Here is a 57671-nt window from a genome sequence, read left to right as displayed (position 1 = left end):
CATTATAATTTTCATCAATAAATTCTAAGGATCTTGCCGTACTTTTAATTTCATTTATAATAATTTTACCTTCATCAGATATAATTTCATCAGCACGACCATCAACTAAAAAATCTATTTCTTTATATGAAACTTCATATTTCATAAATACTTCTGAATTATAACTGCAATTTTCCTTTTTACTATATAATTTCTTATTTTCTCTTTGAAGCTTACCATGAATTTTAGTACCATCAACTGCTCTACTAATACCCTGAAATCTATTATCTAGATCTCCTTTTCTCATTACAAATTCAACAAGATTTCTAACCGATATTTTAATCTTACTATATTCACTCATAATTTTTATTCCTTAATAATATCCCAGTATTTTTTACAAGTCTGCTCTATTTTATTTTCTCCATATATGTAATATTTTTTATCTTTCACTCCATCTGGAAGATATTGCTGCTTAACATAATTATTTTTATATGCATGTGGATATTTATAATCCTGCATCCTTCCAAGGGCTTTTGCTCCTTCATAATGTCCATCGCGAAGGTAAATTGGTATTTCACCTAAATTCATACTGTCCAAATCCTTAAGTGCCTCATCAACTGCTATAATTACACTATTTGACTTTGGAGCCGTAGCAAGCAAAATAGCCGCCTCAGAAAGTGGTATTCTAGCCTCAGGAAAGCCTAATTCTAAGGCCGCATCTGTGCAAGCTTTTACAATAGAAATTGCCTGTGGATATGCAAGACCTATATCCTCAGCTGCAATGACTAGTAATCTTCTACAAATAGACTTTAAGTCCCCACCTTTAATTAACATTGCCAAATAGAGAATGGCTGCATCAGGATCACTTCCCCTTATTGATTTTTGAAAGGCACTCAAAATATCATAATGATTATCACCATCTTTATCAAATTTAAAAATGTTTTTTTGAGTACATTCCTTAATTACATCCATATCTATATTTATTTTTCCACTCTCATCCTTATTTGTTGAATATATTGCAAGTTCTATAGAATTTAATGCTTTTCTTAAATCTCCTCCACTCACATTTGCCGCATAAACTTTAGCATCCTCCGCAATTTCAATGACAGTGTCCGAATATTCACTTTGAACTAAACTTATTGCCCTATCTATTGCCAAAATTATATCTTCATTTTTAAGAGGCTTAAATTCAAATATTGTTGCCCTACTCAAAATTGCATTATATACATAAAAATATGGATTTTCTGTTGTGCTTGCAATTAAAGTAATATCCCCGTTTTCCATAAACTGTAATAAAGATTGCTGCTGTTTTTTATTAAAATTCTGTATCTCATCTAAATATAGTAAAACACCATTTCGGCCCATAAGTGTATTTAAATCGCTTATAACATCTTTAATGTCACTAAGGGATGCCGTTGTAGCATTTAATTTATAAAATTTTTTATTTGCCTTTTTAGCAATAATATTTGCCACTGTAGTCTTTCCAATACCAGGTGGGCCATAAAAAATCATATTGGGTATTAAGCCACTCTCTAAAATTCTATTTAGTATTTTTTCTTTTCCAAGTATATGCTTCTGACCAAATACTTCTTCAAGTTTTTCAGGTCTAATTCTATCTGCCAATGGTTTCAAATTACTCTAACTCCTTTTTTATAAACTTACAATAAAGATCTTCTCTTCTATCCTGTTTAAATCTAAATTTATTTCTACATTCTAGCACTCTATCAATTTCTAAATCACATAATATAAGTTTTTCTGAATTTCTACAGCTACATATTATATCTCCATATGGATTTACTACCATAGAATCACCAGAATATTTAATGTCATTTCCAATTCCAACCCTATTTACCGCAACAACATAGCACTGATTTTCAATAGCCCTTGCTTTTAGTAAACTAATCCACTGCTCACTTCTACTTTCTGGCCAATTTGCAATTATAATAATCAACTCTGATTTTTTGCTAGCAGCTTGAAAAATTTCAGGGAATCTTAAATCATAGCATATAAATGTAGAAAATTTCATTTTATCTATTTTGAAATACTTTAATTCATTTCCTTTTAAATAATATTTATCTTCATCACCATAAGAAAAGGGATGTATTTTTGTATATCTTACAATTTCCTTTTTTTCCTTCGAACAAATAGAAAAATTATTTTTTCCAAAGCCATTCTCTAATTCTACAAACCCAAAACCAATATATATATTATATACTAAAGCTTTATCCAAAAACCATTTAACAGTTTCATTATTTTGTTCTCCTATTTTATGTATATCCATAGAAAAACCTGTAAGCGTCATTTCAGGGAAAATAATTAATTCAGCACCATTTTTTGAAGCCTCTTCAATAAACTTTAAACACTTATCCTTATTTTTTAATTTATCTTCCCAAAACATATCAATTTGAGCCAATGCTATTTTCAAATTAACACCCCTTTGACAATGCACAATGATTGTGAATTGATTACCTCTATTTTGTTAATACTATTATAGAATAAAAAAATAAATTCAACAAATACGGAGGAAAAAAATGAAATTAGGTACAGTTAAATGGTTTAATCCAGAAAAAGGTTATGGTTTTATATCTTCTGAAGGTGAAGATGATGTATTTGTACATTACTCTTCTGTAAAAGAAAATGGTGCTAAAAAAATGCTTGATGCAGGTGAAGAAGTAAAATATGACGTAGTCAAAGGTCCAAGAGGCCCTGAAGCATCAAATGTTCAAAAACTCTAATTAAATTTTATGTTCTACTATTTAAAAAAATACGAACCATTATTCAGAGTACAACTGACAGAGTACAGTGAATGATGATTTACCTTTCCTCACGTCAGGTAAATCTTAAACTTAACTGTTGCTAGCTTCGCTGACAACAGTAATGACGCTATTGCGTAAGCAATCAAAAATAAGTTATAAGATTTTCCGTAGCAAAACGGAAGAAAATCATCCTTCACTGTACTTTGTACTCTGTACTCTGTACTCTGATTTAGCATCCTTTTCTTGTATTTTCTTCATTTATCTATACAATTAATTATAATTGACTAAATAGCTCAAAAGTTGTAGTATTACTACATAAACTTATTGAAAAGTAGCACAATTTCAATTATTAAAAATAGTGTGCCTTTTCTTGTATTTCCAATGATAACACAGTTGAAATTTTTCAATTATCTGCAATTCATTTTTGTAATCATTCAAAGCATTTATAAATATTACTTATCAATCTATGGTATTTTCAATTTTTATTTTTCATATTGTTTATCTATGGAGAAACTAAAGTGTAAACTCAAATTATATATTGAAAATTGCTAGGAGGGAAAATATGAGAATAAATAAAGAAAGCTTTAAAAGTGATTTTAAAAGGAAGCTTACAACCTTATATGCAGAAAGTATAAGATCAGCTTCAAATTTTCATAAGTACTATGCGCTTGCATCTCTTGTAAAAGATTATAGTTCTGAAAAATGGATGAATAGCAATGACTATTATTCTAGCCAAAAAAAGAAACAAGTTTACTATTTTTCAATGGAATTTTTGATAGGACGTTTACTTGGAAGTAATCTTTTAAATTTAGGTATAAGGGATCTTTGCAGGGAAGCTCTAGCGGAACTTGACATTAATTTGGACGAGTTAGAGGAGCTAGAACATGATGCTGGTCTTGGAAATGGTGGTTTAGGTAGACTTGCTGCGTGTTTCCTAGATTCAATGGCCTCCGTAGGAATTGCAGGTCATGGTTGCGGAATAAGATACGACTATGGTCTTTTTGAGCAGAAAATAGTTAATGGATACCAAGTTGAAATACCTGATAACTGGTTAAAAAACGGAAATGTATGGGAAGTTAGAAGAGAAGATAAGGCTGTTGTAGTTAAATTTGGTGGCAAGGTTACACCTGTTTTAGAAAATGATACTTTAACATTTGAACATACAGATTATGAAGCAGTGCTTGCTATCCCCTACGATACTCCAATAGTAGGTTATAAAAACAACACTGTAAATACTCTAAGGCTGTGGAGTGCAGAAACAATTGATAAAGATTTTGATCTTGATTCTTTCAGCAAAGGAGAATATACAAAAGCAGTTGAACACAAATATTCTGTACAATCTATTTCACAGGTACTTTATCCTGATGACACTAGGATAGATGGTAAAATTCTTAGATTAAAGCAGCAGTATTTCTTTGTTAGTGCCGGACTTCAAAGTATACTCAGAACTTTTAGAAAAACAAGAAAACCTATAACAAAATTAGATGAATATATACAAATTCAAATAAATGATACACATCCTGCTGTTGCAGTTGCTGAACTTATGAGAATTTTAGTTGATGAAGAACAAGTTTCATGGGATGATGCATGGAGAATAACTACAAATGTAATGTCATACACAAACCACACTATTCTTACAGAAGCTCTTGAAAAATGGCCAATAGAGTTATTTAAGAAATTACTTCCAAGAATTTTTATGATAATTACAGAAATAAACGAAAGATTTTGCAAAAAAATTTATGAAAAGTATAACGACTTAAATTTAGTACACGATATGGCAATTGTCTGCGATGGTTATGTTAAAATGGCATTTCTTGCAATAGTAGGCAGTCATTCTGTAAACGGAGTTGCTAAGCTTCATACTCAAATACTAAAAGAAAGAGAACTTAATAACTTTTATAAATTCTTCCCACAAAAATTTAATAATAAAACAAATGGAATAACTCATAGACGATGGCTTTTAAAATCCAATCCAGAACTTTCAAAATTAATAAATAAAACTATTGGAGATAACTGGATTACAGAACCAATTAAACTTATAAACCTACTTGCTTATTCTAAGGATAAAGATTTTCAAGATAAAATGTATGAAATTAAACAAGCGAATAAAGCTGAATTTGCTAAATATTTTTATGAAACACACGGAATTAATATTGACCCTAATTCAATATTTGACGTTCAAGTCAAAAGACTTCATGCATATAAAAGACAACTTTTAAACGTGTTTAATATATTAGACCTTTATTATAGATTAAAGGAAAATCCTAATTTAGATATTGTACCTAGAACGTTCTTTTTTGGTGCCAAAGCTGCTCCAGGATATTACTTGGCTAAGCAAACAATAAAATTAATAAATACTGTAGCCGATATAATAGATAAGGATCAAGCAGTAAATAACAAAATTAAAGTCATATTCTTAGAAAATTATTCTGTTTCTCTTGCTGAAAAAATAATACCTTGCGCTGATATAAGTGAACAAATCTCAACAACTACTAAAGAGGCTTCAGGAACTGGCAATATGAAACTCATGATGAATGGAGCAATTACTATAGCCACTTTGGATGGTGCAAATGTTGAAATATGTGACCAAGTTGGAGAAGAAAATATAATCATTTTTGGTATGAAAAAAGATGAAGTTATGGAATTAGAAAAGACTAAACGTTACAACTCTATGGATTATTATAATAGCGATCCTAGGATTAAAAGAATCCTTGATAATCTAGTAAATGGTTCTCTCGGGGTTTCACCTTCTGAATTTGCAGATATACACAAATATTTACTTGCAAACAACGATGAATTTTTCGTTTTAAAAGATTTTGCAGCCTATTTAGATGCACAAAATAAAATAGACGAATTATATAGAAATCAAGACAAATGGAGAGAGATGTCAATTGTCAATATAGCTCACTCTGGTGCATTTTCTAGTGATAACACTATTAAAAAATATGCTAGAGACATTTGGAGGATTAATCAATAAAAAAATAGTGGCTTCACAGCCACTATTTTTATTTTTTTATTTAAAGTACTCTACTCCACTCTTAAATATCATTTGATCTTGATTTCCAAATATATTTTTGTAAGTATTGCTTGAAAATCTTTCTGAGTGTCCCATCTTACCAAGTATTCTTCCATCTGGACTTGTTATACCTTCAATTGAGCAAACTGATCCATTAGGATTTATCTTAGTATCATAGCTTAAATTTCCGTTCATATCAACATATTGAGTTGCTACCTGACCATTTTCCATAAGTTTTCTTACAAGTTCATCACTGCAAGCAAATCTTCCTTCTCCGTGAGATACTGGTATACAGTGAATATCCCCCTTATTTACATTGCCAAGCCAAGGTGATTTAGTTGAAACAATCTTAGTATACACCATTTGTGATACGTGTCTTCCTATACTGTTGTAAGTTAAAGTAGGACAATTTTCATCTATTTCTCTTATTTCGCCATATGGAACAAGTCCTAGCTTTATAAGTGCTTGGAAGCCATTACAAATTCCTAGCATTAATCCATCTCTTTCATTTAACAACTTCATAACTTCATTTTTAATCTTTTCATTTCTAAATACAGTAGCTATGAATTTACCTGAACCATCTGGCTCATCTCCAGCACTAAAGCCTCCAGGTATCATTATCATTTGAGCTTTTCTTATTTCCTCTACAATTGCCTCTATTGAAGCTTCTATATCAGTTTCCTTTAAGTTTCTAAACACTAAGGTACTTGTCTCTGCGCCTGCTTTAGCAAAAGCTTTTGCTGAATCATACTCACAGTTTGTACCTGGGAAAGTTGGTATAAACACTCTTGGCTTTGGAATCTTATTTAATATGCTAACACGTGGTTTTTCCTCTTTAGCATTAACATTTATTTCTGGTTTATTTAAAACTTCAGCTTGTGTTGGGAATATTCTTTCAAGCGTATTTGTCCAAGCACTGTAAGCAGCTTTTAAATCAATTTTAGTTTCTCCTAAATCTATATGTTCTTCTCTCTCAGTATTTCCAATTTCAATATAATTAGTTTCTCCAAACAATTCTTTTAAATCTAAATTTGAAGGAAGTTCTAAAATTATTGAACCATAATCCTCTGCAAATAAATCTACACTGGCAGAAGTATTTAACTTGAAACCAATTCTATTTCCAAAGCACATTTTGCTTATTGCTGAGCATAAACCACCATTTCTAACACTTTGAGCACTTAATACATATCCTTTTTCTATAAGTTCATGCACTTTATCAAAGTTTGCCTTTAATTCATCCATTTTAACTATTTCATTTTCATCTCTGCTGCTCTTAACTAATACAACTTTACTTCCACTTTTCTTAAACTCTGGTGAAAGAATCTTGTTTACATCTAAAACATTAACAGCGAAAGATACTAAAGTTGGTGGAACTGTTAAATCCATGAAGGTTCCAGACATACTGTCTTTACCGCCAATTGCTGCTGTTTTAAATTCTTTTTGAGCATATAAAGCTCCAAGAAGTGCTGCAAAAGGTTTTCCCCATCTATCTGCATCCTTATTAAGTCTTTCAAAATACTCTTGGAAAGTAAGTCTTGATTTCTTGTAATCTCCGCCCATACATACAACTTTTGTTAAAGATTCAATTACAGAATATAAAGCTCCGTGGAAAGGACTCCATTTTCCTATTTTAGGATTGTAACCATAAGTCATAACAGTACCTGTAGTTGTATCACCATCTAATACTGGAAGTTTTGCTGCCATACCTTCTGCAGGTGTTTCTTGATATTTTCCACCAAACGGCATTAAAACTGTTCCAGCTCCTATTGTACTATCAAATCTTTCTGACAATCCTTTTTGACTGCATACATTTAAATCTGATAATGTATCAAGCCACTTTCCTTTTAAGTCTTCTGTAGCTGAACTTATTTTAAAATAATCTTCTTTTTCTGAAGGTGCTTTTACAAAAACATCTGTATTTTGTCTAACACCATTTGTGTCAAGGAATTCTCTAGTAACATCTACTATAGCCTTGCCTTTCCAGAATAACTTAAGCCTCTTATCATCAGTTACTTTGGCAACTATAACAGCTTCTAAATTTTCTTTTTCTGCATACTCTATAAACTTTTCAGCATTCTCTTTAGTAACTACTACAGCCATTCTTTCTTGAGATTCTGAAATAGCAAGTTCTGTTCCATCAAGACCTTCATATTTCTTAGGAACTAAATCAAGATTTATGTTAAGTCCATCTGTAAGCTCTCCAATCGCAACAGAAACTCCGCCTGCACCAAAATCGTTACATCTCTTTATCATAGTGCTTACAGCTTTATTTCTAAATAATCTTTGAAGTTTTCTTTCGGTTGGTGCATTTCCTTTTTGAACTTCTGCTCCACAGGATTCAAGTGAACTTACAGTGTGCTCCTTAGAAGAACCTGTTGCTCCACCGCAGCCATCTCTACCAGTTCTTCCACCAAGTAAAATAACTACATCTGAAGGTTTAGGAACTTCTCTAACTACATTTTCCTTAGGTGCAGCTGCAATTACAGCTCCAACTTCCATTCTCTTTGCTATAAAACCTTCATCATAACATTCAGAAACCTGACCTGTTGCAAGACCAATTTGATTTCCATAAGAACTATAACCATGAGCAGCTCCAAGTGTTATTTTCTTTTGTGGAAGTCTTCCCTTTGTAGTATCTTCTATTTTTGTTCTAGGATCACCACTTCCTGTAACTCTCATTGCTTGATATACATAAGATCTTCCTGAAAGTGGATCTCTTATTGCACCACCAAGACATGTAGCTGCACCACCAAATGGCTCTATTTCAGTTGGATGGTTGTGTGTTTCATTTTTAAACATAACTAACCATTTTTCAGTTTTTCCATTAATATCTGCATCAACAACTATACTGCAGGCATTTATTTCTTCTGATTCATCAATATCTTTTAAATAGCCATTTTTCTTAAGAGCTTTCATACCTAAAATAGCTATATCCATTAAACATACTTCTTTTTTCTTATCTCCATAAACTTCTTTTCTAGTTCCAAGATAATCTTCGTAAGCATTTTTAATTATTCCGGTAAATTTTCCTTCTTCAAACTGAATGTTATTTAATCTTGTTTGAAAAGTTGTATGTCTACAATGATCTGACCAATAAGTATCTATAACCTTTATTTCAGTAATTGTTGGATTTCTATTTTCCTTATTTTTAAAATACTCTTGAGTAAATTTTAAATCATCTAAACTCATTGCAAGTCCTCTATCTTTAAGGAATGCCTCAAGCTTATTTTCATCAAAATCAACAAAATCTTCTATTGTTTCTACGCTATCTGGAAGACTATATTCTACTTTTAAAGTGGAAGGTTTTTCTAAAGCTGCTTCTCTTGAATCTACAGGATTAATAACATACTTTTTTATTCTCTCAAAATCATCTTCTGAAATATTTCCTTTTAATATGTTAATTCTTGCAGAAAGTATTGCTACATTTTCTTTTCCCGTTAATATTTGCATACATTGTGCTGCCGAATCTGCTCTTTGATCATACTGTCCTGGCAAATATTCTACTGCAAACATTTTTTCATCATTTTCTATATTTAATTCTTCGTCATAAACATAATCTACTGTACTTTCAGAAAAAATTGTTTTTTTTGCAGCTTCATACTCACTATCTGTTATGCCAGACATATCATATCTATTAACTATAGATACTTTTTTAAGCCCATCTATTCCTAGATTTTCTTTAAGATCTTTAAAAAGACCTCCAGCTTCAACATCAAAACCGTCTTTCTTCTTAACAAATATTCTTCTAACCATATCTTTATCAAGCATAATATACATTCTCCTTAACTTTTTACGAACGTTTTTTTGTAATTGTATAAGATAATTCGTATTGATATAAATATTATAATACAATTTCATAAAAATTTAAAGTATTTATAGAGATAAACCGCTTGAAACTTCAAAATTAATTTGCATCAAAATGCCATCTTCTAGGCATTTTGATGCAAATTAATTTTGGTAGTTGAAACGGTTTATATATGGTGAAACCATTTCGAAACTTAATCTATATATGTTTCAAAGTTGCAATCTTCAAGGGATTATTGAACATATATAGATTTATAGCTGAACTAGTTTCACATATTATTTCACATATTATTTTACATACGTTTTTCCAATAAAATTGTGGTACGTCTTAGTTTTGATTTCATTATTATCTTCTCCAGAAATCTTATTTTTAATTTCTGTAAATATTGATTTTATCTCTGTTATATCCTCTTTTGAATATCCTTTAAAATTTATATTTGCTTTTAAACCATTTTTTAAACTAATTTCAATTGAATCGTCATATTTAGGAACACCTATTTTTTCAATATCGTCAATTTTTAATATTGACTTTTTTATAGGGAATCCACTTCTAATAACTATCATTTCATTATTTATGGATATGTCTGGTACCCTTTTTACTTCTGACACATAGTATTTATAAATATCCTCTGCAATTACGTATATTATAAAAATAATCGCTATAACTAAAAATATCCAAAATGCCGTTGGATGCTTTTTTCTATTTTCAGCAAATGGTGCAAAAATTGCAATTGCACATAAAACATCAATTAAAGGCAATATGTATTTTTTCTTTGAAGTAAATTCTTTAAAATCGCTGTCCATATTTTAACCTCCATTCATCATATATTTGTTTATTACTAAAATTATATTATAATATTAAATTTTAATCTACTACACAATAATTTTATGTAAAAGGAATTTTTATTATTGAAAATGAAACACAAATTACAATTTTTGGAGCAGAGTACAAAGTACAGAGTACAAAGAAGGATGATTTACCTTTCGTTTTACTCAGGCAAATCTTAAACTTAAATGGTATCAGCTTCGCTGAGTACCATGTATGGCACGATTGCGCAGCAATAAAAAAATAAGTTTTCAGATTTTTTCGTAGTGCTAACGGAGAAAAATCGTCCTTCATTGTACTTTGTACTCTGTTTTAAGTGGATTCCTTTGAATAATTTCTAATAATTTTGAAATTATAATACAGAGGTGATAAAAGTGGGAACAAAATCGGAAAATAAAAAGAAGAACGATAATAAAACTAAAAATTCAAAGACAGCTAATCCAATTACTATGGATACAGATACTAATATGCACAAGCCAGTAAAAGGATTACCTAGAAGCTAAGAAATCAGAGTACAGTTAAGGTTGATTTACCTTTCCTTATGTTAGGTAAATCTTAAACTTATATGTTGTCAGCTTCGCTGAACAACATTAATGCCGCGATTGCGTAAGCAATTAAAAAATAAGTTTTAAGATTTTCTGTAGCTTTGCTACAGAAAATCATCCTTCACTGTACTTTGTACTCTGTACTCCGTACTCTGTCTTTTGGTTCACATTATTTAATTAAACTTCGGTATTTCATAAATCACATTACTTTTACTCAATAATTGATCAAATAAATTATACATATTCAAAGAACTATTATATGCCCACATAACATCTGTTGCATACTCATATGATGCTGGATATGAAGGATTCCACTTCATATTATACAGAGTTTTCCTATCAGAGGATGTGGAATCAGTACTGTATATGTATTGTTCAGCTATAAACTTGGCTCCGCCCATTATAGCATCTTTTGGTGTAAACCAACCATTGTCATAAGCATATTGAGAACCTAACTTATCTGGATCTGAATCATAGGCATGTATACCCCAAAAATTGTATGTTGGTTTTCCATTAATTATTATGTTACCTGATGCTAAATTTGTTTTACCATTGCCAGTTTCTTCAAGTGCATGAGACACAAGATACGCAACATTAAGCTTGTACTGATTTGCAGCATCAAGAAAAGCTTGTCCCATCCCTTCTAATGTGCCTTTTCCTTTAAGTATTGTATTTAAATCATCTGCAGTTATATTACTTAAGGTTTGATCAATCCTCATAAACATGTACTTTCCTTCGTTATCCATAAAGTTATTTGGATTCATATAATATGAAATGATATTTTTGCTTGCTAAGCTCCAATATGTCTTTATTTCATACTGTGATGAATTTGAATTATATTGCTCATTTACTATATTGTCAAAATTAATATTGTAATTCTTAGAGGTTATTTGTTCATTATTAGAACTTGATATTACATTTTGAACACATCTAAAATAATTTGTATAGTAGTTATCAAAATCTGTATTTCCATCTTCATGTTGTCCAATCACACTATCAGAATTTTTCGTATACACCACAACTTTATAATCTCCGGCATCAATTAGAGAATTATATTGAAAATTGTAAGGAACAGATGCATCAACTTCATTTGTGTATCCCGTTGTAAGTTCCTTATAGAAATTAAAACTATAGCTTGTGTAATTAAATTTGTATAAATATATCCTATATTTTACTTTAGATGCATTTGAAGCTTTTATACTTAGTGAAAGCTTATCATTGGTAGTTAAATTTTTATTTAAAACATCACACGCACTAATTACAGGTAAACCGCTATAACTTGTTCCATCTACCATGGTAGAACTTACAGTAAATTTCATTTGAATAGGTTTACTTAAGCTTTTTCCATCTTGTGATTTTACGGCTTGACTTACATTAAGCGTATAAGTTTTTCCTGGAACATATCCAAGTGTCGGAAGTTCCAAAATTACTGCTTTAGCATCGGTTTTGTCGGCTTTGACCTTTACCCCGATATCTCTTGTATTATCCATAACCTTAAAGTTAGTAGAATTGATACTTGACGGATCAATTGTTTTACTAAATTCAACCTTCCACTCCTTGTTCATATCCACGCCTGTTTTTTGTGGGAAGGTATCAACGCTATCTGTAGCTGCATTAACTTGTACACCTTTAGAAATACAAATTAGCAAAGTAAACAATACGACAATAAAAAACTTTTTTGCCTTCATTTTTTCTCCCCCCTCAATTTAAGATGTCTTAAACACTACTTTATTATATTTTATAATACTTTTCATAATTGCGATAGCTTTGTTAGTTATATTAGTTAAAAAAATTTTATTTTACTATAATTAAATTCTACATTTTGAAATTTCAAACTAACATTTGAAAATTATTATAAATGTAATGACAAACTGAAATATATCTCCAGTTATATTAGGAAATAAACAAGTACATTTCAATGATAAAAAAACAGCAGTAGAGTTTTTATAATTAATTATGCTATACTTACAAATATGTAAGGAGATGAATACTATATGAGATTTCAAAAAAAACACTTTATTATACCTGCATTATTACTTGGAACATCATTTATTATATATTTATTGCAATTTATAATTTTTAACGACAGCAAAGATACTTTTTTTTATTTATTTCAAGACTTAGCTTTTTTGCCTATTAGCATGCTATTAGTTTCTTTAATATTAGATAAAATGATTTCTGATAGAGAAAAAAGAGAAAAACTAGAAAAAATGAATATGGTCATAGGTGTATTCTTCAGCGAAATTGGCTCTGAACTTGTACGCCAATGTTCAAATTTCGATACTGAATATGAAATAAATAAACATAAGCTTTGTGTAACAAGCAAATGGACAGCCTCAGATTTTGATAATGCAGCTGCTCTAGTAAAAAAGCACAACTTTAATATAAACAGCAAAAAAGCCTCTTTTGATACCCTAAAATCCTTATTAATGGTCAAAAGAAGTTTCTTACTCAACCTTCTAGGAAACCCCGTACTTTTAGAACACGACACGTTTTCAGACTTACTTTGGAGTATTTTTCACATTATTGACGAACTTTCAATAAGAGATAAACTAGAAAATTTAAGTGATGAAGATTATTCTCATTTATCAGTGGATATAGATAGAATGTATGGACTTTTAATTTACCAATGGATATTGTATATTAAACATGTAAAAAATGATTATCCTTATTTGTTTAATCTAGCATTAAAACAGCATCCATACATGTAAAAACATGCTATATTTTTTAAGAAGCTGAATAAATACTGTCATGAAAATAACCTCCCATTTGATACATTAACCACAGGGGAGGTTTTATTTTCAAATCTAGAAATTGCAAAATAATTTATTAAAACAGCATAATATTCTAATTAAATAGCAATTTTATTTAATTGGATTCTTTTTTATTGGTTTATATTTTGATTTATTCTTTTCTGAAGAATCTATATATTCATAGTCGCCCCTATCATTCTTTTTTAAGCCAAGTGAAGCCATTTTCTTTTTAGTTACAGTTAATTTATTGCTCATAATAACATACTCCTTTTTAGCATTATGTTTATCGTTTTAGAGTATTTTATACATTAAATTTAAATCATAAAATAAATAATAAAGCAAAATAAAAGTAGACTAAAAAAATTATAAGAATTAAATTTGCTTGAATATTTTTTGCTTGTCTCAGGAAATTCATTAACATATATTTTATATGAAATAAGACTTGCAAGTGATGCAATCATTGTCCCAATTCCTCCTATATTTACTCCCAAAAGTACTTCGCGCCAATTAGTTGTAAAGTTCGAAATTAATATAGCACATGGTACATTGCTCACAACTTGACTTAACATTATAGACGAAAAATAAACCATATGTGGCAACTTAAGAAAACTTTTAAGCTGCTGCTGTACAAATTCTATATTAGATACATTTCCAATAAATACAAAGAAACATATAAAAGTAAGAAGCAAAAAATAGTCTACTTCTTTTATAATCTCTCTATCCATAAGTAATGTACATAGTATTGCTGCTAAAAAAGTATATTTATAATTAACACCTCCAAATACAGAAGCTATTATAAATAAAAATAGAATTGCATACACAACTGTTCTTTTTTTATCCTCAATATGTACATTTCTAATTGACACTTTTATTCCTTTTTTTAAAACTCTTTTATTTAAAATTAAAAGCCACACTAATCCCATCCCTACAAAAGGTATAGTCACAAAAAAAAATTGCAAGCCATTTAAATTATAATGGGTAAATAAAAATAAATTTTGTGGATTACCCATAGGTGTGAGGCTGCTTCCAATGTTTGCTGCAAGAGTCTGTATTATAATGGTTTTCATGCAATCTTCTTTAGCCTTTTTAAATGTAAATATAGCCAGTGGAACAAAAGTCAGCAGTGCCACATCATTGGTTACAAGCATAGACGAAAAAAAAGTAACCATTATAAATACCATAGAAACCATTCTTGTATTGCTACATTTAGATAAAATTTTCATAGCCACCTTATCCATAACCTTTAATTTTTTTAATGCTGCAATTACTATCATTAAATTAAATAAGAGTGCTAATACTTTAAAATTTATGTATGACAATTTGGGTGCTTTTATAAATGAAGATATTATAGAAAGAAAAAACGCCACAATAAATACTTTCTCCTTCTTTAATTTTTCTTTAATTAGTTTTATAGATATATCCATATTCAATAACCTCTACTATTTTTAATTTTTTTATTTACGAGTATATTTATTCCACATTTTTTATAGACTTAGTGCTCACTTTAATTGAAAATTCCTTAGGAGATTTATGGAACATCTTTTTAAAAGAACGAAAAAAGCATGAATAATCATTAAACCCAGACTGGATAAAAGCTTTTGAAATTGATTCCCCTGATTTAATAAGATCCTTTGCCATTAAAAGCCTTTTTTGCATTACATAACTATAAAGGCTGTATCCAGTTTCCTTTTTAAATTTATGCATAAGATAATATTTACTAATATAAAATTCTTTAGATAGCACTTCAACTGAAAGTTCTTCCTTTAAGTTACTATTTATATATTTTAATATTTTTTCAATTTGCTTATCATATTTAACTTCCTCTTCATTACTTAAATACATATTATCAATATATACTCTATTTAGGTATACTATAAGCTGTATAAAAAGAGAATTGCTTAAAAGTTTACTTCCAAAATCTACAGAATTAATTGATACTTCAAGAGATTCTATTATAAATTTAATATTATCTTGAAGCTTATTTTGGAGTCTTACAAGATTAAAGCTCTTTTCACAAGCTAATTTAAAACATGTAGAAAGATCACAATTTTCATAATTATGCTTTTCTATAAAATCTGAATTTGCCCATATAATTATTCTTTCATAGACTTTAGAAGAATCAATTATAGGCTTATGCACATCGTGATTATTTACAAGTAAAATGTCCCAAGGTTTAAGTTCATATGCCTTTCCTTCAATTAAATACGTAACCTTTCCAGATAAAAATATTATTATTTTATTGAAATCATGATAATGAAATTCGAAATTTTGACTTTTTCTATCTTTCAAATGAAACAACTGAAAATCTCTATTTAAATATCCTAATTTATTCTCCATAGAACCACCCCACAAAAATATTAAAGCATTTTTTACAATATATCAAGCAATATATGCAATATTTATTGTTAAAATGTTGTATATAATATAAATAGGGACAAATTAGGAGGAAGTAAAATGAAATTATATGAAATCTTAAGAAATTTAGACTACACTATTATAAAAGGAAACACTAGCATAGATATTACTGGTATAAGTTATGATTCAAGAAAATTAAAAGGCAACTTTGTCTTTATATGCATAAAAGGTACAAAAGTAGATGGTCATAATTATATACAAAAAGCTATCCATAATGGAGCTTGCGCTGTAATATCTGAAAATGATATTGATTTAAATACAGAAAATATAACTTTAATAAAGGTTAAAGATACAAAAACTGCTCTCGCAAACGCCGCAAATTTATTTTATAATGAGCCTTCTAAGAAATTGAATTTAATCGGAATAACTGGTACTAATGGAAAAACTACAGTTTCATATTATATAAGAGATATATTGGCAGCCTATGGTGAAAACACTGGCATCATAGGAACATTAGGTTATAAATTAAAAAATAAAGACATAGCTGTAGAAAAAATTAATCCAACCACTCCAGAAGCTCTTGAACTTCAAAATATCTTTAATCAATTTGTACATAAAGGTGCAAAAAATGCAGTAATGGAGGTTACTTCCTCAGCTCTCTTAAATAAAAGAGTTGAATTTTGCAATTTTAATATAGGCGTATTTACAAATCTTTCTGCAGATCACTTAGATATACACGGTAATATGGAAAACTATAAAAATGAAAAACTAAAATTATTTCAAAAATGTAAAATTGGAGTTATAAATTTAGATGATAAAATATCAAAAGAAATCATTGAAAAATCACCTTGTAAAATTATAACTTATGGCATTAATACCAATGCAGATATAAAAGCTTATGCTATCAGTTATACTGAGTCTTCTGTAAGCTTTAACATTAAATACAAAGAAAAATGTCATAAAATAACTATAGATATTCCAGGTGAATTTACAATTTATAATATACTTGCAGCAATAGGTGTATGTATTGCTTTAGGCATGGATATAAATAAAATTTTAAATCTTGTGCCAAATATAAAATCTATTCCTGGCAGACTTGAACTTGTTAAAAACGATTCTAATAAAAACATACTTATAGACTATGCACATACCCCAGCTGCTCTTGAAAAACTGCTTATTATGGCAAGAAATATGACTAATGGAAGACTTATAACCATATTTGGCTGCGGAGGTGATAGGGATAAATCCAAGCGAAAAATAATGGGAATGGCCGCAGGAATTTTATCAGATTACTGCATAATAACCTCTGATAATCCAAGAACAGAAAATCCTAAAGATATAATTTCTGAAATTGAAGATGGTATAAAGACTGTAAATTCAAGCTATGAAAAGTTAATTGATAGAAAAAGTGCTATTGAAAAAGGCATAAAAATTTTAAAAAATGATGATTTACTTATAATAGCCGGAAAAGGTAATGAAAATTACCAAATTATAAATAATTCAAAAATACATTTTAATGATAAAGAAGTAGCAGTAGAGTTTTTACGATAAATTATACTATACTTATAGAAAAAAGAAGTGCCTCTAAAACTGCTAGCACTTCTTTATCACCCTTTTATATTATATGTATTTTTTTTATTTACTTTTAACCATATTTTTTATTTATTTTCTCAAGTTTTCTTCAATAGCCTTTATAAGAACATCATTTCCAAATGGCTTTAATAAATACTGACAAACCCCCTCAGATAATAAATCAGCTTTATTTAAATACTCTGGATAACCAGTACATACTATAACTTTTATGTCACTACGAATTTTTAAGAATTCCGCTGCCAACTCTTCACCCGTAATAAGTGGCATGGACTGATCAGTAATAACTATATCAAAATCATGAGGATTATTTTTAAAATTTTCACTTGCAAGTTTGCTATCTGTAAACCCACTTACCTTATACCCCTGCTTTTCTAATATACTCTTCCATAGTCTTACAAGAAAAGCCTCATCATCAATTAATAATACATGCTTATTATTTAATATTTCGCTATTTTTCCGCTCACTTACCATATTAACCATTCCCTTTTATACCATTGTTCCCTTAACTTAAATTTTAAATGCATTTTCAAATTTATAGCCATGCTTATTTGCTGTAATTCTCGAGATTTACATTTTCTAATAACTTTGTTTTAACTTCTAGACAATGTTTCCCCCATATACATAATATACTATTAAATTAACCTTTTCTATATAAAAAACACAATCGGTAAATTATATATCCTAAACGGTAAAAAAGTAGTACTTATTGTCGCTTTATAATTTAACTTTTAAACTATTTTGTAATAATCATTAGAATTTCCTGCTCCAATTTACATTCATTGCTAAAAAAATTATAATAAATGTCCTTGCATTTCCTGTTTGGCTTTTTTATTTGAATTGGCTTTAAAACAGGATTAAGTAGTTCAGTTTCAAATACAAACCTAAGACCTTGTTTGCTTGAATTTACTTTTAATTGAACTGAAGTTCCATTTTTAACAGCTGTTTCATAAGCAAAGCTTATATAGCTATTTAATATTTTATATTTTTTAAGTGAACAAATTGCCTCATCAATATTATTATAAATCATTAAATTTATAGTTACATTAGATTGTTTTGCATTAATGAGTATTTTATAAATTAAATTAAGTATATTTTTATTTTTTATCTTTACCAATTGCGTTATACTATTTTGGTTTAATAAATGAGTTTTGCTTATTACACTCTCCTTATATTTTTTCAATTCTGTAAAGTTTTCTTGCTCCATAAGGCAAATAATATTTTGCAAAATATTATTATATTCATGTCTTATTTGCTTAAATTCATTTAATATATCATCTTTACAATTTAAGCTTTCTTCAAGTTCTAAATTAAGCTTCTTCTTTCTTTGCACTACAAAAATTAATACAGTCAATAAAATTATACAGCCAATAAAGCATGCTATAAAAATCAATAATTGGTTTTCGAAAAATTTCAAATTATTCCGCATATCGATTTCAACTCCTTTTTACATCGTTTTGAAACTGTACAACTTTCTCCATTTTTTAAATATACTATGTTATTTGAAAAATCAATTTTTGATATGTGCAATATATTTACAATATAAGATTTATGGCATCTAAAAAACTTATTTTTATCAATTTTATTTTGAATATTTTCTAGTGATTCGGAACTTTCTATTTGACCTGAAATTGTATGAACAACAAGTACATGTCCATACTTTTCAAAATAAGTTATCTCATCTTCACTTAAATTGTAAACATTAAATCCTGATTTAATAGCAATGAAATTAGTTACCTTATTATTTATCTTTAAAAAATCTCTGTGTATTGAAGTTATACACTTAGCAAGAGTTTCAATAGCCACAGGTTTTATTAAGTAATCAAAAACTTTTGTCTTAAGGCTCGGCATTATATATTCTGGATGTGCAGATATAAATACGATATACGCATTAGCATCAATTTCTCTAATAATACCTGCAACATCAATACCATTAATTGAATTTTTGATATCAACATCTAGCAAATAAATGTTATTCCTTGAACTATTTCTTGAACAATATTCTATTACTTCTCTCGGCTCAGTAGCATTTAATGCAACCACAGCATCCATTTCATATTTATTGAAAATTTTCTCTAAACTCTTATTCATATTTATATTACACAACGTATCATCATCTAAAATAACAAAATAAAACATAGGTTTTCCTCTCCTTAAAAACATCAAAATGTCACTTTATCCCTTATTTTATAGTTGTACTTCTATTTTTCATTATTCTCTCTATAGAATTTACATACTGATTTTTGGAAATTGGCTTTAATAAAAATTCATCTATATTCATTGAATTAATGAATTCTCCATCTGCTTCATTTTTAAATCCAGAACTTAGTATTATGGAAATATCAAATTTCTCCTCTCTCAGTTCTTTTATAAGAGAATAACCAGATATATCTGGCATAGATTTATCTGTAATCAATATATCAAAATAACTTTTTTTTACTTTAAGTATTTCTAATGCTTTTTTCCCACCTACTGCTCCAGTTACATTGTAACCCACATGCTTCAAAAGTCTTACATTTGTATTTACAATATCCTCTTCATCATCTACAAATAATATTCGTGCAGAAGTAATATCATTGTTTATATTTTCACAAACCTCTTCAGCTCTTAATGTCTTTTCAGCTAATGGAAGTAAAACAGTAAATGTACTTCCTTTATTTAATTCACTATCCACAGCTATAGTTCCATTTGCCCTCTTAACAATACTGTGTGCCATAGAAAGTCCAAGTCCAGTACCTCCTTCATCTCCTCTAGTTGTAAAAAATGGTTCAAAAATTCTTTCCTTTATAGATTTTTCTATACCACAGCCATTGTCTATTATCTGTATCTTTATGTATTTTCCATTTTTTAGTTTTCCATACTTATTTTGATTTTCATCGCTTACAATAATCTCAGCTAATGCAATCTCTAATATTCCTTCACTATTCTTTTTCATTGCAATACTAGCATTTATGCATAAATTCATCAGAAGTTGTCTCATCTCACCTACATCAACAAATACATTAGCATCATTGCATTTAAAATTTTCTTTTATTTTTATGTGCGAGGGGATAGTAATTTTAAGTATATTAATAACAGCCTTAATGACATCTTTTATATCAACAACCTTAGGTCTAATTACAGTTTTTCTACTAAATGTTAATATATTTGCTATTAACCCCTTTGCCCTTTCTCCTAGCTCTAAAACTTCTAAGAGACTTTCTTTAACTGGTATAAGATCTTCTGCATCTTGAAGTGCTAATTGAGTATATCCTATTATTCCAGCAAGAATATTGTTAAAGTCATGTGCAATACCTCCTGCAAGAGTACCCAAAGACTCCAACTTAACTATTTGATGTTTTCGTTCTTCAAGAATTAACTTTTCTGTTACATCTGTAATTCTTACCATAATATGCCTTTTGCTGTTATATCGAACCAATTCCATTAAATATTCAATATTTTTTACTGATCCATTCTCTTTCTTTAATGTAACAGTTTCTTGAATATTTACACTTCTTTTTTCAATTATATTTTTAACTTTATCTAAAAGTTCCTTTCTATTCAATGGTAGCAATTTATCTATAGTTAAAATTTTTTCTTCATTTTCTGAAATCTCAAATATATCGTAAACCTTACGATTACTTTCTAATATTTTGAGAGTATACGGATCAAATACTAACATTCCTTCTAAAGATTGTTTTATTAATGCCCTGTATTTTTCTTCACTTTTTCTTAATTCTTCTTGAACTTTTACTCTTTCAGAAATTTCCTCCATAAGTCGTAAATTAATTTCTTTAAGTTCTACCGTTCTTTTACGCACTGTATTTTCTAATTTTTCTTGAGCTTTTATAAGAACACTTTCGGTATTTTTTCTATCTGTTATATCATGAAAAACATATACAATTCCAATAAAATCCTGGAAGTCATCATAAAGTAAAGAAGACGAAACTAAACATAGTATGTATTTATTGTTTTTATTAGGCAAGTTAGTTTCTATATCTTTTACAGAACCCATTCTTATAATTTCTTCAAAAACCATCTTATTTCTCACAGAATTTAAGAAAAAAGTTTTAAAATTAGCATTTAATATTTCCTCTTTGGTGAATTCTGTAATATTTAATGCTGCACTATTAACATCTTTAATTAATAAATCATCTCCAACAAGAAAAACTGGATTCTTTATATTTTCTAATATATATCTATTTGTACTACCAGAATTTATAGCCATCATATTGTATTTTGTTATAGCATACCATACCCCTATTACTCCTATTGCAAATGCAATAACACCATAGGAACATTCATAAATTTTGAAAATTGGAAGTATTATATCCAAAAATACTGCTATAATAAAAGTTGCAAGAGAACTTTTAGTTATTATTTTACTTTGCTTTTTTACCCTATTTAGATTTGATTCTTTTCCATATTCCTGAACTTTCATTATACCTATAAGAAAAAAGACTACATAATAAATTATATATAAAATTTGTAACCAATTAATTGGATATTTCTCTTTCCACATATTATTTGATCTAATAATTACTTCATTAGGCTTATAACTGAGATATAATATAAAGAAAAATACTCCTGGAACATACATATACAGTCTTTTTATATCCATCATCCACTCTTTGCGTTCATTCTTTAGTAAAATACAAACATCCAACCAAACACTACTTATAAAGCACCATCCAAACGCTGCTACAATCCTCCATAAATTAGCTACATATATGTTTGGTGCAATAAGCATAAACGCATTTCCTAATGCCCATAAGCTTAAGTGAATACAAAATGAAAAAAGCACCCTATTTTTAAGTGACTTTACATTTATAAACAATACATATACTCCAAAGCAAATATAAAAAATAGAGCATACAAATAGTCTAGGAAAAATATATATCATACTTTCAACCTACTTTATCAAATATTTTTATAATAAACTTCATACTTATATGAAAGATTCCATTATCTACGTAATTTATTATCGTTCTCTAAAGTAAAATCTTTTAGGTTAGTTTTTACCAAATAGTATATATATAATTTTTTATATTCACAATTTATAATAATCATCCCGTATTATTAAACTTTCTCCAAGTTAATACAATATAATATTTCTTTCTAAAATTAGACTAAAAAAGCGCCATATAACTTATAGATATTTTTTCTACTATAAGTTATATGGCTAATTCTTTTTATCCCTATACTATTTTAATTTAATAAGCAATTGCTTTGCTTGAACTTGATTTCCTTCTTTAACAAGTACAGAGTCCACAGTGCCATCTTCACTAGCAACAATATTTGTTTCCATTTTCATAGCTTCAATAATCATTAAACTTTGACCCTTCTTTACAGAATCTCCTGCCTGGGCAAGAACCTTAAGTATATTTCCAGGTATACTTGCACCTATTTCCTTCTTGTTATCTGGGTTTGCAAATATTGTTTCTTCAAAGGTTTCATTTTTAACAGCGCTTACTTTATCTTTAACTTTAATTTCTCTTCTATTGCCATTTACTTCAAACGCCACAGTTCTATTACCATTTTTATCAATTTTGCCTATATCTAGAAGCTGAACAACTAAAGTTTTACCTTCTGCTATTTCTAATTCAGAAATTTCTCCTTCTGCTAAACCATGGAAAAACACATCACTGCCTATCCTACTTAAATCTCCATATTCTTCCTTATATTTTAAATAGCTTTCAAAAACATCTGGATACAAGGCATAACTTATAGCCGCTTCATCTGTAGGTTCAATTTTACATTTATCTTTTAAATGAGTCTTTATAGCGCCAAAATCTTCTGATGGTAAAAGTTCTCCTGGCCTGCAAGTTATTGGTTCTTCGCCTTTTAACACAATTTCTTGAAGTCCTTTTGGAAATCCACCCATAGGCTGACCCATCATTCCTTTAAAATACGAAACAACAGAATCAGGGAAAGGCATATTTTTAGCTTTTTCAAGTATATTTTCCGGTGTTAAATCATTTTTCACCATAAATATAGCCAAATCTCCTACCATTTTAGATGATGGTGTAACCTTTACTATATCTCCAACCATTAAGTTTACTTTTCTGTACATTTCTTTTACCTGCTCAAATTTATGACCCAAACCAAAACTTTCAACCTGAGGCTTTAAGTTTGAATATTGACCACCAGGTATTTCATATTTATATATTTCAGCAGAAACGGCTTTAAGCCCTGATTCAAATTGACTATATACTGGTCTTACAGTACTCCAGTAATCTGATATTTTTTGAATATCGACCAAATCAAGTCCTGTATCTCTTTCCGTATTTTTAAGTGCCGCAACAACTGAGTTAAGTGCTGGCTGACTTGTAAGTCCTGACATACTATTGAAAGCTGTATCAACAATATCAACACCTGCATGGGCTGCCATAAGTACTGTAGCAACTCCATTTCCAGTTGTATCATGAGTATGCAGATGAATAGGAATTGATATTTCTTCTTTCAAGGCTTTTATAAGCTTAAGTGCTGCATAAGGTTTTAATAAAGCTGACATATCCTTTATTCCAAGTATATGTGCACCTGACTTTTCTATATCCTTTGCCAAATTAACATAGTACTTTAAACTATATTTATCTCTACTTTCATCAAGTATATCACCAGTGTAGCACATACAAGCTTCTGCTACCTTACCTTGATTTACAACTTCATCAATAGCAACTTCCATACCTTTTAGCCAATTCAAAGAGTCAAATATTCTAAACACATCTATTCCAGACTTAGAAGATTGTTTTATAAATTCCCTTATTACGTTATCTGGATAGTTTTTATATCCTACTGCATTGGCTCCTCTTATGAGCATTTGGAATAATATATTTGGTACCCTTTTTCTAAGCCTTTCAAGCCTTTCCCATGGTGATTCTTTTAAAAATCTGTAAGCTGTATCAAAGGTAGCTCCTCCCCACATTTCCATAGAAAATAAATCTCCTGCAAGTGCAGATTCTGCTCTAGCTATTTTAACCATATCTACTGTTCTAAGTCTTGTTGCCATTAATGATTGATGAGCATCTCTCATAGTAGTATCTGTAAGTAAAAGTTTATCCTGCTCTTTAATCCACTTTACAAGTCCTTCCGGTCCATGGTTATCCAATATTTGTTTTGTTCCTCTTAAATCTTTACTTTGTTCATATTTAGGGACCGTAGGAACATCAAACTCAGTTTTACGTCCATGAGTTTCATTTACGACCTTTTCACCTATGAATTTGAGTACCCTTAATTCTTCATCAGCTCTTGAAGTTATTTGGAAAAGTTCTGGGTTATTAGCTATAAAATTAGTATCACATTCGCCTTTTCTAAAAGTTTCGTGATTTAGCATATTTATTAAAAAGTCTACATTAGTTTTTACACCTGATATGTAAATTTCTTTTATAGCACGAATTGCTTTTCTTATTGCATCCTCAAAAGTTCTCGACCAAGCTGTTGATTTTACAAGCAAACTATCATAGTATGGACTTATTACAGCACCTGTAAATCCATTTCCACCATCAAGTCTTATACCAAATCCAGAACCAGTTCTATATACATCAAGCCTTCCTGTGTCAGGCGCAAAATTATTAGATGGATCTTCCGTTGTTACCCTGCACTGCACGGCATATCCATTTAAATGTATATCATCTTGACCATTTATGCCAACTTCATGAGAAGAAAGTTCATGTCCCTCTGCTATTAAAATCTGGCTTTGAACAATATCTATACCTGTAACCATTTCTGTTATTGTATGTTCTACTTGTATTCTAGGATTCATTTCAATAAAATAATGATTACCCTGCTTATCAAGTAAAAATTCTAAAGTTCCAGCACTTCTGTAACCTATGGATTTTGCTATCTTAAGTGCATCTTCGCAAATAGCCGATCTTTTTTCTTCTGAAACTGCTACTGCTGGTGTAAATTCTATTACTTTTTGATGCCTTCTTTGCACAGAACAATCTCTTTCATATAAGTGAACTATATTACCATATTTATCTCCAAGTACTTGAACTTCAATATGTTTAGGATTTTCAAGATATTTTTCAATAAATATATCATCTATTCCAAAAGCCTTTTTAGCTTCACTCTTAGCACTTCTATATGAGGAAACTAAATCCTCTTTTTTTGTTACTATTCTCATACCTCTTCCGCCGCCACCTGCAGCTGCCTTTACCATAACAGGATATCCACAAATATCAGCAAATCTTAAAGCTTCTTCTTCAGACTGAATAGGTTTTTCTACTCCTGGTATAGTAGCAACCCCAGCTGCTTTTGCTGTTATTTTTGAATTTATTTTATCACCAAGCTTATCCATCATGTCTCCTGTTGGTCCTATAAATTCAATACCTGCCTCTTCACATCTTCTCGCGAATTCTGGATTTTCTGACAAGAAACCATATCCAGGATGTATTGCATCTACACCTTTTTTTAGTGCTAAATCAATTATTTCATCAATATTTAAATAAGCTTCCACAGGCCCCTTATTACGACCTATCAAATACGATTCATCCGCCTTAGTTCTAAACAAAGCTAATTTATCTTCCTCAGTATATATTGCAACTGTTCTTATTCCAAGTTCATGGCAAGCTCTAAAAATCCTTATTGCAATTTCGCCCCTATTTGCGACCAAAACTCTCTTAAATTTTTTTATCACGTTTCTTCCTCCTCGTAAAGCTAAAAAATTTTACTTATGTACATCAATAATATTATTATATATAAGTAGCAAAATTATTGCAATTGAATTTTTTACACATTGCAAATTTCATTTATAATATTTTAAAGCAAAAAAAGAAAATAGATTTATAGGCGCACACCCATAAATCCTATATTCATTATACTTCCAATTTGAAATTATGAAATTTAGCTTTTATTTTTTAATCATTTTTATGTATATAATTTAAGCATTACATTAATAGTAACCTTATATTTTTCTTGTACTATATCAAATACTCCTCCATACTTTGAAACTATAGATTTTATATTACTAATACCAATACCATGATTTATTTTATCCACTTTTGAACTTATAATTGTATTATCGCTATGTTTAATTTTCCCTACATTGCTATTAGAAATTTCAATTATAAGATATGAGTCTGTGATAAGCGACTTCATACTAATTTTTTTTACTATATCTTTATTTTGTATTCGTGCACAAGCCTCAATTGCATTATCCAAAATATTATTTAAAATTATACTCAAATCAATTGGCTCAATATTTATCTGCCTTGGAAGTATAAATTCACATTCAAAATTAATTTTTTTCATTTCTGCAACATTAGCTTTTTCATTTATAACCGCATCAGCTATTGAATTTCCTGTTTTTATTTTAAATTCCAGTTTTCCTAAGCTATCTTTTATATTTCCAAGATATTTCTTTATCTCATCATTTTTATCATTATCCGCCAAATTTTTAAGGCAGGCCACGTGATTATTGACGTCATGTATTACTCCTTTTATTTTAGTATTCATTTCTTCTATATGCCTAGTATGCTCAAGCTGAAGCTGCAACTTTTGACGCATTAATATTAAATTTTTATTTTCCTCTTCCATATAAAGCATTTTATCAAAAATATATGCCATAATACTTATAGAAACTAACAAAAAAGCACAAATTAATGGTAAAACATAATATTCATTTGTAAATAAACTAAACAAGAAATATCTTGATTTATTTATTTTTACCCCTTGAATTGTGTAAAATAAAAAAGCCATGCTATATATAGACACACATGGTATGATCAAAATCAAAATTTTATATGTATTTATATCCTTTTCCTTAATCTTTAATCTGCCACAAGTGCACTTAAAAAATAAAAATGCTATTAAATAAACTTTTAAATCGGACAAATTAAGCATTATACAATTAACCATCTTATAATTATTACTATTTGCAAATAATTTAAGTAAAACTGGAGACACTTTAAAATCAACAATTAGAAACATTAATGTTATTAACAAAAGTGATGTTTGATTAAATATTACAGCATAAAACTTAATTAATATTTTTCCATTACACATAATGCAAACTACAATTAGTTCAAAAATCAAGGAAATCAAAATTATTGATGTTTCAGACAAAAAACCAGCTATAAAAATACCTGTTAAAGTTATAGCAATTTGTGCTAAAAAGAACATGTAATTTTTATTTTTAAAGCCTAAAAATTTTTCATAAAAATAATATTTAATAAAATATAAAAATATTATACTAAGGTTTTGAAGTGATTGCCAAAAGAATTTAACAATTAATTGCTTGTCCATACAAATTATATTTCTCCTTTTAAATAGTACATGAAAGCTTTAGAAAAATCATTTAATCTATATTTTGAAATATAAATTTCTTCAGAATTCTTTAAAATTATATATTTACTAGTATATCTTTCTACATACATAAAATTTACTATAAAACTTTTATGACATCTAAAAAAATTACTTAAACTAAGTTCTTTTTCAATTTCTGATATTCTATAATAATACTCAATAACATCATATGTAGTATGTATTTTAACCTTTCTCCCCTGAGATTCTATGTATATTATATCGTTATAGGAAATTTTTATAGATTCGCTTGAAGTTTTCGCAATAATGAATTTATCTTCTCTAAACTCTAGCAAGGCTAATTTTATTATTTTTTTTAGTCTATTTTCATCTATTGGTTTTAAAATATAGTTAAAAGCCCTTACATCAAAAGCATCAAATACATAATCCTTATATGCAGTTATAAATATAATATTTGTCTTACTATTTCTATCCCTAATTTTCTTTGCCACTTCTATTCCGTTAACGTTATCTAACTTTATATCTAATAAGATTACGTCAAAATTTATACTACAAAATATTAATTCTTCTCCACTTTTAAATTCATATATTTTTAAATTCATAAAATCGAAGCTTATAATATTTTTTAGCATTGCTACAATTTCTCTTCTTTGAATTTCTTCGTCATCACAAATTGCTATATTCAGCATTAACTCATCTACCTTCAATATCTATTTTATATAATACTAAGCCCGTAAATATATTATATCAAACTTAGCATTATATAAAATGTATTAATTGTTTTTACTTTAGGCTACAAAATTTATTTTTTTATCGTTTTTGTCGCTATCTTTTAATGATTCTCTGTAAATTTTGTCATATTTTGATATTTTTTCTTTATTGTCACTTGGTAATTTTCTATAACCCTCTTCGCCATTAGAATCATCATTCTTAGCTTTCTTTGTTTCATTTTTTAAATTTGCTTGTACATTTTTAATTCCATCTTCTAAACTTGATAATGTTCTTTCAGAATTTTCACAATTTGCACCACTAGCTTCATCTTCAGCTATGTTGTCTTTTAAGACTCTTGCTTGATTCTGCATAGATTTACCTTGATTATACAGTAAGTTTTGACTTTTTAAACTATATGAAGAAACTAAGATGTCATTTAATTGATTGTTTGATATTTGATTATTATTACTTTTTTCATTTTCTAAATTAGAATTATTCTTACTAGTAGTTTTTTTAGACTCCGTATTTGAGTCCGTAGCATTAGAAGACTCCTCCATTTGCTTTATTTGTTTATCAACATCCGCAATCTCTTTATCAATATCTTTTAACTTCTGTTTCATTTCAGAAGTATCCCCACCCGCCTTCATTCCAGCATCCATAATTTGTTTTTTACTATCTTCTAATTGTTCTTTCTGCTTTTGCAAATTTTCAACACCATTTTTCTTGTCTGAATCATTGTCATTTTTTGTTTTTAGCAAGTTGTTTTTTAAACTATTTCTAGTATTAATTCTAAATGATATATTCATTTTCTTATCCCCTTTCAGTTACTGTTATCGTATATAAAAACTTTCTAATTACCAAATTGTATTAAGTGGGCTTAAAAATGTAACAACTGGGTAATACCTATATCTCTTGACTGCCATTTGACATTAATTATAATAAAATTACATTATTATTAATGTTTTTCACTAATTTTAAAAAAAATTGTTAAATTATTAACCTTTAACTTAATTTTATGATATAATAGTTCAGGTATGTTTTTTTGCCATAAATTAATTATAATAACAATTGATAATAACAAAGGACGGCGATACTATGAAAAAATATTTAATGCTTGTTGGATCTCCACCTGCTTGTGGTAAAAGCTATGTTTCAATGGAATTAGCTAAAAAATTAGACAATCCTGTTTATTTGGACAAGGATACAATAATACCTTTGTCAAAAATGGTTTTTAAAGCAGGAAATGCACCTTATAATAGAGACTCTGACTTTTTTAAAGAATATGTAAGAGATGCTGAATATGTTGCCATTATGGATGTAGCTTTTGAAAGCCTTACATTTAATAATCATGTAATAGTCAATGCTCCATTTGCAAAAGAGTATAGGAACAAGGATTATATTAATAATTTAAAAGAAAAGCTAAAAACTTATGATGCTGAATTAATTCCTATTTGGGTACACTGTGATACTGAAGTGTGTCATCAAAGAATGATTAAAAGAAATTCTGATAGGGATACTTGGAAATTAGCCAATTGGGAAGAATATGTTGCAGGTCAAAATTATTCCACTCCAGACCTTGAAGGAATTTTTGTAATAGATAATTCTTCTACTGAAAGCTTCCAAAACGATTTAGAGAAATTATTAAAGGTTTTATAGGGCTACCCTGTAAAACCTTTAATAATTTCTAAAATTACTTATCAATTCTATACTTTAAATAAAAAACTCAATTCAAACTAACCTTCATTTTATATGAGCTTTACATCCATATCCATAACTAAAATCTTATCGCTATTGCCTTTAAATATAGAATTCGATGCAACTCCTCTATAATTTTCATTGAACATTTTATATATATCAGATGAAATTTGAAGTTGTGGGAGCCTGCCTAATATTTTTTCTCCATCATACAAAAATGCCAATTGAACAGGTGCTCCAAATTCTCCTGATGAAGTAAAATCACCACCTGAGGTAATGTAAACAAAAATTCCCATATCACCTGAAAAAAGTTCTTTTACTGTTTTTTCACTTTGCTTAATTGAAAGACTTGGAACGCCTATTTGTGGTACACCATCATATTCAGCTGCAGCAGAGCCTGTATTCTTTAGGTTATACTCTGCTGCTGTTTGCTTATCAGTATAAGGAGTCTTTATCACTCCATTTTCAATAAGAGTAAAAATATGATTGCTATTAACCGTTCCTTCCATATCAAAAAACGGCTCTAAATAAACATCCTTTGGATTCCTTGTTTGCCTTAATGTAAAATCATCACTAAATACCTTTTTTCCTATCTTATCAGAAAATATAGATCCACCACACATAAATTGTCTTGCATTTAAATCTGTTAAAAATTTATTTATAAAAACAGCACCTTCACCATTAAACGACACTGCTACTGGCATTTTACCTTGTCTAGGTAATTCAGCTTTATTTCTATACCCTTCTAAAATAATATTTGAAAATTCAATAAAATCTTTACGATTATAGTCTCTGCCAGTATATTCTACATATCCGTCCATTATATTTGCTGAAGCCTTTTCCTTAAATACTATTCCCGCTTCTAATGCTCTATCTTTGTATTCTAATTTTAAATTTTTACTATTAGTAAGTGAAGTTTTTCTCTCTTGCAAAATTATTTTATTTGAAAATATAAAATCACTATTTACCTTGGAAAGTTCATCTAAAAGTTCTTCACCTTCTTTAACAAAATCCTTATCGTCAACGATTTTCTTTGAAGCATCAAGCGATAAATCGATATCTTTTGTAAGCTCACATGGGTATTCTATTTTATTATCAAGATTTAACTTTGCATTTTCTATTAGTTCATCTATGTTAATATCACCAACGGCTCCAGATACTCCAATTAAACCATTATCATAAACTCTTACGCCCTTTTTAGTTATATCTTTCATTTTTACAGAATCCACTTTTGATTCAGATATTATAAGTGAAGTCTCTTTTATATTATCAATATAAATTTCTTTCTCCATTACTTCTCCCCCTTTTATTGCACATTCATATTTAAAACTCTTACATATGGGCCACCAAATCCAACTGGAAGAGGCCATTGGTCCATTTTTCCACATCCACCTGTTACAAAACTTAATATTTCAAGCTTATCTGATAATCCATCTATATTTTTAAGTGCCTCAAATACAGTTCCTGAGATAACTGAAATTTTAACTGGTTCTTTAATTTCACCATTTTCTATTTTATAACTTATTGATGGAGCAATAGTAAATGTTGACATTCCAGAGCCATGCCTTATGCTGTATATTAAAAATCCTTCTTTAACTCCTTTAACCAGTTCTTCTAATGTACTTTCCCCAGGTAAAATATAGGTATTGGTCATTCTTACCATTGGTTCATATTCAAAATTAAGTGCTCTAGAATTACCTGTAACCTCTTCATTAAGGCTAGCAGCTGTTTTTGCAGAATGAAGCCTACCTGCAAGCTTACCATCTTTTATCAAATAATTTTCTCTTGCCTTTGTTCCATCATCATCAAATGGAACAAATCCTGAACCACCAATTGTTCCCGTCTCAGCAATACTTAATATTTCTGAACCAACCGTACTACCAATAGCCCACTCCTTAATCATGGTTTCGTCACCAACCATAAAGTCTGCTTCACTTTTGTGACCAAAGCTTTCATGAGCAAATACACCGGCAGCTTGTGGTGATAGTATTACTGTATATTTCCCAGGTCTTACAGGTTTTGAATTAAGCAAGAACCTTTCACAAGTTTTTATATATTCTCGCATTTCATCAATACTTTTTTCTATATCAGAAAAATACTCTTTTCCTATTTGAAATTTATCTTGAAAAGTATTATCTCCATCTGCAAAAGTTAATGTAAATGAAACGCCGCATCTTTCCATATCAAAAGTTACATCTGCTCCCTTAGATGATAAAATATTTTTTTCAGTTCTATTATCAACGTATACTCCCTGCCAATTTTTAAGATATTTTGATTCCTTTAAAATATCAATAAACTTTTTTAAAAGATTATCTTTTTTTTCTATACCTATATTTTCAATGCTTTTTTCATTATATTTTAAATAATTACCTTTGTTAACCTCGAACCTTTTTACAATTTCATTTTCATATATATGAGTATTTTCCTCAGCTATATCATATAATTTTTCTAATTCTTCTTGAATTCCATCAATATTTGTTACGGAAGAATAATACCATTTTCCTCCATCATATACACTTAAAAATGCTCCTTTTTCTTTTCTTATCCTTTTTTCTTGGAGTTTCCCATTAATATAAGTGATTTTAGTACTATATATCTTTTCCATCCTGATATTAGAGTAATAATTTTCTTTAAATTTAACCATCTAATCCCCTCCACGATAAAATTTTTTTAACATTAAATTAATTTTACTACCATTTTATTCTATTGTAAATAACTTATCACATAAGTTCCAATATATCTCTTGCCAATTTATTGGGTTCTGTAGCCGATTCAAATCTTTTTACAACATTTCCCTTTTGGTCGATTAAAAACTTAGTAAAATTCCATTTAATTGAATCTCCAACAAGCGCTTCTGGAAATTTTTCATTTAAAAAAGCACTTAAAATTTTCCCACTTGCATTGCTTTCATCCAATCCTTTAAATGGTGCCTTTATTTTTAAATATCTATATAATGGATGCTCATTTGCTCCATTAACTTCTATCTTATCAAATATAGGAAAAGTAACACCATAGTTTATCTGGCAAAAATTTTGCGCATCTTTTCCTGTGCCAGGCTCCTGATTAGCAAATTGGTTGCATGGAAAACCTAATATCTCAAATTTATCATTACCTAATGTTTTATATAATGCCTCTAAATCTTCATACTGTGGAGTAAAGCCACATTTACTTGCAGTATTTACAATAAGTAAAACCTTTCCTCTGTAATTTTCTAAAGATATTTCTTCACCTTTTGTATTTTTAACTTTAAAATCATAAATTAACATAATATTTCCTCCGATTTCATAAATAATTTCTTCTGTATTATTATTATATCACAAATTCAATTTTGCACTATATAATTTTTCACAATTGTTATTAACAAATTCAATTATTTCATTTATAATATTCATAGAGATAAAGTTTAGCTTTTAATTAAAGTAAGGAGAAGATAAAAATGAATGACGAATACAAACTTAAGCTTGAAAATCAATTATGTTTTCCAATATATGCGAGTTCGAGAATCATAACTAAGCTTTACAAGCCTTTTTTAAACGAATTAAATTTAACATATCCTCAATACCTGGTAATGCTTGTACTTTGGGAAATCAAGCATATAACTTTAAAAGATTTAGGAAATAAATTATACCTAGACTCTGGTACACTTACCCCTCTTTTAAAAAGACTTGAAAGTATGAATTTAATAGAAAGGGAAAGATCCACTGAAGACGAACGTTTACTTTTTGTAACATTAACTGAAAAAGGTGAAAATTTAAAGTCTAAAGCAATTACCGTGCCTGACTGCATATTAAAGTGCACAAACATGGAAATTTCAGATTTAATAGAGCTAAAAAAAAGTATAGATTTGTTCCTAAACAAAATTTCTGAGAACCTCTAAAAATTCTTAGTTTTTATATACAATCTAAAAAAGATATAACTACCGCTACATAGTTATATCTTTTCTTTTCCTATAACATTCCCCATACATTTAACCAATACCATTAATTGAAAGATTCCTATTTTACGTGCTTAAGTATTTTTAACTTTTAAACCTCACCTCCTACATATATTCAAATTAATAAAAAAAATAAACCACCAATTAATTATCATAAGTAATTAATTGCTGGCAGGTTGCACCATTAACTCCTAATTTCTCAAGTGCCCAAATAAGAGAAATTGCTCATCGTTTCCAACAGTTGAAATTTTTATTATATATATAATAATATTATTATAAAATATTCATAAAATCAACATTTTAAATATAAAAAAATATATTATATATTTATAGCAAAAACCGATTATTTATTTTCCGAACGAGAAATCATTCCTTTAACAATACTTATATATCTATCTGAAACATTTGGGCACACTGATAATATACTATCCACAATATAGTCTATGTTGCTATCGTCAATTTTCTTTAGTTCTATTTCACTTTCTACAGTAATAGCTTCACTTTTCAAAAAATCATAAACCTTATTTACAATAGGTGATTTTATTACTTCATCACTTTCAATACAATTTTTGGAAAAATACAATATATTGTCAATTACTACAAACTGAGCATATGTGTATTCCTTTTCTAAAACCTTTTCCAAATCAGACTTATCACAATTACATTGATGCTTAAGATGTTCAACATGTTTCAAATCAACCACATTATATTTTTCTTTTCTTGTTAACACACATCTCAAATCTAATTCCATTAACCTGTCTTTTACATGCTGAGAAAATTCTTCTCCCAATTCTTCTATAAACATCTTTATTGATATGTTTTTCTTCATCCTATAATTTATTCGCAATATAAATCATACTCCTTTTCCTATTTAGTCTGTCTTATCTCCAGCTAGAAAAAACCACCTTCCTAAAGGTGGCATAACGGCAACATTAAAATTTAGTTAACTATGAACTTTTTATAAACACACTTATATCATAACATAAATATCTAAAATCAACAAATATTTAAAAACTTTTTCTAAATATTTCACTTAAGTACTTTATTTCATGTTATTATATAAAGTGGACTGTTTAAAGATAACCCTTATTTAAAACATAGACTAAAAACATTTGAAAGGAATGACACTAGATTGACCAAGACAAAAGATAAAATCTCAATTAATGCCAAGCTTTACCTTGTAGCTATAGTTTTTTTCTACATAGCCTCTGGAGCTTTTAGTATGCTTCAAGGTATATATATAAAACAATTAAACATTGGTGAAAGTTTTTTAGGTATTATAATAAGCCTTAGAACTCTTGCACTTGCCATTTGTTCTGTACCATGTGCTATATTTGTAAATAAATATGGAAAGAAAAAGGGATTGCTTATTGCAATGTTTTTCATGCCAATTTTCATTGCATTTCAAGGTTATTTCCAAGATAAATGGATAATACTTATTTTTGCAGTACTTCAAGGAGCAACAAACAGCTTTATATCCGTTTCAGAAGGTCCATTTTTCATGGAAAATAGTACTGAAAAAATAAGATTAAAACTTTTTAGTTTTTCTTTCGCAGATAATGTTTTTTCAACAATGTTCGGTTATTTTGCATTTGGTACTATTTCTAATTCACTAGAAAAAAACCTAAATATAACTAGGGCATTAAGTTACTCTATAATTTTATCAGGTGCACTTGGAGTTATATCATGCATTTTTATACTTATGATAAAAGAGCATAAAAATACTTCTTTAAAAACTGATCAGCATTTTTATAGGGACATGCTTAATGTTTTAAAAGGCAAATATTCTGTTAGCTTACTTGTATACAATTCAATAATAGGATTTGGCGCAGGACTTGTAGTTCCTTATTTTAATGTGTATTTAAAGTATAAAATTAATATTAGCACTCAGCAAATAGGTATCATAATGGCTCTTGCACAAGGAGCTATGGGAATCGGTGGTATTATAACACCTTTTATGGCTAAAAAACTTGGAAGAATTAATACCGTCATAATATGTCAAATTATATCGATACCTTTTTTAATGTTCATTGCTATTCCTCCATCCGTTATGGTGGTTTCTATAGCCCTCTTTATTAGAAATGCTCTTATGAACATGACTACTCCTATTACTAATACTATGTCAATGGAATTAGTAAATCAAAATGAACGGTCGATTTTTGCAAGTGCTAACAACATTGCTGGTAATGTTAGCAGAGCCCTTAGTGCAGTGGTTGCAGGTTTTATAATGAGTAACTTTGCTAATGGCTATGAACTTCCGTATTTTATTACAGCGATTTTATATGCCATAGCAACTATTTACTTTTATAAATGTTTTTCACCTTTGAATAGACAAGCTGCCCAACTACTAAATTAAAAATAATGCGAAGTAAGTGTAGTCCAAGATATTAAATAAAATTAATAAATCTAAGGTTGAAATACTTAAAAGCCTAAGAAGTTTCAATAACTCGCAAAAAACGCTCAGACAATTGAAACCTCTAAGTCTTTTAAATATTTCAACCTAAGATTTATTAAAATTTTATTTAAACTATCCTGAACTACACTTACTTCGCATTTACAGTGGTTTAAGGTAAAAATTCCTCCGTGCCTACGGAATTTTAGGCTAGTGCAGAAGCTTCATTCTTTTACCAAATAATGTATTGAAATACGCTAATTGGTATATTAATTGAGCAACTTATTTAAACATTGGGAAACAAAGATTTAGTGAATTAATCAAAGAGCCTTTGGTAGGTGTAGGAAAAAAATGATGTTAGGGAATAGTGGCGAAAAAATTTCTAAATAAAATTGTATAAAACTTAGTGGGAAATTTTTTAAAGCTTTAGAGCTTTAGATTGTCTGTAGAGTAAGTCGGTGGCTAAAAGCCACCTTCTCCTCATCAAACCGTGCATGCGGTTCTCTCGCACACGGCTTTCCGATATTCTTCTTTGTAAGGCTTTCAGCTTTAATATATTAAATTTATATTTAACACTTTGGCACTTACATATAGTTTTCTCCGAAGTTCTCGAACTTTTTCTATGGTGTAGTTAGCTTTCGCATTCACTTATTCTTACCTTCTTCAAAAACTTGAATAAAGTAGAGTCCCTTCCCTAAATAAAGTTTTGTTGTCTTTATCATCTTTGGTACTATGAACTCCTCCGACTCCTTCTTTGCTAAATTGCAATTTCACTTCAAGCTTATATGCATTTACTTTACGGCTTTGCCGTGCAAAGGAAGGTCTCTCCAGTTCCGAACTATACTTTTAATACATGTCGATTCCCATACGCCGAAGGATTCTTTGACAGTGCTATCCAAGCTCTTCCTGTCTTCCATGGTCTTCGTTAAACGCTCCCTAACTCAACTTCCTTTTGTTCTCCTAAAAAGGAGTCCTCTCTGACGACGCGGCAGAATTCACTTAATGTTACGACCTATATTATCACAAAGAAAAGCCACCCTTTCGGTCGGCTTTTCCCACGCTTCAAACCCAGTATTTCTACTACGCTTGGTGGTTTGTTACAAGACTTCTTGGCAACTATCTTGACTGGACTTTCACCAGTTAGTATAGTCCAGCTTAGCTGGACGCACGAGCGTATTTTTGCGAGTTATCGAAAGCTCTTAAGCTTTAAAAAATTTGCTGCTTAGTTTTATTAATTTTATTTAGGATTTTGAGCCGCTATTCACTAACATCATTTTTCTACGCCTGCCAAAGGTTCTTTGATTTTGCACTACACTTTGCTTCGCAATATTTTATTGATAAAATTAAATTTTAAACTTATTTACTTCCTTAAGCATTTCTTTTGTCATTGAGCTCAATACCTTAGCTGATGATGCAACCTCCTCGGTTGATGCATTTGTTTCTGAAGCTGAAGCTGCTATTTCCTCGGCTACTGCAGATACCTCCTCAGCAGTAGCTGATACAGTATCAACTTTCCCTACAATTTTATTTTTCTCGCTATTTATATTTTCTGTTAAACTATTTACTTTTCCAATTTTATCATTTGTTTTATCTACACTACTTATAATACTTTTAAATGATTTTATTGCATTATCAACACTTGCAATTTGACTTTCTATTTCATTACTCATAGTTACTGTACTATCTACAATATTTTCAGTTTCTCCTGATATATTTTCCACAAGTTTTTCTATATTCCCCGATGAATCTTTCGATTGTTCTGCAAGTTTTCTTATCTCATCAGCTACAACTGAAAATCCCTTACCAGCTTCTCCTGCCCTTGCAGCTTCTATCGCTGCATTTAAAGCAAGTAAATTTGTTTGTTCAGAAATACTATTTATAATCTCTGTAATTTCTTTAATTTTAGTAACACTTTTATTAAATCCATTTATTTTATTTGAAAACTCACCAAATAAATTATGTATATTTTGCACTGACTTTATCAATGTTCCCATGTCTTCGCTGCTTTCATTAGCCATTAAATTTATTTCTTTTGTTTTATCTCCAAGTTCTTCTATTTCGCATAATATTATATTCAATTCTTCATCAAATGTGCTTAATATATTATTTACATCCATAAGTTCCTCCGCTTGTGAACTAGCACTTTTAGAAACTTCATGTATAGCCGTAGCTTCATTTTGACTTGAAATTGCCATATTCTCTGATGCCGCCGACAAATTTTCAGAATGTAAATCTATTTCATTTGAATTTTCCTTTATTTGTTTTATCATTCCTACTAAGGATTCCTGTGTAGTCTTCATAGCTTTTGCCATAACTCCAAATTCATCTTTTAATGCAAGCTCGGATGAAGGAACTTCTTTGCTTAAATCCCCAGAAGACAATAATAATAAGTGTTCGGAAATGTTTTTTATATTGTTTGCTATACCAACTGCAATTATATAAATAACTACAAAACTAGCTATTAAAAAGCCTATAGATAAAATTAATATTGATATTTTTAATGTATTTAATGCCCCTAAAACTTCTCCTGAATTAATAACAACCGCTAATGACCATCCATTAATGCTTACTGGAGAATAAGCAACATACTTTGTTATATTTCCATACAAATACTTACCTGTCCCGTTTTCTCCATTAACCATTTTTTTCTCTATGTCTACTAAACTCTTCACTGAAGGATCTTTCTTTAACAGTTGAAATTCATTAAGCCTATTAAAGACCTTCTTTTTATTTACATTAGCTATTACTGTACCTTCTTTATTAATCATAAATGCCTGACCAGTTTTGCCAATCTTGATCTTATTTGTAAAATTACTTAATGAATTTCCATCCCCAACTCCAACTAAAACGCCGCCTATTTTATTACCTCTTCTACATGGAACTGCGTACATAATTAACATGGCTTTTGTAGCCTTTCCAACACTTGGATCCGTAACACTTGCCATTCCTTTATTGGCTTTTTTAAAATAATCTCTGGTACTAATATTAGTAACTGCGCCATCAGTAAATTTTACATTACCATTAGAATCTGCAATTCCCATTTTAATATATCCATTTTTCTCCTGATGCTTCTTAAGAATTTTTAACTTATCATCTTGTGAAACAGCAGGATCCCCCAGTTCTCTCTCCATTGCTATGTTTTCTAAACTATCTAGTTTACTTTGAATTTCTGATTTAACACCATTCGCTGCCTGCATAGCAATGCTTGGCAACGTTTTATCTACAGTAGTCTCTACAGATTTCATTGCAATAATATATGATATTGCACCAAATCCAATACATATTATAGCAATTAAACCTCCTAATTTTAATAACATTTTCTGCTTAATACTTTTCATATTAACTTCTTACTTCCCTTCTTTAGTATAAAAATATAATATTGTACCCCAATTAATTATCTTTTTTTAACTCACTTTATTAATGTTTTTTAATTTATCAAATAATTAATTAAGTATTTAAAGCAATAATTTAATTTATGAAATGGCAAAATATATTATAAAATGATAAATTCTTGCAATTGCTCTGTTGTATAATGCTACAAATTGGTCTATAATAATCATGTATGTAAAATTAGTATATTTTATTAAGTACATCCGAAGAAAAACTATTTTATACATAGGAGTGACATTTTTGAAATCGACAATTAAACCTAATTTATTTACAAACCCAGATTCTAAATTTATAAAATACAATTTAGCAGAAACTTCAAATTTATTATTTCAAATATTTGAAGCTATTCCTGATGTAATAAAAGTTTTTGAACCAAATCATTTAGTTGTGTTTTTCAATAAAGCAGCTTACGATTTTTATGACAAAAAGCCAGAAGAAGTTTGTGGTAAAAATTGTTATCAGATATTGAATCAAGATAAAGCCTGCAGTAACTGTCCTTTTGACCAAGTACTTACTACTAAGCAGATGATTTCGATTGAAAGATACTACCCACAAGCAAATAAGTATATGGATCTTTGCTGTATCCCCATATTAGACAAGCTTGGAAATGTCTCTTTTATCGTAGAAAGGTTAACAGATGTAACTGAAAAAAAGACTCTGTCTAATTTATTAAAAAGAGATGAAAAAATGTATCGAGAAATCGTAGATGCTTATCCTGATGGCATAGTTATCTCTCAAGATTATAAAATTGTTTTAGCCAATACTGAAGCTACTAACTTGTTAGGGCTAAATAATGGTAAATTAAAGGAAAAAAGTATATTGCTTTGTTTTCCTCCAGAATATAGAAAAAATTTAACTAAAATGATGATAGATATTTTAAAAAATAAAAAAACAAAAATCATACGTAATTATGTTTTTACAGATTCAAATAACGAGAAACTAAATTTGCAAATTTCCTTAAGCTACATATTGTACAAAGGGACCGGTGCAATTTTATCTATAATTAGAAATACAACTGAATTTACAAAGAGCTTAAATGCAGCTACTAAAATTCAAAATAGTTCCCTTCAAAAAAGCTTTCCTCTTGAGGATAAGGTAAACTTTGAGTACCTTTACTATCCTGCTCATACTGTGAGTGGAGACTATTTTAAAATGTACAAAATAAATGAAAACTTAGTTGTTGGAATTCTCATAGATGTTAGTGGTAATGGAATTACTGCTGCCCTTAATGTATCGGCTTTTGATGTTTTATTTCTTGAAGAAATCTTAACAAACCAAGATCCTTCAATTATATTAAACAACTTAAATAAAAAATGTAATCAATATATTAATGAAAAATTTATTGCTGCTTGTTCATTTAGTTTTGATTTTCTTGAAAAAAAAGCAATCATAGTTGGTGCTGGAATTAACCAGTTTATATTTAAAAAAGCTAACAAAATGCCTGAAGAAAAAACTGTAAAAGGTCCTTTTCTTGGCATGTTTGAAAATAGTTTATTTGATGAAGAAATAATTCCTTTTGAATCAGGTGATACCTTTTACTTTTTTACTGACGGATTAGAATTTGTATATAATGAAGATAAGGTTATACAAAATTATATGAGCAACTCTTCCATATCTGAGTTTAAAAATTATATGGATACTTTTTTGAACGATATCATTATAGAAAAAGGTAAACTAGAAGATGATTCTTCAATGCTAGAAATACAAATAAAATAAACAAATGTTAGGTGATGATTATGTTAAATATAATAAACAATAAACAAACACTATATGGTATAGATAATTATGCTTCAGTAATTGATAATGTAATTAAAATATTAAATATTAATGACTATTATTTTGATATAAAATTAATCTTAACTGAAGCCTTATTAAATGCCTTTGAACACGGAAACAATTCTGATAAAACTAAACCAATTGATTTAATTTCCACTTTTGATGGAAAATGTATAATTTTTGAAATAGTCCATTACTTGTCTAATTCAAAAAATATTAAAATACCAAATGATATAAGTGATGAAAATTTACTTGAGGAACATGGTAGAGGACTTTTTCTTATAAAATCCTTATCTGACACAGTTGAGTTTAAATATAATTCATTAATTATAAAAAAATATATATTAAATTGTACAGCTTAAAGGAGGATAAAACATGAAGGTAAGCTTAAAATCCAAAGTCATTTTATTCGATGCCCTTGGAATTCTTATGCCATTAATCATTTTTATAATTTTTTCAAATTTAAAACTTTCAAATACATTTAAAATTATAGCTCTTTTAATAGTGTTTTTAGTTGTCTTAATAGAACTAATAATAGCTTATTTCTTAGTATCAAAAATTGTATTAAATCCAATAAAGCAATTAGAAAATTGCATGATTAAAGCCGGCAAAGGAGATTTTACTGTAAAAGCCGAAATGCATAGTAGTACTGAATTTGAAATGTTAGCTAATTATTTTAACAAAATGCTTAAAGACCAAGATAATATCATAAAAAACATAAGAAATTTTTCAGAAAATTTAACTTCACATTCTGAGGAAATATCAGCTGCATCAGAAGAAATAAGTGCAGCTACTGAAGAAATAGCCGCAAGCATCTCTCAAGTAGCTGAAAGTTCTGAAAAGCAAAATGGATTAATTGTAGAAACATCTGAAGTTTTAGTTCAACTTTCAAGCTTAGTTCAAATAGCTCAAAGCAAGGCAAAAACAACGCAAAAAAGTTCTAATAATGCACTCAGTGTAGCTGCAACCGGTAGAAATCAAGTTGAAAAAACAGTAGCTGCTATCGAAAATATAAGTAGGACTTCTGACGAAACAGGGAAAGTTTTACAAATTCTAGATGAATTATCAAATAAAATAAGTGGAATAATTGTAACTATAAACAATATATCAGAGCAAACAAATTTGTTAGCTTTAAATGCTGCTATAGAAGCTGCAAGAGCTGGTGAACACGGCAAAGGCTTTACCGTCGTTGCTGAAGAAGTAAGAAAGCTTTCTGAGCAAACAAGTGATGGTGCAAACGAAATCTCTAATTTGATAAATGAAATGACAGGCTTAACTAAAAGAGCTGTTGAATCGATGGCATCAAATAAAGAGGCTGTTCAGGATGGAGTAACTATAGCTAACACTACAGATGAATCCTTTGTAAATATTATTACTGCTGCCGAACAAATTGCAAAAGATGTTAAAGAAATCGTAGATGTAACAAAAGATGAAGTTGCTAGTTCAGAACAGATAGTAAAATTAATAGATTCTGTTGCAAGTATTGCTGAAAAAACTGCTGCTAGCAGTGAACAAGTTTCTGCTGCTGCTGAAGAACAAGCATCTGTCATACAAAATGTAGCAACAAACTCTGAACACACAAGTGAAATCGCAATTGATATGACTAAATTAATAGAAAAATATAATATTTGAAGGAGTGCTAATTAATGAAAGATGAAATTTTAATTCCTGATAACTTTGCTGTTGAAGAAGCTTCACAATACAGACAAGAACTAAATGAAAAAATTGAAAAAGGCGAAAAAGATTTTACTTTTAATTTTAGTAAGTGTAATTTTATCGATAGTACAGGACTTGGAGTTTTAGTTGGAATATATAAAAAGTGCAAAGAACTTAATGGTAATTTTAAAATACATTCAATAAACAATCCTCAAGTTTTAAAAGTTTTCAAACTTACTAGACTTGATAAAGTATTTGGAATTGAATAAATGGGAAGTAAGTGTAGTCTAGGATATTAAATAAAATTAATAAATCTAAGGGTGAAATATTTAAAAGCCTAAGAAGTTTCAATAACTCGCTGAAAAGATGCTCAGACAATTGAAACATCTAAGGCTTTTAAATATTTCACTCTAAGATTTATTAAAATTTTATTTAAACAATCCTAAACTACACTTACTTCCCATTATACAGTGGTTTAAGGAAAAAATTCCTCCGTACCTACGGAATTTTGGAATACTACTAAATCAGAAAATAATCACTGACTTATAACTCGCTGAAAAGATGCTCAAACAATTGAAACATCTAAGGCTTTGGAAGTTTTTTGCCTAAGATTTATAAAATTTTATTTAAATCATCCTACAACACACTTACTTCCCACTATACAGTGGTTCAAGGAAAAAATTTATAGTACAATACCTTCAATTTGCAAAAGCTTTTCTTTTAAATCAAGACCACCTGCATATCCAACTAGCTTACCATTAGCACCAATAACCCTATGACAAGGAATAATTATAGGAATTGGGTTTTTATTATTTGCCATTCCTACCGCACGTGAGGCATTTATATTTCCAATACCTTTTGCTATATCCTTATAGCTGCAGGTTTCTCCATAAGGAATTTGTTGTAATTTCCTCCAAACCATTTGTTGAAATTCTGTACCTTCTGGTTCAAGTGGTAAATCAAATATTTTCCTTTTACCAATAAGATACTCATTAATTTCTATGTTCGCCTTCTTTAATAAAGGTGTTTCGATACTGATGTGTGCATCCTCAAAAACGACCTTTCCAAAATAAATATGAGTAATTGCTTTTCCGTTTTCAATAATTGTTATTTTCCCAATTTGTGTTTCATAGTAAAATACATTATTCATAACTTTTCTCCTAAGCTTATATACGTATCTATTTCAATTCCTATGAAATTTAAAAAACTTCATAGGTTAAAACCTATGAAGTTACTAATAAACAAATTATTATCTTCTGAATCCTCTGTTATTGTTCTGTTGCTTTCTTGCTCTTCTGCAATCAGCACATCTTTGAGGTTCATTATCAAATCCTTTTTCTTTATAAAAAGCTTGTTCGCTTTCAGTAAATAAGAATTCTTTTCCACAATCTTTACAAACTATTGTCTTATCTGCCATTTATATATACCTCCTTTTTAAAGATTAAGATCTAAAATTGATTAACTAAAATAACCTAAAAAAAGAGGATATGCAGTTCACCTAATCAAATCTCAGTATTAATTACTTTGCAGTTTTAATACCTAACTAATATAACATATAAAAATATCTTTTGCAACATATTTTAAATATATTTTATTTAATTACTGGCTATGGTTTAAATAAGTGTTGATTTTCGCACTTATTTAAACCATAGCCTATTTACTTCATCGTTATCTCCCAAGGATTTTCTTTTCCCTCCATAAACAAAATGCAGCTCAATATTGAATGTTCTACCATATCACTTACAGCTTGATCAGTATAAAATGCTGTGTGAGGCGTTATAATTACATTTGGATAAGATTTTAAAATTGCCAAATCTCTATTATTAAGCACTTTGCTTTTTAAATCATTATAATAAATATTTGCTTCATGCTCAATAACATCTAAAGCCGCTCCTCCAATTTTTTTCTCCTCAATAGCTCGAATAAAATCTTCAGTATTAATAAGCGACCCCCTAGCTGTATTAATAATAAAAACACCATCCTTCATAATTTCTATAGATTTTTTATTAATAAGATGGTAATTATCTTTTGTTGCAGGTGCATGCATTGTAATAATATCACTATTTTTAATAAGTTCTTCTAATGAAACATATGACACATATTGCTTCATTTCTTCATTTTCGTACAAATCATAAGCTAGTATTTTGCATTCAAATCCACTTAAATTCTTGATTACAGTTTGACCAATTCTTCCAGTTCCGATAACACCTACCGTTAAATTATGAAGTTCCTTACCTTGAACTCCCCTTAAAGAAAAATCCTGTACCTTGCTGCGTTCCATAATAACTTTTATTTTTCTTGTTGCCATAAGAATCATCATTACTGTATAATCAGCTACACTTCTTGGTGAATATGTAACATTTCCAATATGCATACCCAATTCTTTAGCCTTTTCAATATCTATGTGATCATAGCCTATAGTTCTAGTAGATATAAATTTAACACCATTATCATAAAATTTTTTCATAAGTTCTGCTGTAATAGGCGTAGTAATAATACTTATACAATCAATATCCTTAGCTAAATTAGCATTTTCTAAAGTTGGATGCTCCTTGCATAATATCAAATCAACATTATATTTGTTTTTAAATTTTTCAAAATATTCAGCTTCATCCTTTCTGTAACTATAGGCTAACATTTTCATAATTTTAACTTCCCTTCATTAATAAAATATTACTTTATTTCTTGAACTCTTCCTACAATTCCACCTTCAAGCATAACTTTAATACCACGTGGGTGAATTTCTGAGTTTGTAAGAATCTTTTTAACAATGCCCTCAGTTAACTTTCCAGAACGTTGGTCCTGTTTCTGAACAACTAAGACTTTTTCTCCTATTTTTATATCTTTTCGTCTTGTTCCATCCATAATATTACTCCTTTTTTTTACTTTTATATACACTATTACAAATTTGCCTAAGAATTTATAATCATTATACCTTTAAATTCTTCAAAAACTCAATACCTAAGTACAATTCTCACTTCATTACTGTTAATCTTGTACCACTTGTGGTGCTATAGTAAATTATTGAAATATGTATAAGTTAAGTTTTCTCTTCACCTTTAATTATATCTAATTTAATGATATAATTACATATTGTCGTTATAAAAAGTTACCATACCGTAATTATATTAAATGACCAAATAAAAAATGTAAGGTGAGAATAATAAAATGAGAAATGAAAAATTAGAAAGATCTATAGTTAAACTTAATAATGATATTGCTGCTATTAACGTCGCTAAAAAATACTTATCAAATATAGAGGAAATAAACGAGGTAAGAGATAATTTAAATAATAAAAAACAATTATTATCTAATGAATTATATGCTGAAGATCATAAAAGTTATTCAGAGTGTCGTGAAGTTATAGAAAAATTATTAGATACAGAGTTAGGAAAAGAAGAACAAGTAACTTTGCTTGAAACTATAAAAGAAACCTTTGGAAGACAGTCACCAAATGTAAGTAAAAAAAGTAACGGTCTTAATGCTTGGTTAAAAGAACTTAATATTGATCATAATTGGATTAATGACGAAGAATCTGATTGGGATAAATTAGTTATAACTGGATTTGGATTATATAAACAAAGCTAAAACTATAAGAAAAGCATCTGCAGCAATGAAAAAATAGCAGATTAAATACTTGTCTGCTATTTTTTTATTTATCCAATTTAATTCTTAAATACTTAATTTCTTTTCCTTCTTCATTTATTAAGTTTATATTTCTATCTCATTCCTCTAATAACCCCACATGCTAATTTTCTTCCAGATGCACCAGCTGGCTGAGTTCTATAATCATCTGGACTTTCATGTATAACTACTGATTTTCCTATGATATCAGCAACTTTAAACTTATTTGTAAAAAAAGTCATTTGCGAATATCCATTATTAGAGAATAATACTGGGAAATCTCCTGCATGATTTCCATGAGGTTGCCCTGTTGGATTCCAGTGCCCTCCTGCCGCCATAAAAGGATCTTTAGGATTTCCTATGTTACAATTACCATTTTGATGTATATGAAATCCATGTGGTCCAACTTGAGGTTTTCCATCTTGTGCTGGTCTATATGGTGGTAGTCCGTTAACCTCAACATAAACCTCAGTTCCTCCTTTTACATCTGTGAAGGTTACAGTACCCCTTATATTAGGTGCCAGTGGTCCTCCCATTATAGTTGCAACAGCCTTTCTTGGCAACCTATCTTTAACCTCATTTCTATAACCACAACAATTATAATCAAAAAAAGGACATTGAATATACATACTTGCCTCCAAAATCAAATATTATAATTAATTCATTTTATTCATCTTTTATCCATTTGTTACACTTATATCAATACAAATAATTACCGAGTATATATTTATTTAAAAACATAAAAACTAATAAGGCATATTAAAAATTCAATATAAAGTATTGGAGGTGTTAGAAATGTCTCATAAACCCTTAGTTCCAGAAGCAAAAGAAAAATTAGATGAATTAAAAACAGAATATGCAAATGAAATTGGAATTGCATATAGTAATAACGATAAAGGTGACAGACCTTCAAAACTTAATGGGCATATTGGCGGTCCTGTTGGAGGATTAATGACTAAAAAAATGGTAGAAGCTTTTGAAAACAAATTGTCACATAGATAAATATTGCGAAGTAAGTGTATCACAGGATATTAAATAAAATTAATAAATCTAAGATAAAAAACTTTAAAGGCCTAAGAAATTTCAATTGTTTGAGCTGTCTCTTGCGAGTTATTAAAATTTATTAGAATTTTGGGATTTAGGCTCTTAGATTTATTAATTTTATTTAAGGTTTCAAGATGCTATTACGCACATCATTTTTATGCAGAGCTCCCACTTATTATTTTGTTTTGCACTACACCTTTGTTCGCATTTAACTATATCGAAATTGCATATTGCTTATACCTTTCACAATCTGCCTTTTTACATTCCATTGATATAAAAACTCCGTTAAATTTATATTCAGTTGAATTAATATTTGCATTATCTTCAAAGTATGATAATACACTTCCTTTATCATAGGGAATTATCATATTGCAATTAACATACTGTGTAAAAACTTTTTTGCAAATTTCACTTACTAGTTCATTTATTCCAGTTTTATTTTTAGCAGAAATGTATATAGAATTTTCTTCAACTTTAAAAATCTCATCATGAACTAAATCAGTCTTGTTAAAAGCATAAATAGTTGGTATTCTATCTGCCCCAAGTTCTTTTAAAGTCTCTTTTGTAACTTCAATTTGCTGTTTATAATTAGGATTTGAATAATCAATTACATGAATTAGCATATCTGCTTCTCTAACTTCTTCTAAAGTAGATCTAAATGCCTTTACTAATTGGTGTGGCAGCTTGCTAATGAAACCTACTGTATCTGTTAGCAAAAATTTTTTATTGTCTGTGAGATTAATACATCTTACAGAGGTTTCTAATGTAGCGAACAGCATATCTTTTTCAAATACTTTTTTATTAGCCGATGGATTATAAAGCTCTACCATTTCATTCATGATAGTTGATTTACCTGCATTTGTATATCCAACCAAAGCAATAACAGGTATTTCTGTCCTTTTACGTTTTTTTCTCTGATTTTTGCGTCTATCCACAAGTGCTTCTAGTTCTTTAGATAATTCACTCATCCTATTTTTGATTTTTCTACGATCAAGTTCCAGTTTTGTTTCACCTTTACCTTTATTTCTAAATCCATAACCTGAGCTTTGACGACTTAAATCTTTTCCAGCTCCAATCAACCTAGGCAGCATGTATTGAAGCTTTGCTATTTCAACCTGCATTTGAGCCTCTTTCGTTTTTGCCCTCTTCGCAAAAATTTCCAGTATAATTCCAGTTCTATCAATTAACTTACACTGCAAAATTTCTTCCAAGTTACGAATTTGCGTTGATGATAATTCATCATTAAAGATTACCATGTCTACATCTGTTTCATGAACTAATTCCAATAGTTCTTCAATTTTACCCTTGCCCAAATAATATGCTTTATTAACCTGATTTAATTGTTGAGTGGTCTTAGCAATTACATCTATATTGCATGCATACACTAAATCCTTTAATTCTTCCATTGAATTTGTAAAATCCTCTTGATTGTTAATATTAGCACCTACTATTATTGCTTTTTGTTCCATATATATCCCTCCGTTTTATTAAAAACCGGCCATACTATGTGTTTTAAATAATCTGCAAAAAGTAATAAATTTTTCATTAATAGTTATAGATTTTATTATATTCCACAATAAAAAGAGGGCGGATTATCTCCCTCCCTCTTAAATATTACATAATAATCTAAAGATAAGCCATAAAACTTTTAAGTTATTAATGCTCTACAAAGCTTACTTATTGAACTTTTAGAATATATAACTTAAGTTTTATCTTATCTTCTATTTAAAAAGGTTGTCTTAAAAATAAGCAGACCAATCCCGTTTTCTCTATACACATAAGTATAGCCTTTAATTACTATTAAATTAGTTAATTAAAGCTTAAAATCGGATTTTCATGCTCATTTTAAACAACCCCTCCATTCATCTAAATTTAATTTTATATTACCATATTTAATAAACTTTTTCAATATTTTTCTAATATTCTTAATTTTAAAATACAATATTCTTGATATCTTCAATTCCAAGCCCAGGTTTTTCGCTTAAGGTAATGTTATAATTATCATAAATTGCCCCTCCTACAACATCATCTCTGCTGCATAAAACTGGTCCATCAAGATCAATTTTTGTTATTATACTTTTTGCTGCTGCAAGATGAACAGCTGCAGTAACGCTGACTTTTCCTTCAAGCATACATCCAAGCATACACTCCATTCCATAAACCTCAGCTAATGAACATATTTTCAATGCATTATATATTCCTGCTGTTTTCATAAGTTTTATATTTATTAAATCTGCTGCTCGCATTTCCATTACCTTTACTGCGTCCCTTGGTGAAAACACACTTTCATCTGCCATAACTTGCATATCTACATTATCTGTAACCATTTTAAGTCCTTCCAGATTTGAAGCTATTACAGGCTGTTCTACAAATTCTATATCCACACCTGCATCTTCGATTTTTCTTAATGTTCTTATAGCTTCTTTAGGCTCCCACCCTTGATTTGCATCTATTCTAAGCTTAATATCATATCCAACAGCTTTTCTTATGGCTTTCATTCTTTCTATATCAAGTTTTGAATCCTTGCCAACTTTAATTTTTAAAACTCTATAACCAAGTTTTACAGCTTCTATACTGTCATTAGTCATCTCCTCTGGTGAATTAACACTTATTGTAATATCGGTTTCTATCTTATTTCTATAACCTCCAAGAAGCTTATATAATGGAGTATTATATAGTTGTCCATATAAATCGTAAATAGCAATATCTACTGCTGCCTTAGCACTGGTATTTCCTACAATGCATGAATTTAATTTTAAAAATATACCTTCTAAATTTTCAATATCCATTCCAACTATACTTTTTTTTATGTAATTTTTTATGGCACCTTCTATAGATTCTACTGTATCACCTGTTACAAGTGCTGTAGATGCTGCACTTCCAAAACCAATATTCCCTGTATTCGTAATTATCTTAACAATTATATCATCCACACTATTTACACTTCTTATTGCTGTTTTAAATGGTTTCTTTAAAGGCGCAGACATATGTCCTATAATTATATCCTTAATAATCATACTACACACTTCCTTATTTTATTCTCTTTATTCTTGTTGACCTTCTTGTATTTTCAAGGAATTTTTTCACATCTGCAAACATACTACCAGCTACTGAGGTAAATAATATATCAACAACATTCAACTGTGCTATTCTTGAAGACATGGCCCCACTTCTAAATGTAACTTCAGGAGATAGAACAAATAAATTTATATCACATAAGCTACTTATAGAGGTGTTTCCAAATTTAGTTATACTTATGGTAGTTGCCCCCGCATTTTTAGCAACCTCAATAGATTCAAAAGTATCCCTTGTTTCACCAGAATATGAAATAGCAACAGCAACATCGCCCTTTTTTAGGTTAGATGCAAATTCCATTTGAAGATGCGTATCTGATGTGGCTCTTACATTTTTATTTATTCTTGTGAATTTCTGAAACGCATCTAAAGCTATTATATAAGATGCACCTACACCATAAAAATCAATTTTATCAGCTTTTGAAATAGCCCTAACCGCTTCCTCTAAAGATTTCTTTGATAAAACCTCTACAGTATTGTCTATTGATTTTTTGTTATTATAGCTTATGTTTTTTATTATTGTATCTATGTCATCTTCTGGATTTATATCATTATACATATTTTCATCTTTATTAACTTTTGCAGTATCCTTAGCTATTGTTATTCTAAATTCTTTATAACCTTTGTAGCCTAAAATCTTACAAAGTCTCACTACTGCTGATTGTGAAGAACCACTTTTGTCTGCAAGATCCTTTATTGATAAATCAGGTATTTCCTTAGGACTCTTTAAAATATACTCAGCTATTTTCTTTTCTGATGGATTTAAATTATCAATTATTTCTCTTATACGGATTAAGCTCCCATACATAAATTATCCTCGCTTCATTTTTTATTTTTAAAATTATTTTTTACAAAATATGTAAGATTTAAAATGCCTTCTTTATATTAGTGTACACAAGTTTTGAAAGCTTTCCTATAATGTCTTTTGAAATATGATTAAATTTGGAATTTCGCACAAACACGCCTAATATATATTTCTCATCATTAATACTAAAAATACCAATATCATGATTTAAATTGTAAAGATCTCCAGTTTTATGAGCACACTTGGTATCACTTGGCAAATACCTCAAAAGCATTTCATAATCTGTATTTTCACTCAAAATTTTTATCATTAACTTACACATATCACTGTTTAATATTTTATAATTATAAATTTTTTCAAATAAATTAAGCATATCATAGGCGCTTGTAATATTTTCTCTTCCTGCTTCTGCAGCCTTTTTATCCATCATTTTTCTTTTAAGCTTTGTATTTTTTAATCCTATTTTTTCAGCATAATTATTTATATTTTCCATTCCAATTAAATCTATAAGTATATTAGTGGCAGTATTATCACTAGATATTATCATAAGCGTTAAAACATCAATTAATGTATAAGTATCATTTTCAAGACATGATATTATGCTGTAATCCACTCTATCTGAGTCTTTCACTTGAATTTTTTCATGTAAACTATAAATACCTTTCATAACTTCATTTAATGTCTCTGCCATTATCAATACCTTTATTGTACTTGCTGATGGGAAACCTTCATTTTCATTAATGTACATGTAATTTGAATTATCTTTGAGGTCTAAAAAGACTAGTGAAATATCTTCCTCTCTTGAAGCTATAAAGTTTTTTATATTTTCTTTCAAAATCTCATTTTTATACAACTAACATCATCTCTCTTTAATATAAATGATATTTTTTCTTTAATTCCTTAAATTTTAAAGAATCCCCCTGGCACTTTTCATATATTTTATCAGTACTTATATTCCCTTTTCTAAGAATACTATTTCCAGCTAAATAGTCAATTCCATACTTTAGCTTTTTCTCTTCAAAAGTAACAAAATCAAATTTATCTTTGCTTTCACGTTTTATAGTTTCATAAAGAAACATCCCTGTTTTAACAGGCTTATATATTTTTCTGTCAGTTACATGAATTTGTATTCCCCTGCAAAGCTTACCCACATGTTTTGAAAAAGTCGGAGTGAAAAATACTGGTCTAAACTTAACACCATAAAGCTTGAGCCTATTCATCTTATTTGCAATTTTGAAACCATCAAGCCATGGTGCCCCAATAATCTCAAAAGGTCTAGTTGTTCCTCTTCCTTCAGAAATATTTGTGCCTTCAAAAATGCAAGTTCCAGGATAAACTACAGCTGTATCAATACTTGGCATATTGGGCGATGGCATAATAAAATTTAATCCTGTAGCTTCATAGTACATTTCTCTATTCCAATTCTTTAGAGGAATGACTTTCAACTTACAACCTATTAAAAATTCTTCATTAAACAAACTTGCAATTTCTGCTATTGTAAGTCCATACCTCTGGGGTATTGGATATCTTCCAACAAAAGAACTATAATTTTCATCTAAAAGGTTTCCTTCAACATCAACTCCGTTAATTGGATTTGGCCTGTCAAAAACAACAAATTCCTTATTAAATTCACTGCAGCTCTCCATAGCATATGACATAGTATAAAGATAAGTGTAAAATCTAGCACCAACATCTTGAATGTCAAAAGCAAGTATATCGACATCCTTTAAAATTTCCTTAGATGGTCTTTTATTTTTTCCATATAAGCTATAAACTCTTATACCAGTTTTAGAATCAATATAGCTTTCAACCTTTTCTCCTGCTTGAATATCTCCTCTTATTCCATGCTCAGGTGAATATAATGCTGTCAAATTTGTTCTTTCTCTTAAAATATCTATTGTACTTTTAAATTCACAATTATACCCAGTGTTATTAGTTATAAGTCCAACTTTTTTTCCTTTAAAAATATCCATATATTCGTCTATATTGTCTATACCCGTTTTAACTTTTTCCATCTATAAGACCTCTTTGGTTGCCTTTTTATATTCCTTCCAAGGCATAAAATTAAATTTTCCATAAAAGTCAAGTATATCTGTATCCGTCCAATCTATGACCATTTTATCTACATGCCTTTTTTGCAATATTTCAAGTGATTTATGAAGTATAAAAACACCAAGTCCACACTTTCTATAGTCTTTATCTATGCCTATTGGACCAAGTCCACCATAATTTTCACCAAGAAGTTGTCTCCAATATATAGGTGGTCCTATGAATTTACTTTTATTATCATATATATGTGCAAACCCTATTATAGTGCCTTCATCCTTTAAAACTACCACATCTCTATCTTCCATGCCTATCTGAAAGAACTCTTCAAATTCTTCATACCATCTTCCAGGAAAGTTTTTGTAAAGACACTGCATAAGTCCTTCCCTATCCTCAAATTTTAAAGTTTCAACTTTGTATTTTTCAAAATTATATTTTTTTTCATAAACATTTTCAAATTTTATTTTGGAAATATCACATATTAAATCATAAAAACTATCAGAAATTTTATATTTTCTTTTTAGAAAAAATTGCTTGGAACACAAACACTCTAATGGGATTCCGGGAAAAAAGTGATAAGTATCACTACCTAGACGAATTGTTTTAACTCCCAAGCTAATTAAATTGCCTTCTGCCATATCTAAAAGTTTAGCCCCTATACCATGGTTCCTATAATTTATATCAACCATAATGGAATTTATATATCCTATGTCATTATTTGGCTTTAAATTTCCACTTTTGTAACTCCACTGTTTGTATATTACAAAACCTACTAAAGTTTCATTTTCAAAAGCACCTATTATATTTTTATTTTGTTTGTCATTTTCATAATTTTGCTTAAGCAATTTTAAGTCAATGGGATATACAATTCCTATATTTCTGTTCCACAATTCTACAATCATGTCTAAATTACTAACTTTTTTAAAATCCATTTAATCACACTCCCCTGCCGCTATAACTACAGCACCAAAGGCAGAATCATTTTTCATATGTACTAGGTTAATTTTAGGATAAACTTCATTTATACTATTTTTAAATTCATCATATAAATATTCAATATTGTTAATAGCACCACCTGTTGTTGTTAATGATATATTTTTATCACCAAGCTCAAGCTTACATGCAACAGCTTTCACACTTAAAAATAATTCCTTTGCTGCACTCTTAAGTATTCTTTTAGATACAGCATCACCAGCTTTATATGCAGAATTTACAACCCTTGTAAGTTTTGCTATTTCCTTTTTACCAGCACCACTTCTATATATATAATTTATTAAATCCTCATGGCATTTTAAATCTAAATGCTTCAAAATACTGGTTTCAAGTATAGTTTTTTCACCTCTGCCATCATAACTTTTAAGTGCTGCTTTTATGGCGCTTATTCCTATGTCATATCCACTTCCTTCATCGCCTATAATATGTCCCCATCCACCGGAACGACAGCTTTTTCCTTCCTCCGTTCTTCCATAACAAATTGATCCAGTGCCACTTATGACTATAATTCCATTTCTTTTCCCAATACCACCAGCCAAAGCTATTTCAGCATCGTTAACCACTATAATTTTACCTTTATACCCTATAGCTTTTATCATATTTTCAATTATAACTTTGTCTTCATCTCTATCTGCTCCAGCAGTGCCAATACAAATTGCATTGCAATTATCTAGACTTTGTCCTATTTCTTTTACCCCTTCGCATATTAATTCCTGAAATACTTTTTTAACCTCTTCTTTTGATGTGGAATTTATATTTGACGGTCCCTTAATGCCTTCTGCAATAATGTTATAATTTAAATCAGAAATTTTCATGTGGGTTTTAGTTCCTCCACCATCTATTCCTATTACATATTCCATAAACTCACCCCATCACATACTTATTTCATTTTAACTGGTGATATACCTTGTGCTTTTACTTCACCTTTTAAAACCTTAATAGTGCTTTCAATGGATAACTCAGTATACTCATAAGCATTTATATATGTTGAAATTTCTTTAAAATATAAAATATCATATGGATTTCTAAGAGATACTAGTATTATATTAGCATTTACTTTACTTATTTTTTCTACAAGCTTAACTTGATTTTTGTTTACAGAAGCGTTGTAAATACCTATTACAATTCTATCTGCATCCAAGCATTTCTTTACTATATTATCTATTAATTCATCATTTGGCTCCATAGGAATTTCAAATTCCACACCTTTACAATTACTATTTAATTTATGACAAAAGGATTTTTCCATTTTAATTTTATCATCAGCACCCGTAAGTGCAATTGCTTTTGTGGATATAGAAACCACTTTTCCTTTAAGAGGTATTAAATTTTTGTCATCCTTTAAAAGTGTTATACTCTTACAGCTTATTTTATCCGCAAATACTTTATTCCCTTTGCTGCAAGATTTTTTTTCAAAATTATCTTCAATATTATACTTTTTCTTTATTTCAAGTATTTTCTCAACGGATTCTTCTATTCTTTCTTCCGGAATTTCACCATTTAATACAGCTTCTTTGATGGCCTTAATGCATTTTTTCTGAATATCTTTACTGTGAGATATACAAATCAAATCTGCTCCAGCAATTATAGCTTTAACCGCCGCTTTATCACTTCCATAAAAATCTGCTATGGCTTTCATTTCCATACAATCTGTAATAATAAGTCCTTTAAATGCCATTTTATTTCTTAGCAATCCCGTAAGAACCTTACTTGATAGCGTTGCTGGAACTTTATCTGGTTCTACCTTTGGGAAAAGAACATGTGCCGACATTATGGCATCAACACCTGCCTCAATAGCATTTTTAAAGGGTAAAAGTTCAACATTCTGAAGTCTTTTAATATCATGATTAATTACAGGCAAACTAATATGTGAGTCCATAGCTGTATCTCCATGGCCTGGAAAATGTTTTGCAACTGCAATTACACCTTTTTCTTTAAGTCCTTTTATAAGCCCAATGCCAAGTGCAGAAACATTTTCAGGGTCATCCCCATAAGAACGACAGCCAATAACAGGATTCTTAGGGTTACAATTAACATCTAGGACCGGTGCTATATTCATGTTTATACCAAGTCCTCTAAGTTCTTCTCCTTCTATCTTTCCCTCTTTATAAGTACTCTTATCTTCATTTGCAGCTGCAAACGACATATTGGAAGGGAATACAGTAACCCCGTCGTGTACTCTTGTTACCATACCGCCTTCCTGATCAGTTGCTATAATTCCTGGAATTTTTGTGTACTCTTTAAGTTTTCTCTGAATGCTTTTTGTAAGTTCTATTACTTCATTTTTATCCCCTATATTATCTGAAAACAATATAAAATTTCCTACTTTTTCATCCTCAATTAATTCTTCTATGTTACCATCGTAGTATTTTGAAGGAAAACCAGCTATTATCATTTGACCTATTTTTATATCCAAAGGAAGCTTTTTTATATTAGTCATATAAATTCCTCCACCTTAATATTTATTTTCCGTAAGTGATGCAAGTACTGAATTACTAAAAAGTCTTCTAAACCTTATTATATTATTGTTATCTCTTGTAGGATGAACTCTATTTGTTAAAAGTATTGCATATACTTCATGCTTCACATCAATCCACAAGGAAGTACCTGTAAATCCAGTATGTCCAAAGGTTTCTTTTAAAGCTATATCTCCCATGAAAGAATT

The 57671-nt window shown here is 29.2% G+C and carries 50 protein-coding genes and 1 riboswitch (2 of these 51 running past the window's edge); of the genes, 14 read left to right on the top strand and 36 right to left on the bottom strand.

All coding sequences use genetic code 11. The features are described from left to right. The 3 genes in view from CUEA01_RS07595 to CUEA01_RS07585 are tightly spaced (at most 5 nt apart) and all read right to left on the bottom strand, a layout consistent with a single transcriptional unit that may run on beyond the window. Window positions 1-340 carry the 5' portion of an ATP-dependent DNA helicase gene (locus CUEA01_RS07595; protein ID WP_234121051.1) on the bottom strand. Its footprint begins 2030 nt before the window's first position, so the window shows 340 of its 2370 coding nt (coding positions 1-340); the start codon lies at window positions 338-340; the stop codon falls past the left edge of the window. Window positions 341-345: 5 nt separating this feature from the next. Further along, on the bottom strand, window positions 346-1611 hold the full coding sequence (locus CUEA01_RS07590; protein ID WP_234121050.1) for a replication-associated recombination protein A: 1266 nt from the start codon (window positions 1609-1611) through the stop codon (window positions 346-348). Window position 1612: 1 nt separating this feature from the next. Continuing rightward, the gene (locus CUEA01_RS07585; RefSeq protein WP_234121049.1) at window positions 1613-2404 is read right to left on the bottom strand and encodes a nitrilase-related carbon-nitrogen hydrolase; all 792 of its coding nucleotides are present in this window, start codon (window positions 2402-2404) and stop codon (window positions 1613-1615) included. A gap of 106 nt (window positions 2405-2510) precedes the next feature. Between CUEA01_RS07585 and CUEA01_RS07580 the strand changes: the two genes are divergently transcribed. Together CUEA01_RS07580 and CUEA01_RS07575 are read left to right on the top strand one after the other, a co-directional pair. Next, window positions 2511-2714: a cold-shock protein gene (locus tag CUEA01_RS07580; protein ID WP_234121048.1), complete on the top strand. Its 204-nt coding sequence runs from the start codon at window positions 2511-2513 to the stop codon at window positions 2712-2714. Window positions 2715-3297: 583 nt separating this feature from the next. Continuing rightward, window positions 3298-5712, top strand: a complete 2415-nt coding sequence (locus CUEA01_RS07575) for a glycogen/starch/alpha-glucan phosphorylase (RefSeq protein ID WP_234121047.1) — start codon at window positions 3298-3300, stop codon at window positions 5710-5712. Window positions 5713-5748: 36 nt separating this feature from the next. Here the strand turns inward: CUEA01_RS07575 and CUEA01_RS07570 are convergent, their stop codons facing one another. Beyond that, window positions 5749-9519 (bottom strand): phosphoribosylformylglycinamidine synthase, encoded by a 3771-nt coding sequence (locus CUEA01_RS07570; protein WP_234121046.1) that lies wholly within the window; start codon window positions 9517-9519, stop codon window positions 5749-5751. Between the two features lie 324 nt (window positions 9520-9843). Beyond that, entirely contained in the window at window positions 9844-10359 is a 516-nt protein-coding gene (locus CUEA01_RS07565) for a hypothetical protein (protein ID WP_234121045.1), read from the bottom strand. 396 nt (window positions 10360-10755) lie between these two features. On the opposite strand from CUEA01_RS07565, the gene CUEA01_RS24895 reads away from it, so the two are divergent. Then, complete coding sequence (locus CUEA01_RS24895; RefSeq protein ID WP_268906147.1) at window positions 10756-10884, top strand: hypothetical protein; 129 nt, start codon at window positions 10756-10758, stop codon at window positions 10882-10884. A 215-nt stretch (window positions 10885-11099) separates the two neighbouring features. Here CUEA01_RS24895 and CUEA01_RS07560 read toward each other — a convergent pair whose 3' ends face one another. Next, window positions 11100-12614, bottom strand: coding sequence for an Ig-like domain-containing protein (locus CUEA01_RS07560; RefSeq protein ID WP_234121043.1), 1515 nt, complete (start codon window positions 12612-12614; stop codon window positions 11100-11102). A gap of 306 nt (window positions 12615-12920) precedes the next feature. Between CUEA01_RS07560 and CUEA01_RS07555 the strand changes: the two genes are divergently transcribed. Continuing rightward, window positions 12921-13637, top strand: a complete 717-nt coding sequence (locus CUEA01_RS07555; protein WP_234121041.1) for a hypothetical protein — start codon at window positions 12921-12923, stop codon at window positions 13635-13637. 153 nt (window positions 13638-13790) lie between these two features. On the opposite strand, the gene CUEA01_RS07550 is transcribed toward CUEA01_RS07555, so the two are convergent. The 3 genes from CUEA01_RS07550 to CUEA01_RS07540 are packed head-to-tail and all read right to left on the bottom strand — an operon-like array spanning window position 13791 to window position 16016. Further along, window positions 13791-13934: a hypothetical protein gene (locus tag CUEA01_RS07550; protein WP_234121040.1), complete on the bottom strand. Its 144-nt coding sequence runs from the start codon at window positions 13932-13934 to the stop codon at window positions 13791-13793. A gap of 59 nt (window positions 13935-13993) precedes the next feature. Next, window positions 13994-15103, bottom strand: coding sequence for an SLC13 family permease (locus tag CUEA01_RS07545; RefSeq protein WP_234121038.1), 1110 nt, complete (start codon window positions 15101-15103; stop codon window positions 13994-13996). Window positions 15104-15149: 46 nt separating this feature from the next. Further along, entirely contained in the window at window positions 15150-16016 is an 867-nt protein-coding gene (locus tag CUEA01_RS07540) for an AraC family transcriptional regulator (protein ID WP_234121036.1), read from the bottom strand. A 117-nt stretch (window positions 16017-16133) separates the two neighbouring features. On the opposite strand from CUEA01_RS07540, the gene CUEA01_RS07535 reads away from it, so the two are divergent. Beyond that, complete coding sequence (locus CUEA01_RS07535) at window positions 16134-17585, top strand: UDP-N-acetylmuramoyl-L-alanyl-D-glutamate--2,6-diaminopimelate ligase (RefSeq protein ID WP_234121034.1); 1452 nt, start codon at window positions 16134-16136, stop codon at window positions 17583-17585. Between the two features lie 111 nt (window positions 17586-17696). Here the strand turns inward: CUEA01_RS07535 and CUEA01_RS07530 are convergent, their stop codons facing one another. The 8 genes from CUEA01_RS07530 to CUEA01_RS07495 all read right to left on the bottom strand — a co-directional run bounded on the left by CUEA01_RS07530 (window position 17697) and on the right by CUEA01_RS07495 (window position 29383). Then, window positions 17697-18098, bottom strand: a complete 402-nt coding sequence (locus tag CUEA01_RS07530; protein WP_234121032.1) for a response regulator — start codon at window positions 18096-18098, stop codon at window positions 17697-17699. A gap of 262 nt (window positions 18099-18360) precedes the next feature. After that, window positions 18361-18957, bottom strand: coding sequence for a hypothetical protein (locus tag CUEA01_RS07525; RefSeq protein WP_234121030.1), 597 nt, complete (start codon window positions 18955-18957; stop codon window positions 18361-18363). A gap of 80 nt (window positions 18958-19037) precedes the next feature. Next, window positions 19038-19763: a LytR/AlgR family response regulator transcription factor gene (locus CUEA01_RS07520; RefSeq protein ID WP_234121028.1), complete on the bottom strand. Its 726-nt coding sequence runs from the start codon at window positions 19761-19763 to the stop codon at window positions 19038-19040. Between the two features lie 43 nt (window positions 19764-19806). Beyond that, window positions 19807-22506, bottom strand: coding sequence for an ATP-binding protein (locus tag CUEA01_RS07515; RefSeq protein ID WP_268906146.1), 2700 nt, complete (start codon window positions 22504-22506; stop codon window positions 19807-19809). Between the two features lie 300 nt (window positions 22507-22806). After that, the gene (locus CUEA01_RS07510; protein WP_234122139.1) at window positions 22807-26238 is read right to left on the bottom strand and encodes a pyruvate carboxylase; all 3432 of its coding nucleotides are present in this window, start codon (window positions 26236-26238) and stop codon (window positions 22807-22809) included. 233 nt (window positions 26239-26471) lie between these two features. Then, window positions 26472-27848 carry a sensor histidine kinase gene (locus CUEA01_RS07505; protein WP_234121017.1) on the bottom strand — a complete coding sequence of 459 codons (1377 nt, stop codon included), beginning with the start codon at window positions 27846-27848 and terminating at the stop codon, window positions 26472-26474. Window positions 27849-27853: 5 nt separating this feature from the next. Then, window positions 27854-28555 (bottom strand): LytR/AlgR family response regulator transcription factor, encoded by a 702-nt coding sequence (locus CUEA01_RS07500; protein ID WP_234121015.1) that lies wholly within the window; start codon window positions 28553-28555, stop codon window positions 27854-27856. 99 nt (window positions 28556-28654) lie between these two features. Continuing rightward, window positions 28655-29383: a hypothetical protein gene (locus tag CUEA01_RS07495; protein WP_234121013.1), complete on the bottom strand. Its 729-nt coding sequence runs from the start codon at window positions 29381-29383 to the stop codon at window positions 28655-28657. Window positions 29384-29672: 289 nt separating this feature from the next. On the opposite strand from CUEA01_RS07495, the gene CUEA01_RS07490 reads away from it, so the two are divergent. After that, complete coding sequence (locus CUEA01_RS07490; RefSeq protein WP_234121011.1) at window positions 29673-30233, top strand: AAA family ATPase; 561 nt, start codon at window positions 29673-29675, stop codon at window positions 30231-30233. 89 nt (window positions 30234-30322) lie between these two features. Here the strand turns inward: CUEA01_RS07490 and CUEA01_RS07485 are convergent, their stop codons facing one another. From CUEA01_RS07485 to CUEA01_RS07475, 3 genes are all read right to left on the bottom strand, one after another. Next, window positions 30323-31564 carry a metallopeptidase TldD-related protein gene (locus CUEA01_RS07485; protein WP_234121009.1) on the bottom strand — a complete coding sequence of 414 codons (1242 nt, stop codon included), beginning with the start codon at window positions 31562-31564 and terminating at the stop codon, window positions 30323-30325. Between the two features lie 14 nt (window positions 31565-31578). Then, complete coding sequence (locus tag CUEA01_RS07480; protein ID WP_234121001.1) at window positions 31579-32916, bottom strand: TldD/PmbA family protein; 1338 nt, start codon at window positions 32914-32916, stop codon at window positions 31579-31581. Window positions 32917-32992: 76 nt separating this feature from the next. Then, a complete protein-coding gene (locus CUEA01_RS07475) occupies window positions 32993-33538 on the bottom strand; it encodes a glutathione peroxidase (RefSeq protein WP_234120999.1) in 546 nt (181 codons plus the stop codon). Window positions 33539-33708: 170 nt separating this feature from the next. On the opposite strand from CUEA01_RS07475, the gene CUEA01_RS07470 reads away from it, so the two are divergent. Further along, window positions 33709-34149 (top strand): MarR family winged helix-turn-helix transcriptional regulator, encoded by a 441-nt coding sequence (locus CUEA01_RS07470; protein WP_234120996.1) that lies wholly within the window; start codon window positions 33709-33711, stop codon window positions 34147-34149. A gap of 218 nt (window positions 34150-34367) precedes the next feature. Next, a riboswitch (cyclic di-GMP riboswitch) is annotated at window positions 34368-34451 on the bottom strand. A gap of 98 nt (window positions 34452-34549) precedes the next feature. Here the strand turns inward: CUEA01_RS07470 and CUEA01_RS07465 are convergent. Beyond that, on the bottom strand, window positions 34550-35053 hold the full coding sequence (locus CUEA01_RS07465; RefSeq protein WP_234120994.1) for a hypothetical protein: 504 nt from the start codon (window positions 35051-35053) through the stop codon (window positions 34550-34552). A 285-nt stretch (window positions 35054-35338) separates the two neighbouring features. Between CUEA01_RS07465 and CUEA01_RS07460 the strand changes: the two genes are divergently transcribed. Beyond that, window positions 35339-36562, top strand: a complete 1224-nt coding sequence (locus tag CUEA01_RS07460) for an MFS transporter (RefSeq protein ID WP_234120992.1) — start codon at window positions 35339-35341, stop codon at window positions 36560-36562. Window positions 36563-37941: 1379 nt separating this feature from the next. Here CUEA01_RS07460 and CUEA01_RS07455 read toward each other — a convergent pair. Then, the gene (locus tag CUEA01_RS07455) at window positions 37942-39915 is read right to left on the bottom strand and encodes a methyl-accepting chemotaxis protein (RefSeq protein WP_234120990.1); all 1974 of its coding nucleotides are present in this window, start codon (window positions 39913-39915) and stop codon (window positions 37942-37944) included. 313 nt (window positions 39916-40228) lie between these two features. Here CUEA01_RS07455 and CUEA01_RS07450 point away from each other — a divergent pair, with 313 nt between their 5' ends. From CUEA01_RS07450 to CUEA01_RS07435, 4 genes are read left to right on the top strand one after another with little or no spacing between them, the layout of a single operon-like run. After that, complete coding sequence (locus tag CUEA01_RS07450) at window positions 40229-41704, top strand: SpoIIE family protein phosphatase (protein WP_234120988.1); 1476 nt, start codon at window positions 40229-40231, stop codon at window positions 41702-41704. 20 nt (window positions 41705-41724) lie between these two features. Then, window positions 41725-42126: an ATP-binding protein gene (locus tag CUEA01_RS07445; RefSeq protein ID WP_234120986.1), complete on the top strand. Its 402-nt coding sequence runs from the start codon at window positions 41725-41727 to the stop codon at window positions 42124-42126. 13 nt (window positions 42127-42139) lie between these two features. Then, the gene (locus CUEA01_RS07440) at window positions 42140-43396 is read left to right on the top strand and encodes a methyl-accepting chemotaxis protein (protein WP_234120984.1); all 1257 of its coding nucleotides are present in this window, start codon (window positions 42140-42142) and stop codon (window positions 43394-43396) included. Window positions 43397-43410: 14 nt separating this feature from the next. Then, window positions 43411-43689, top strand: coding sequence for an STAS domain-containing protein (locus CUEA01_RS07435; RefSeq protein ID WP_234120976.1), 279 nt, complete (start codon window positions 43411-43413; stop codon window positions 43687-43689). Between the two features lie 413 nt (window positions 43690-44102). On the opposite strand, the gene CUEA01_RS07430 is transcribed toward CUEA01_RS07435, so the two are convergent. The 4 genes from CUEA01_RS07430 to CUEA01_RS07415 form a co-directional block, all read right to left on the bottom strand. Further along, window positions 44103-44570 (bottom strand): methylated-DNA--[protein]-cysteine S-methyltransferase, encoded by a 468-nt coding sequence (locus CUEA01_RS07430; RefSeq protein WP_234120974.1) that lies wholly within the window; start codon window positions 44568-44570, stop codon window positions 44103-44105. Window positions 44571-44669: 99 nt separating this feature from the next. Further along, window positions 44670-44837, bottom strand: a complete 168-nt coding sequence (locus tag CUEA01_RS07425; RefSeq protein WP_234120968.1) for a zinc-ribbon domain-containing protein — start codon at window positions 44835-44837, stop codon at window positions 44670-44672. 240 nt (window positions 44838-45077) lie between these two features. Next, window positions 45078-46064 (bottom strand): D-isomer specific 2-hydroxyacid dehydrogenase family protein, encoded by a 987-nt coding sequence (locus CUEA01_RS07420; RefSeq protein ID WP_234120967.1) that lies wholly within the window; start codon window positions 46062-46064, stop codon window positions 45078-45080. Window positions 46065-46093: 29 nt separating this feature from the next. Next, on the bottom strand, window positions 46094-46285 hold the full coding sequence (locus CUEA01_RS07415; protein ID WP_234120965.1) for a YwbE family protein: 192 nt from the start codon (window positions 46283-46285) through the stop codon (window positions 46094-46096). A gap of 303 nt (window positions 46286-46588) precedes the next feature. Here CUEA01_RS07415 and CUEA01_RS07410 point away from each other — a divergent pair, with 303 nt between their 5' ends. Continuing rightward, entirely contained in the window at window positions 46589-47008 is a 420-nt protein-coding gene (locus CUEA01_RS07410) for a hypothetical protein (protein ID WP_234120962.1), read from the top strand. 131 nt (window positions 47009-47139) lie between these two features. Here CUEA01_RS07410 and CUEA01_RS07405 read toward each other — a convergent pair whose 3' ends face one another. After that, window positions 47140-47673, bottom strand: a complete 534-nt coding sequence (locus tag CUEA01_RS07405) for a superoxide dismutase family protein (RefSeq protein ID WP_234120960.1) — start codon at window positions 47671-47673, stop codon at window positions 47140-47142. A gap of 166 nt (window positions 47674-47839) precedes the next feature. Here CUEA01_RS07405 and CUEA01_RS07400 point away from each other — a divergent pair, with 166 nt between their 5' ends. Continuing rightward, on the top strand, window positions 47840-48046 hold the full coding sequence (locus CUEA01_RS07400) for an alpha/beta-type small acid-soluble spore protein (protein WP_234120959.1): 207 nt from the start codon (window positions 47840-47842) through the stop codon (window positions 48044-48046). A gap of 254 nt (window positions 48047-48300) precedes the next feature. On the opposite strand, the gene hflX is transcribed toward CUEA01_RS07400, so the two are convergent. The 9 genes from hflX to CUEA01_RS07355 all read right to left on the bottom strand — a co-directional run. Further along, window positions 48301-49557 (bottom strand): GTPase HflX, encoded by a 1257-nt coding sequence (gene hflX / locus CUEA01_RS07395; RefSeq protein ID WP_234120956.1) that lies wholly within the window; start codon window positions 49555-49557, stop codon window positions 48301-48303. A 462-nt stretch (window positions 49558-50019) separates the two neighbouring features. Further along, window positions 50020-51105: a dipeptide epimerase gene (locus CUEA01_RS07390; protein WP_234120949.1), complete on the bottom strand. Its 1086-nt coding sequence runs from the start codon at window positions 51103-51105 to the stop codon at window positions 50020-50022. A 13-nt stretch (window positions 51106-51118) separates the two neighbouring features. Further along, window positions 51119-51970: a MurR/RpiR family transcriptional regulator gene (locus CUEA01_RS07385; RefSeq protein WP_234120948.1), complete on the bottom strand. Its 852-nt coding sequence runs from the start codon at window positions 51968-51970 to the stop codon at window positions 51119-51121. Window positions 51971-52028: 58 nt separating this feature from the next. After that, window positions 52029-52802, bottom strand: a complete 774-nt coding sequence (locus tag CUEA01_RS07380) for a serine hydrolase (protein ID WP_234120946.1) — start codon at window positions 52800-52802, stop codon at window positions 52029-52031. 34 nt (window positions 52803-52836) lie between these two features. After that, on the bottom strand, window positions 52837-53982 hold the full coding sequence (locus CUEA01_RS07375; protein WP_234120944.1) for an exo-beta-N-acetylmuramidase NamZ family protein: 1146 nt from the start codon (window positions 53980-53982) through the stop codon (window positions 52837-52839). Beyond that, window positions 53983-54945 (bottom strand): GNAT family N-acetyltransferase, encoded by a 963-nt coding sequence (locus tag CUEA01_RS07370; protein WP_234120938.1) that lies wholly within the window; start codon window positions 54943-54945, stop codon window positions 53983-53985. It abuts the gene before it with no gap. Then, entirely contained in the window at window positions 54946-55866 is a 921-nt protein-coding gene (locus CUEA01_RS07365; RefSeq protein WP_234120936.1) for an N-acetylglucosamine kinase, read from the bottom strand. A 20-nt stretch (window positions 55867-55886) separates the two neighbouring features. Continuing rightward, entirely contained in the window at window positions 55887-57446 is a 1560-nt protein-coding gene (gene nagZ / locus CUEA01_RS07360) for a beta-N-acetylhexosaminidase (protein WP_234120925.1), read from the bottom strand. A gap of 15 nt (window positions 57447-57461) precedes the next feature. Continuing rightward, window positions 57462-57671, bottom strand: partial view of a serine hydrolase domain-containing protein gene (locus CUEA01_RS07355; RefSeq protein WP_234120923.1) — the final stretch only. It continues 855 nt past the right edge of the window; 210 of the gene's 1065 nt are visible here — the last part of the coding sequence; its start codon lies beyond the right edge, outside the window; it ends in the stop codon at window positions 57462-57464.

Source organism: Clostridium hydrogenum, from assembly GCF_021432385.1.
GTDB lineage: Bacteria > Bacillota > Clostridia > Clostridiales > Clostridiaceae > Clostridium_S > Clostridium_S hydrogenum.
The sequence above is the reverse complement of the archived record's forward strand: the minus strand, read 5'-3'. Positions and strand labels throughout refer to the sequence as shown.

What these genes read in the sequence shown, in the direction of transcription:
- CUEA01_RS07580 (WP_234121048.1), top strand. Translation starts at nt 2,511, where the DNA reads ATGAAATTAGGTACAGTTAAATGGTTTAATCCAGAAAAAGGTTATGGT.
- CUEA01_RS07575 (WP_234121047.1), top strand. Translation starts at nt 3,298, where the DNA reads ATGAGAATAAATAAAGAAAGCTTTAAAAGTGATTTTAAAAGGAAGCTT.
- CUEA01_RS07570 (WP_234121046.1), bottom strand. Translation starts at nt 9,519, where the DNA reads ATGCTTGATAAAGATATGGTTAGAAGAATATTTGTTAAGAAGAAAGAC.
- CUEA01_RS07565 (WP_234121045.1), bottom strand. Translation starts at nt 10,359, where the DNA reads ATGGACAGCGATTTTAAAGAATTTACTTCAAAGAAAAAATACATATTG.
- CUEA01_RS07560 (WP_234121043.1), bottom strand. Translation starts at nt 12,614, where the DNA reads ATGAAGGCAAAAAAGTTTTTTATTGTCGTATTGTTTACTTTGCTAATT.
- CUEA01_RS07555 (WP_234121041.1), top strand. Translation starts at nt 12,921, where the DNA reads ATGAGATTTCAAAAAAAACACTTTATTATACCTGCATTATTACTTGGA.
- CUEA01_RS07550 (WP_234121040.1), bottom strand. Translation starts at nt 13,934, where the DNA reads ATGAGCAATAAATTAACTGTAACTAAAAAGAAAATGGCTTCACTTGGC.
- CUEA01_RS07545 (WP_234121038.1), bottom strand. Translation starts at nt 15,103, where the DNA reads ATGGATATATCTATAAAACTAATTAAAGAAAAATTAAAGAAGGAGAAA.
- CUEA01_RS07540 (WP_234121036.1), bottom strand. Translation starts at nt 16,016, where the DNA reads ATGGAGAATAAATTAGGATATTTAAATAGAGATTTTCAGTTGTTTCAT.
- CUEA01_RS07535 (WP_234121034.1), top strand. Translation starts at nt 16,134, where the DNA reads ATGAAATTATATGAAATCTTAAGAAATTTAGACTACACTATTATAAAA.
- CUEA01_RS07530 (WP_234121032.1), bottom strand. Translation starts at nt 18,098, where the DNA reads ATGGTAAGTGAGCGGAAAAATAGCGAAATATTAAATAATAAGCATGTA.
- CUEA01_RS07520 (WP_234121028.1), bottom strand. Translation starts at nt 19,763, where the DNA reads ATGTTTTATTTTGTTATTTTAGATGATGATACGTTGTGTAATATAAAT.
- CUEA01_RS07515 (WP_268906146.1), bottom strand. Translation starts at nt 22,506, where the DNA reads ATGATATATATTTTTCCTAGACTATTTGTATGCTCTATTTTTTATATT.
- CUEA01_RS07505 (WP_234121017.1), bottom strand. Translation starts at nt 27,848, where the DNA reads ATGGACAAGCAATTAATTGTTAAATTCTTTTGGCAATCACTTCAAAAC.
- CUEA01_RS07500 (WP_234121015.1), bottom strand. Translation starts at nt 28,555, where the DNA reads ATGCTGAATATAGCAATTTGTGATGACGAAGAAATTCAAAGAAGAGAA.
- CUEA01_RS07495 (WP_234121013.1), bottom strand. Translation starts at nt 29,383, where the DNA reads ATGAATATATCATTTAGAATTAATACTAGAAATAGTTTAAAAAACAAC.
- CUEA01_RS07490 (WP_234121011.1), top strand. Translation starts at nt 29,673, where the DNA reads ATGAAAAAATATTTAATGCTTGTTGGATCTCCACCTGCTTGTGGTAAA.
- CUEA01_RS07485 (WP_234121009.1), bottom strand. Translation starts at nt 31,564, where the DNA reads ATGGAGAAAGAAATTTATATTGATAATATAAAAGAGACTTCACTTATA.
- CUEA01_RS07480 (WP_234121001.1), bottom strand. Translation starts at nt 32,916, where the DNA reads ATGGTTAAATTTAAAGAAAATTATTACTCTAATATCAGGATGGAAAAG.
- CUEA01_RS07475 (WP_234120999.1), bottom strand. Translation starts at nt 33,538, where the DNA reads ATGTTAATTTATGATTTTAAAGTTAAAAATACAAAAGGTGAAGAAATA.
- CUEA01_RS07470 (WP_234120996.1), top strand. Translation starts at nt 33,709, where the DNA reads ATGAATGACGAATACAAACTTAAGCTTGAAAATCAATTATGTTTTCCA.
- CUEA01_RS07455 (WP_234120990.1), bottom strand. Translation starts at nt 39,915, where the DNA reads ATGTTATTAAAATTAGGAGGTTTAATTGCTATAATATGTATTGGATTT.
- CUEA01_RS07445 (WP_234120986.1), top strand. Translation starts at nt 41,725, where the DNA reads ATGTTAAATATAATAAACAATAAACAAACACTATATGGTATAGATAAT.
- CUEA01_RS07440 (WP_234120984.1), top strand. Translation starts at nt 42,140, where the DNA reads ATGAAGGTAAGCTTAAAATCCAAAGTCATTTTATTCGATGCCCTTGGA.
- CUEA01_RS07435 (WP_234120976.1), top strand. Translation starts at nt 43,411, where the DNA reads ATGAAAGATGAAATTTTAATTCCTGATAACTTTGCTGTTGAAGAAGCT.
- CUEA01_RS07430 (WP_234120974.1), bottom strand. Translation starts at nt 44,570, where the DNA reads ATGAATAATGTATTTTACTATGAAACACAAATTGGGAAAATAACAATT.
- CUEA01_RS07425 (WP_234120968.1), bottom strand. Translation starts at nt 44,837, where the DNA reads ATGGCAGATAAGACAATAGTTTGTAAAGATTGTGGAAAAGAATTCTTA.
- CUEA01_RS07420 (WP_234120967.1), bottom strand. Translation starts at nt 46,064, where the DNA reads ATGAAAATGTTAGCCTATAGTTACAGAAAGGATGAAGCTGAATATTTT.
- CUEA01_RS07415 (WP_234120965.1), bottom strand. Translation starts at nt 46,285, where the DNA reads ATGGATGGAACAAGACGAAAAGATATAAAAATAGGAGAAAAAGTCTTA.
- CUEA01_RS07410 (WP_234120962.1), top strand. Translation starts at nt 46,589, where the DNA reads ATGAGAAATGAAAAATTAGAAAGATCTATAGTTAAACTTAATAATGAT.
- CUEA01_RS07405 (WP_234120960.1), bottom strand. Translation starts at nt 47,673, where the DNA reads ATGTATATTCAATGTCCTTTTTTTGATTATAATTGTTGTGGTTATAGA.
- CUEA01_RS07400 (WP_234120959.1), top strand. Translation starts at nt 47,840, where the DNA reads ATGTCTCATAAACCCTTAGTTCCAGAAGCAAAAGAAAAATTAGATGAA.
- hflX (WP_234120956.1), bottom strand. Translation starts at nt 49,557, where the DNA reads ATGGAACAAAAAGCAATAATAGTAGGTGCTAATATTAACAATCAAGAG.
- CUEA01_RS07390 (WP_234120949.1), bottom strand. Translation starts at nt 51,105, where the DNA reads ATGATTATTAAGGATATAATTATAGGACATATGTCTGCGCCTTTAAAG.
- CUEA01_RS07385 (WP_234120948.1), bottom strand. Translation starts at nt 51,970, where the DNA reads ATGTATGGGAGCTTAATCCGTATAAGAGAAATAATTGATAATTTAAAT.
- CUEA01_RS07375 (WP_234120944.1), bottom strand. Translation starts at nt 53,982, where the DNA reads ATGGAAAAAGTTAAAACGGGTATAGACAATATAGACGAATATATGGAT.
- CUEA01_RS07370 (WP_234120938.1), bottom strand. Translation starts at nt 54,945, where the DNA reads ATGGATTTTAAAAAAGTTAGTAATTTAGACATGATTGTAGAATTGTGG.
- CUEA01_RS07365 (WP_234120936.1), bottom strand. Translation starts at nt 55,866, where the DNA reads ATGGAATATGTAATAGGAATAGATGGTGGAGGAACTAAAACCCACATG.
- nagZ (WP_234120925.1), bottom strand. Translation starts at nt 57,446, where the DNA reads ATGACTAATATAAAAAAGCTTCCTTTGGATATAAAAATAGGTCAAATG.